At 72.8% G+C, this 55431-nt stretch carries 52 protein-coding genes (1 of these 52 cut by a window edge); 24 read left to right on the forward strand and 28 right to left on the reverse strand.

Annotated elements, in window-relative coordinates:
• On the reverse strand, positions 1 to 957 hold the 5' portion of the coding sequence (locus ACWDBB_RS11350; protein ID WP_449789340.1) for a COX15/CtaA family protein. 24 nt of this gene lie to the left of the window's left edge; the window shows 957 of its 981 coding nt (coding positions 1–957); the start codon lies at positions 955 to 957; its stop codon lies off the left edge, out of view.
• Between the two features lie 244 nt (positions 958 to 1201).
• On the opposite strand from ACWDBB_RS11350, the gene ACWDBB_RS11355 reads away from it, so the two are divergent.
• Complete coding sequence (locus tag ACWDBB_RS11355) at positions 1202 to 2545, forward strand: choice-of-anchor A family protein (protein WP_449789341.1); 1344 nt, start codon at positions 1202 to 1204, stop codon at positions 2543 to 2545.
• A 321-nt stretch (positions 2546 to 2866) separates the two neighbouring features.
• On the forward strand, positions 2867 to 3562 hold the full coding sequence (locus ACWDBB_RS11360; protein ID WP_449789342.1) for an LAETG motif-containing sortase-dependent surface protein: 696 nt from the start codon (positions 2867 to 2869) through the stop codon (positions 3560 to 3562).
• A gap of 76 nt (positions 3563 to 3638) precedes the next feature.
• Here ACWDBB_RS11360 and ACWDBB_RS11365 read toward each other — a convergent pair whose 3' ends face one another.
• Together ACWDBB_RS11365 and ACWDBB_RS11370 are read right to left on the reverse strand one after the other, a co-directional pair.
• Entirely contained in the window at positions 3639 to 4415 is a 777-nt protein-coding gene (locus ACWDBB_RS11365; protein WP_392878851.1) for an ABC transporter permease, read from the reverse strand.
• 20 nt (positions 4416 to 4435) lie between these two features.
• Positions 4436 to 5362 carry an ABC transporter ATP-binding protein gene (locus ACWDBB_RS11370; RefSeq protein WP_449789343.1) on the reverse strand — a complete coding sequence of 309 codons (927 nt, stop codon included), beginning with the start codon at positions 5360 to 5362 and terminating at the stop codon, positions 4436 to 4438.
• A gap of 163 nt (positions 5363 to 5525) precedes the next feature.
• Between ACWDBB_RS11370 and ACWDBB_RS11375 the strand changes: the two genes are divergently transcribed.
• The 8 genes from ACWDBB_RS11375 to ACWDBB_RS11410 are packed head-to-tail and all read left to right on the forward strand — an operon-like array spanning position 5526 to position 12329.
• Positions 5526 to 6368 (forward strand): helix-turn-helix transcriptional regulator, encoded by an 843-nt coding sequence (locus ACWDBB_RS11375; RefSeq protein ID WP_449789344.1) that lies wholly within the window; start codon positions 5526 to 5528, stop codon positions 6366 to 6368.
• A gap of 9 nt (positions 6369 to 6377) precedes the next feature.
• The gene (gene sufB, locus ACWDBB_RS11380; RefSeq protein ID WP_449789345.1) at positions 6378 to 7793 is read left to right on the forward strand and encodes a Fe-S cluster assembly protein SufB; all 1416 of its coding nucleotides are present in this window, start codon (positions 6378 to 6380) and stop codon (positions 7791 to 7793) included.
• Positions 7794 to 7849: 56 nt separating this feature from the next.
• Entirely contained in the window at positions 7850 to 9082 is a 1233-nt protein-coding gene (gene sufD, locus ACWDBB_RS11385; protein WP_449789346.1) for a Fe-S cluster assembly protein SufD, read from the forward strand.
• A gap of 5 nt (positions 9083 to 9087) precedes the next feature.
• Positions 9088 to 9405 (forward strand): bifunctional 3-phenylpropionate/cinnamic acid dioxygenase ferredoxin subunit, encoded by a 318-nt coding sequence (locus tag ACWDBB_RS11390; RefSeq protein WP_063349526.1) that lies wholly within the window; start codon positions 9088 to 9090, stop codon positions 9403 to 9405.
• Between the two features lie 6 nt (positions 9406 to 9411).
• Positions 9412 to 10176 carry a Fe-S cluster assembly ATPase SufC gene (sufC, locus tag ACWDBB_RS11395; RefSeq protein ID WP_449789347.1) on the forward strand — a complete coding sequence of 255 codons (765 nt, stop codon included), beginning with the start codon at positions 9412 to 9414 and terminating at the stop codon, positions 10174 to 10176.
• Complete coding sequence (locus ACWDBB_RS11400) at positions 10173 to 11432, forward strand: cysteine desulfurase (protein WP_449789348.1); 1260 nt, start codon at positions 10173 to 10175, stop codon at positions 11430 to 11432. Before sufC ends, ACWDBB_RS11400 begins: the two co-directional genes overlap by 4 nt.
• 20 nt (positions 11433 to 11452) lie before the next feature.
• Positions 11453 to 11905, forward strand: coding sequence for a Fe-S cluster assembly sulfur transfer protein SufU (gene sufU / locus ACWDBB_RS11405; RefSeq protein WP_449789349.1), 453 nt, complete (start codon positions 11453 to 11455; stop codon positions 11903 to 11905).
• Positions 11906 to 11927: 22 nt separating this feature from the next.
• The gene (locus ACWDBB_RS11410) at positions 11928 to 12329 is read left to right on the forward strand and encodes a metal-sulfur cluster assembly factor (protein ID WP_449789350.1); all 402 of its coding nucleotides are present in this window, start codon (positions 11928 to 11930) and stop codon (positions 12327 to 12329) included.
• A gap of 255 nt (positions 12330 to 12584) precedes the next feature.
• On the opposite strand, the gene ACWDBB_RS11415 is transcribed toward ACWDBB_RS11410, so the two are convergent.
• The 4 genes from ACWDBB_RS11415 to ACWDBB_RS11430 all read right to left on the reverse strand — a co-directional run bounded on the left by ACWDBB_RS11415 (position 12585) and on the right by ACWDBB_RS11430 (position 16573).
• Complete coding sequence (locus ACWDBB_RS11415) at positions 12585 to 13457, reverse strand: hypothetical protein (RefSeq protein ID WP_449789351.1); 873 nt, start codon at positions 13455 to 13457, stop codon at positions 12585 to 12587.
• A gap of 215 nt (positions 13458 to 13672) precedes the next feature.
• The gene (locus tag ACWDBB_RS11420) at positions 13673 to 14026 is read right to left on the reverse strand and encodes a hypothetical protein (protein ID WP_449789352.1); all 354 of its coding nucleotides are present in this window, start codon (positions 14024 to 14026) and stop codon (positions 13673 to 13675) included.
• A 428-nt stretch (positions 14027 to 14454) separates the two neighbouring features.
• Positions 14455 to 15813 carry a hypothetical protein gene (locus ACWDBB_RS11425; RefSeq protein ID WP_449789353.1) on the reverse strand — a complete coding sequence of 453 codons (1359 nt, stop codon included), beginning with the start codon at positions 15811 to 15813 and terminating at the stop codon, positions 14455 to 14457.
• A 10-nt stretch (positions 15814 to 15823) separates the two neighbouring features.
• Positions 15824 to 16573: a hypothetical protein gene (locus tag ACWDBB_RS11430; protein ID WP_449789354.1), complete on the reverse strand. Its 750-nt coding sequence runs from the start codon at positions 16571 to 16573 to the stop codon at positions 15824 to 15826.
• Between ACWDBB_RS11430 and ACWDBB_RS11435 the strand changes: the two genes are divergently transcribed.
• A complete protein-coding gene (locus tag ACWDBB_RS11435) occupies positions 16572 to 17483 on the forward strand; it encodes a glycosyltransferase family 2 protein (RefSeq protein ID WP_449789355.1) in 912 nt (303 codons plus the stop codon). The genes ACWDBB_RS11430 and ACWDBB_RS11435 overlap by 2 nt on opposite strands.
• 22 nt (positions 17484 to 17505) lie before the next feature.
• Here the strand turns inward: ACWDBB_RS11435 and ACWDBB_RS11440 are convergent, their stop codons facing one another.
• Genes ACWDBB_RS11440 through ACWDBB_RS11450 form a run of 3 tightly spaced genes read right to left on the reverse strand, consistent with a single transcriptional unit; the run spans position 17506 to position 20767 of the window.
• Positions 17506 to 18645, reverse strand: coding sequence for a DegT/DnrJ/EryC1/StrS family aminotransferase (locus ACWDBB_RS11440; RefSeq protein ID WP_449789356.1), 1140 nt, complete (start codon positions 18643 to 18645; stop codon positions 17506 to 17508).
• Positions 18642 to 19697 (reverse strand): NAD-dependent epimerase/dehydratase family protein, encoded by a 1056-nt coding sequence (locus ACWDBB_RS11445; protein WP_449789357.1) that lies wholly within the window; start codon positions 19695 to 19697, stop codon positions 18642 to 18644. The genes ACWDBB_RS11440 and ACWDBB_RS11445 overlap by 4 nt, the downstream gene beginning before the upstream one ends.
• A gap of 17 nt (positions 19698 to 19714) precedes the next feature.
• Positions 19715 to 20767 (reverse strand): NAD-dependent epimerase/dehydratase family protein, encoded by a 1053-nt coding sequence (locus tag ACWDBB_RS11450; protein ID WP_449789358.1) that lies wholly within the window; start codon positions 20765 to 20767, stop codon positions 19715 to 19717.
• A 125-nt stretch (positions 20768 to 20892) separates the two neighbouring features.
• On the opposite strand from ACWDBB_RS11450, the gene ACWDBB_RS11455 reads away from it, so the two are divergent.
• Positions 20893 to 22248 (forward strand): tetratricopeptide repeat protein, encoded by a 1356-nt coding sequence (locus ACWDBB_RS11455; RefSeq protein ID WP_449789359.1) that lies wholly within the window; start codon positions 20893 to 20895, stop codon positions 22246 to 22248.
• 238 nt (positions 22249 to 22486) lie between these two features.
• Here the strand turns inward: ACWDBB_RS11455 and ACWDBB_RS11460 are convergent, their stop codons facing one another.
• A complete protein-coding gene (locus ACWDBB_RS11460) occupies positions 22487 to 23818 on the reverse strand; it encodes an MFS transporter (RefSeq protein ID WP_449789360.1) in 1332 nt (443 codons plus the stop codon).
• 362 nt (positions 23819 to 24180) lie between these two features.
• Between ACWDBB_RS11460 and ACWDBB_RS11465 the strand changes: the two genes are divergently transcribed.
• A complete protein-coding gene (locus ACWDBB_RS11465) occupies positions 24181 to 25803 on the forward strand; it encodes a hypothetical protein (protein WP_449789361.1) in 1623 nt (540 codons plus the stop codon).
• Positions 25804 to 25858: 55 nt separating this feature from the next.
• Here the strand turns inward: ACWDBB_RS11465 and ACWDBB_RS11470 are convergent, their stop codons facing one another.
• Positions 25859 to 26332, reverse strand: coding sequence for a VOC family protein (locus tag ACWDBB_RS11470; protein WP_449789362.1), 474 nt, complete (start codon positions 26330 to 26332; stop codon positions 25859 to 25861).
• Between the two features lie 136 nt (positions 26333 to 26468).
• On the opposite strand from ACWDBB_RS11470, the gene ACWDBB_RS11475 reads away from it, so the two are divergent.
• On the forward strand, positions 26469 to 27815 hold the full coding sequence (locus ACWDBB_RS11475; protein ID WP_449789363.1) for a hypothetical protein: 1347 nt from the start codon (positions 26469 to 26471) through the stop codon (positions 27813 to 27815).
• Between the two features lie 218 nt (positions 27816 to 28033).
• A complete protein-coding gene (locus tag ACWDBB_RS11480) occupies positions 28034 to 29524 on the forward strand; it encodes an alkaline phosphatase PhoX (RefSeq protein WP_449789364.1) in 1491 nt (496 codons plus the stop codon).
• Positions 29525 to 29620: 96 nt separating this feature from the next.
• Here the strand turns inward: ACWDBB_RS11480 and ACWDBB_RS11485 are convergent, their stop codons facing one another.
• A complete protein-coding gene (locus ACWDBB_RS11485) occupies positions 29621 to 31222 on the reverse strand; it encodes a PucR family transcriptional regulator (protein ID WP_449789365.1) in 1602 nt (533 codons plus the stop codon).
• Between the two features lie 460 nt (positions 31223 to 31682).
• Here ACWDBB_RS11485 and pruA point away from each other — a divergent pair, with 460 nt between their 5' ends.
• On the forward strand, positions 31683 to 33311 hold the full coding sequence (gene pruA / locus ACWDBB_RS11490; RefSeq protein ID WP_449789366.1) for an L-glutamate gamma-semialdehyde dehydrogenase: 1629 nt from the start codon (positions 31683 to 31685) through the stop codon (positions 33309 to 33311).
• Positions 33312 to 33476: 165 nt separating this feature from the next.
• Positions 33477 to 34406 (forward strand): proline dehydrogenase family protein, encoded by a 930-nt coding sequence (locus tag ACWDBB_RS11495; RefSeq protein ID WP_402405613.1) that lies wholly within the window; start codon positions 33477 to 33479, stop codon positions 34404 to 34406.
• A 66-nt stretch (positions 34407 to 34472) separates the two neighbouring features.
• Here the strand turns inward: ACWDBB_RS11495 and ACWDBB_RS11500 are convergent, their stop codons facing one another.
• Positions 34473 to 35066, reverse strand: a complete 594-nt coding sequence (locus ACWDBB_RS11500; RefSeq protein WP_449789367.1) for a Uma2 family endonuclease — start codon at positions 35064 to 35066, stop codon at positions 34473 to 34475.
• Positions 35067 to 35215: 149 nt separating this feature from the next.
• On the opposite strand from ACWDBB_RS11500, the gene ACWDBB_RS11505 reads away from it, so the two are divergent.
• Positions 35216 to 35908: an RraA family protein gene (locus ACWDBB_RS11505; RefSeq protein ID WP_449789368.1), complete on the forward strand. Its 693-nt coding sequence runs from the start codon at positions 35216 to 35218 to the stop codon at positions 35906 to 35908.
• Between the two features lie 5 nt (positions 35909 to 35913).
• Here ACWDBB_RS11505 and ACWDBB_RS11510 read toward each other — a convergent pair whose 3' ends face one another.
• The 4 genes from ACWDBB_RS11510 to ACWDBB_RS11525 all read right to left on the reverse strand — a co-directional run bounded on the left by ACWDBB_RS11510 (position 35914) and on the right by ACWDBB_RS11525 (position 40377).
• Complete coding sequence (locus ACWDBB_RS11510; RefSeq protein ID WP_449789422.1) at positions 35914 to 36402, reverse strand: N-acetyltransferase family protein; 489 nt, start codon at positions 36400 to 36402, stop codon at positions 35914 to 35916.
• A gap of 58 nt (positions 36403 to 36460) precedes the next feature.
• The gene (locus ACWDBB_RS11515; RefSeq protein WP_449789369.1) at positions 36461 to 37426 is read right to left on the reverse strand and encodes an SGNH/GDSL hydrolase family protein; all 966 of its coding nucleotides are present in this window, start codon (positions 37424 to 37426) and stop codon (positions 36461 to 36463) included.
• Between the two features lie 124 nt (positions 37427 to 37550).
• Positions 37551 to 38918, reverse strand: a complete 1368-nt coding sequence (locus tag ACWDBB_RS11520) for a TerD family protein (RefSeq protein ID WP_449789423.1) — start codon at positions 38916 to 38918, stop codon at positions 37551 to 37553.
• A gap of 172 nt (positions 38919 to 39090) precedes the next feature.
• Entirely contained in the window at positions 39091 to 40377 is a 1287-nt protein-coding gene (locus tag ACWDBB_RS11525) for a hypothetical protein (protein ID WP_449789370.1), read from the reverse strand.
• Positions 40378 to 40705: 328 nt separating this feature from the next.
• On the opposite strand from ACWDBB_RS11525, the gene ACWDBB_RS11530 reads away from it, so the two are divergent.
• Positions 40706 to 41206: an SsgA family sporulation/cell division regulator gene (locus ACWDBB_RS11530; RefSeq protein ID WP_449789371.1), complete on the forward strand. Its 501-nt coding sequence runs from the start codon at positions 40706 to 40708 to the stop codon at positions 41204 to 41206.
• A 34-nt stretch (positions 41207 to 41240) separates the two neighbouring features.
• Here ACWDBB_RS11530 and ACWDBB_RS11535 read toward each other — a convergent pair whose 3' ends face one another.
• From ACWDBB_RS11535 to ACWDBB_RS11545, 3 genes are all read right to left on the reverse strand, one after another.
• Positions 41241 to 42677 carry a GAF domain-containing protein gene (locus ACWDBB_RS11535; RefSeq protein ID WP_449789372.1) on the reverse strand — a complete coding sequence of 479 codons (1437 nt, stop codon included), beginning with the start codon at positions 42675 to 42677 and terminating at the stop codon, positions 41241 to 41243.
• Between the two features lie 201 nt (positions 42678 to 42878).
• Positions 42879 to 44123: a M56 family metallopeptidase gene (locus tag ACWDBB_RS11540; protein WP_449789373.1), complete on the reverse strand. Its 1245-nt coding sequence runs from the start codon at positions 44121 to 44123 to the stop codon at positions 42879 to 42881.
• Positions 44120 to 44539: a BlaI/MecI/CopY family transcriptional regulator gene (locus tag ACWDBB_RS11545; RefSeq protein WP_449789374.1), complete on the reverse strand. Its 420-nt coding sequence runs from the start codon at positions 44537 to 44539 to the stop codon at positions 44120 to 44122. The genes ACWDBB_RS11540 and ACWDBB_RS11545 overlap by 4 nt, the downstream gene beginning before the upstream one ends.
• A gap of 115 nt (positions 44540 to 44654) precedes the next feature.
• On the opposite strand from ACWDBB_RS11545, the gene ACWDBB_RS11550 reads away from it, so the two are divergent.
• From ACWDBB_RS11550 to ACWDBB_RS11565, 4 genes are all read left to right on the forward strand, one after another.
• A complete protein-coding gene (locus tag ACWDBB_RS11550) occupies positions 44655 to 45323 on the forward strand; it encodes a DedA family protein (protein ID WP_449789375.1) in 669 nt (222 codons plus the stop codon).
• A complete protein-coding gene (locus tag ACWDBB_RS11555) occupies positions 45323 to 45991 on the forward strand; it encodes a phosphatase PAP2 family protein (protein WP_392914092.1) in 669 nt (222 codons plus the stop codon). The genes ACWDBB_RS11550 and ACWDBB_RS11555 overlap by 1 nt, the downstream gene beginning before the upstream one ends.
• A 275-nt stretch (positions 45992 to 46266) precedes the next feature.
• Positions 46267 to 47388 carry a TIGR03364 family FAD-dependent oxidoreductase gene (locus ACWDBB_RS11560; RefSeq protein ID WP_449789376.1) on the forward strand — a complete coding sequence of 374 codons (1122 nt, stop codon included), beginning with the start codon at positions 46267 to 46269 and terminating at the stop codon, positions 47386 to 47388.
• Positions 47389 to 47399: 11 nt separating this feature from the next.
• Entirely contained in the window at positions 47400 to 48074 is a 675-nt protein-coding gene (locus tag ACWDBB_RS11565; RefSeq protein ID WP_449789377.1) for a phosphonatase-like hydrolase, read from the forward strand.
• Between the two features lie 243 nt (positions 48075 to 48317).
• Here ACWDBB_RS11565 and ACWDBB_RS11570 read toward each other — a convergent pair whose 3' ends face one another.
• The 7 genes from ACWDBB_RS11570 to ACWDBB_RS11600 form a co-directional block, all read right to left on the reverse strand.
• Positions 48318 to 48809 carry a hypothetical protein gene (locus tag ACWDBB_RS11570; RefSeq protein WP_449789378.1) on the reverse strand — a complete coding sequence of 164 codons (492 nt, stop codon included), beginning with the start codon at positions 48807 to 48809 and terminating at the stop codon, positions 48318 to 48320.
• Between the two features lie 131 nt (positions 48810 to 48940).
• Complete coding sequence (locus ACWDBB_RS11575) at positions 48941 to 49264, reverse strand: DMT family transporter (RefSeq protein WP_392878414.1); 324 nt, start codon at positions 49262 to 49264, stop codon at positions 48941 to 48943.
• A 1-nt stretch (position 49265) separates the two neighbouring features.
• Positions 49266 to 49982 (reverse strand): HAD family hydrolase, encoded by a 717-nt coding sequence (locus ACWDBB_RS11580; RefSeq protein ID WP_449789379.1) that lies wholly within the window; start codon positions 49980 to 49982, stop codon positions 49266 to 49268.
• Positions 49983 to 50054: 72 nt separating this feature from the next.
• Positions 50055 to 51140, reverse strand: a complete 1086-nt coding sequence (locus tag ACWDBB_RS11585; protein WP_449789380.1) for an ABC transporter ATP-binding protein — start codon at positions 51138 to 51140, stop codon at positions 50055 to 50057.
• 21 nt (positions 51141 to 51161) lie between these two features.
• Positions 51162 to 52010 carry an ABC transporter permease gene (locus tag ACWDBB_RS11590; RefSeq protein ID WP_449789381.1) on the reverse strand — a complete coding sequence of 283 codons (849 nt, stop codon included), beginning with the start codon at positions 52008 to 52010 and terminating at the stop codon, positions 51162 to 51164.
• Positions 51998 to 52981 carry an ABC transporter permease gene (locus ACWDBB_RS11595; protein ID WP_449789382.1) on the reverse strand — a complete coding sequence of 328 codons (984 nt, stop codon included), beginning with the start codon at positions 52979 to 52981 and terminating at the stop codon, positions 51998 to 52000. Before ACWDBB_RS11595 ends, ACWDBB_RS11590 begins: the two co-directional genes overlap by 13 nt.
• 43 nt (positions 52982 to 53024) lie before the next feature.
• On the reverse strand, positions 53025 to 54194 hold the full coding sequence (locus ACWDBB_RS11600; protein WP_449789383.1) for an ABC transporter substrate-binding protein: 1170 nt from the start codon (positions 54192 to 54194) through the stop codon (positions 53025 to 53027).
• Positions 54195 to 54535: 341 nt separating this feature from the next.
• Between ACWDBB_RS11600 and ACWDBB_RS11605 the strand changes: the two genes are divergently transcribed.
• Complete coding sequence (locus tag ACWDBB_RS11605; protein ID WP_449789384.1) at positions 54536 to 55402, forward strand: GntR family transcriptional regulator; 867 nt, start codon at positions 54536 to 54538, stop codon at positions 55400 to 55402.
• The last annotated feature ends 29 nt before the right edge of the window (positions 55403 to 55431 follow it).

Consider the following 55431-nt stretch of genomic DNA (forward strand, 5'->3'; position numbering starts at 1 on the left):
CTGGGCGGGGAGCTGGTCGGCGACCTGCTCGGTCCCGCGGGTGCGCAGGGCGAGGGGGACGCGCAGGGCGGCGATCCAGGTCAGCGCTGCGAGGAGCATGTGCAGGCCGACCATCAGCTCGGGGGCGTCGGTGAAGTACTGGATGAAGCCGAGCACACCCTGCAGCAGCAGGACGGCGAGCAGCTCCTTGGCCCGGGCGCGGGCGGGCTGCGGCGCCTTGACGGCGGCGAAGACGAAGATCACCGCGATGGCCAGGCCGACCGAGACGAACGCGAAGTCGGCGTGGAACTGGGCGAGGCGGTCGTAGTCGATCGGGATGCGCGGGACGATCTTGTTGTCCTTCGGCGTGCCCGGGTGGTGGCCGGCGCCGGTCACCAGGGTGCCGGCCGCGACGAGCAGGCCGATCACGGTGACCAGGACGTACGAGAGCTGGTGGATCGGCCGGGCCACGGACAGCTGCGCCGGGCCGTCGCCCTCCTTGGACCGCTCCCACATCAGCAGCGCGACCCAGACCAGGGCCATCGCGGCGATCATGTGCAGTGCCACGGTGTACGGGTTGAGGCCGGTCAGCACGGTGATGCCGCCGAGCACGGCGTTGCTCATCACCAGCCAGAACTGCGCCCAGCCGAGCTTGGTCATGCTGCGCCGCCAGGGCCGGTGGCAGCGGGCGGCCAGGATCGCCCAGCCGACGGCGGCGCTCAGCACGTAGGTGAGCATTCGGTTGGTGAACTCGACGACGCCGTGGAAGCCCATCTCGGCGGTGGGCGTCAGGCTCTCGTCGGTGCAGCGGGGCCAGGTCGTACAGCCGAGGCCGGAGGCGGTGAGGCGGACGGCGCCGCCGGTGACGACGATCACCACGCTCATCACCAGCGCGGCGAACGCGGCGCGCCGGACCATCTCGGCGGATGGCTGCCAGCGCTCGGCGAGCAGGGAGAAGGGGTTAGGCACGGGGTCCATCGTAGGCGGCCTTACAGGCGATCTTGGGGCGGGGCGCGGGCGGTGGCGGCGGCCCGGTGCGGGCGGTGCAGCGGTCGGTGGCCGCCGACACGCAGGGGAGCGACACGCGGACAAACCAGGGCGGTTCGGTCAAGGGGCGAATTGGTCTTGACCAATCACCCGGTTGGCAGAAAGAGTGCGGATTGGTCCATACCTTTTTCGGGCCATTCCCCACTCCTCCCGCACGTAAGCGGAGATCCTGCACATGCGCATATCCACTTCCGCCGCCGCGCTCGCGGTCGGCGGCTCGCTCGCACTGGCCGGCCTCGTCGCGCCGGCCGCCCAGGCCGTCGGCGCCGACCAGGAGTGCCGCAGCCTCGGGGTCGCCAACCTCTACGGCGAGTTCATCGAGGGCGACGACACCCACACCCCGGACGCCGAGGGTGCGGTCGCGGTCGGCGGCAACGCCGACTTCACCGGCGGCTTCTCGGTCGGCCAGGAACTCACCCCGGCCGAGGTCGACGCCCTGCCGGGCAAGAACGCCCTGGTCGTGGCGGGCAAGATCACCGGCCACAACACGCAGGTCATGAAGGGCAACGGCGTCTACGGCTCCAAGGCCGACGGCGCTGTCGTCCAGGCCCACCAGGGCGCCGTCGCCCAGGGTGCCTCGCCGATCGACTTCAAGGCCGAGTTCGCCAAGCTGCGCGCCGCCGCCACCTCGCTGGCCGCCGTGCCCCAGACCGCCGGCGCCACCGTCCAGGCCGAGGGCGCCAAGCTGACGTTCACCGGCGGGGACGCGAAGTACAACAGCTTCACCGTCGACGCGGCGAAGCTGCAGGGCGCCAAGGAGGTGTACGTCAAGGTGCCGGTCGGGGCGGTGACCGTGATCAACGTGACCGGCGGTTCGTACGACATGGCGGCGGCCGGGACGAGCGGCTTCCTTCTCTGGGACCAGAGCAAGTCAGCCTTCGTGCTGGACGACAAGAGCCAGAGCGCGTCGGGCGGGGCGATCCGCTCCAGGCTGCTCTGGAACTTTCCGACCGCGACCAAGGTGACCAAGAAGGGCGACGCCGCCTGGGCCGGGACGGTGCTGGCGCCCAACGCCGCCGTCTCACTGAACACCCCGGGCGTCAACGGCGGGCCTGGGACGGGTGGTGCACCGATCAACGGTTCGGTCATCGCCGCCTCGCTGACCGGCACCTCCGGTGCCGAGACGCACCACTACCCCTTCACCGGCTGTCTGCCGGGCACCACCGTCCCGACGCCGTCCGGCACGCCGACGGTGCCGCCGACCGTGCCGAGCGGCTCGCCGTCGGCCACTCCGAGCGCGTCGGCCTCCCCGAGCGGTTCGGCGAGCCCCTCGGGCGGCCCGTCCGCCCCGGTGACCGGCACGCCCGGGGCGAGCGGTTCGGCCAGTGCGTCGGCCGGCGGTTCGACGGCCGTTCCGGCGGCCTCGGGCAGTCCGTCCGCCCGGCCGAACGCGGGCGGCGACCTGGCGCACACCGGCTCCGGTCCGGTGCTGCCGCTGGCCGTCGGCGGTGCGGTCGTGCTCGCGGCCGGCGGGGCGATCGTGGTGGCCGCCCGGCGCAAGGCGGCCCGGAAGGCCTGAAACCGCCCGAGCCGGTCGACGTGAGTTCGTCAACTGACCGAAACGGCGCCCTCGGTGACTCGACTCGATCGCCGTGGGCGCCGTTCTGTCTTGAAAGTGACCAAGTTCATTCGGCTTTGCCGAATCCGTGTTCCGCGAGGTGGCGGCTGTGATGGGCTGGTCGTGCACATCGGAAGACGGACGGACAGTCGAAATCCGGTCGTACGGCGGGGTGTGGCAGGGTGCGGAAGTGCCGGTAGAGTCCCCCGGACAGTCGTAGCGGGCCACCGCGAAACACTCAACACGCCTGCTGCACAGGACCGTTCGGAGGGGAACAAGGTAATGGTGCGACAGCAGCGGCACTTCGCGATCGGCGCCACGGCACTCGCCGGGACGGCTGCGGCCGGCTTTCTACTGCCACTGGCGCTGGCGTCCAACGCCTCGGCACACGTGCCGACGTGGACGGTGACCTGCGACAAGGTCGTGGTCGATCTGATCAACTACAGCGGCAACGAGACCGTGAAGAACACCGTCAGCCTCACCATCGACGGTGAGAAGGTCCTGGACGGCAAGATCTTCCCGAAGGAGTTCCACGGCACCTTCCCGGTGAAGGACCACAATGCCCCGATCAAGGCGAACCTGGTGGTCACCACCACGGAGAACCCGAACGAGAAGGGCTGGAACATCAACGAGACCAAGACCATCGAGCCGTGCCACACGCCGACTCCGACCCCAACGCCCACCCCGACCCCCACACCCACCCCGACTCCCACGCCCACCCCCACCCCGACGCCGACCCCCACGCCGACCGTGACCCCGACTCCGCCGGTCACGCCTCCGGCCAGCCCGAGCCCGTCGGCCACGCCCACCCCGAGCAGGACCCCCGTCCCGGCGCCCACCACCAGCGCGCCGGCGCTCGCCCAGACCGGTAGCAGCGACGCCACCCCGATGATCGCGGCGGCCGGCGGCGGGGTGCTGCTGCTCGGCGGCGCGCTCGTCCTGCTGGCCCGCAAGCGCCGTGGCGGCAACGAGAGCTGACGCTCCGCAGGCTGAAAAGCCGCGACGCCCCCGGCCTGGTGAGGCCGGGGGCGTCGCGCGTCGGTCGGGCGCCGGCTCACTCCCAGCGGAAGAAGCGGGCGGCGGCGGCCAGGCCGAGCACCGACCAGCCGGCCAGGATGCCGAGGTCCGACCAGGGCACCCCGGCGCCGTCCTGGAGCACCGACCGTAGGCCGTCCGAGAGCGCCGAGATCGGCAGCAGCTCCAGCACCGACCGCACGGCATCGGGGAACCTGCTCAACGGCACGATCACCCCGCCGGCGAGCAGCAGCAGGATGAACACCAGGTTGGCGCCGGCCAGGGTGGCCTCGGCCTTCAGGGTGCCGGCCATCAGCAGGCCGAGGCCGGAGAAGGCGGCGGTGCCGAGCACCAGCAGCGCGGCGACCGTCAGCGGATCGCCGTGCGGGGACCAGCCGAGGGCCAGCGCGATCACCGACAGCAGCGCCACCTGCAGCGCCTCCGTCACCAGGACGCAGCCGGTCTTGGCGGTCAGCAGCGCCCAGCGCGGCAGCGGGCTCGCGCCGAGCCGCTTCAGCACGCCGTAGCGGCGCTCGAAGCCGGTGGCGATGGCCTGGCCGGTGAAGGCGGTGGACATCACGGCCAGTGCGAGCAGGCCGGGGGCCAGGAAGTCGACCCGCTTGCCGGGACCCTCGACCGCGACGATGTCCACGGCGGAGAACAGCACCAGCAGCACGGTCGGGATGACCACGGTGAGCAGCAGCTGCTCACCGTTGCGCAGCAGCATCCTGGTCTCGAACGCCGTCTGGGCGAGCAGCATCCGGCCGACGGGCGCGGGGCCCGGCTGGGGGGAGTAGTCCGTCGTGACGGCGCCCATGGTTCCCTCGCTTCGTTCGCTCACGAGCGCAGCTCCCGTCCGGTCAGGTCGAGGAAGACGTCCTCCAGGCTGCGGCGCTGGACGGACAGCCGTTCGGGCAGGATGCCGGAGGCCGCGCACCAGCCGGTGACGGTGGCCACCAGCCGGGGGTCGACGGGCGCCTCGATCCGGTAGCTGCCGGGGGCGGTCTCGGCGGCGGTGGCGCCCTCGGGCAGCTCCTTGAGCAGCGGGCCGAGGTCGAGGCCGGGCGGGCCGTCGAAGCGCAGCGCGTTCTCGGCGCCGCCGTGGCACAGCTCCTCGGTGGTGCCGTCGGCGATGACCCTGCCGCGGTCGACGACGGCGACCCGGTCGGCGAGCTGCTCGGCCTCGTCCATGTGGTGCGTGGTGACGACCACGGTGACGCCGTCCCGGCGCAGGTCGCGCACCAGGTCCCAGGTGGCCCGGCGGGCCTGCGGGTCCAGGCCGGCGGTGGGCTCGTCCAGGAAGACCAGCTCGGGGCGGCCGACCACGGCCATCGCCAGGGCGAGCCGCTGTTGCTGGCCGCCGGACAGCCGCCGGTAGGTGGTGCGGCCGCAGGAGCCGAGGCCGAGGCGCTCGACCAGGGCGTCCACGTCCAGTGGGTGGGCGTGCAGCTTGGCGGTGTGCCGCAGCATCTCGACGGCGCGCGCGCCCGCGTACACGCCGCCGGACTGCAGCATGACGCCGATCCGGGGCCGCAGCGCGGCGTTCTGGGTGACCGGGTCGAGGCCGAGGACGCGGACGGTGCCGGCGTCGGGGCGGCGGTAGCCCTCGCAGGTCTCGATGGTGGTGGTCTTGCCGGCGCCGTTGGGGCCGAGGACGGCGGTGATCGCGCCGGCCGGGATGGTGAGGTCGAGGCCGTCCACCGCGAGCTTGTCGTCGTAGCGTTTGACCAGCCCGGCGATCTGGACCGCGGGTTCGGAGTGCATACCGGCGAGTGTAAGAGGGCCTGACGCGCGGGCCGCCCGGCGGCTCGGTGATCGTTTTCCCAGGCCAGGTAAGGCTTGCCTGCGTGATCGATGACACCGGTGAGGCATGGATCACGGCTTGTCCCGACGGAAGGAATTACGCAACACTGGTGTTGTGAAAAACATGCGCGAGCACGCCCAGCAGCAGGAGGCCGAGTCGGCCTCCTCCTGTGACGTGCCCGTGACGGCGGCCGAGGTGCTGCTGGAGGGCCACCGGGCCACCCGGGACCGGGTCGCGCGGTCGATCCTGGACCACGGCCCCTCCTCCGCCGCCGACCTGGCGAACCGGCTCGGCCTCACCGCCGCCGCCGTCCGCCGCCACCTCGACGGGCTGGCCGCCACCGGCCTGGTCGAGTCCCGTGAACAGCGGGTCTACGGAAGCCGCGGCCGGGGCCGCCCGGCCAAGGTCTTCGCCCTCACCGACGCCGGCCGGGACGCCTTCTACCAGGCGTACGACCAGCTCGCCGCCGACGCGCTGCGCTGGATCGCGGACTCGGTGGGCGGCGGCAAGGCGGGCGAGGAGGCGGTCGCCGCCTTCGCCCGCGCCCGCTTCGGCAAGCAGGCCGAGAAGTACCTGGAGGCCCTGCGCCTGGCCGCCGCCGGGGAGCGCACCGAGGCGCTGGCCCAGGCGCTGAGCGCGGACGGGTACGCTGCCACGGTGCGGCGTGTCCCGTCGGCCGCGGCCCAGGCCCCGGCGGGCGCCCAGCTCTGCCAGCACCACTGCCCGGTCGCGCACATCGCCGAGCAGTTCCCGCAGCTCTGCGAGGCGGAGACCGAGGTCTTCTCCCGGCTCCTGGGCACCCATGTGCAACGGCTGGCCACGATCGCCCACGGCGACGGGGTCTGCACCACCTATGTGCCGGCATCCGGTGCCGCATCGTCGTCCGCCCGGGTGCCTTCGGGCCGCGGCTCCGATGCAGCGCCGACTGCCGGTACGTCCACCGAAGATTCTGCGTCCGCGCGTTAGGAAGCTCGCATGACTGACACCGTTTCGCACCCGGAGCTCGACGGCCTGGGCAATTACGAGTACGGCTGGGCCGACCCGGACACCGCCGGTGCCGCGGCCAAGCGCGGGCTCAGCGAGGAGGTCGTCCGCGACATCTCCGCGAAGAAGAACGAGTCCGAGTGGATGCTCAACCTGCGTCTCAAGGGCCTGAAGCTGTTCGGCAAGAAGCCCATGCCGACCTGGGGCTCGGACCTCACCGGCATCGACTTCGACAACATCAAGTACTTCGTCCGCTCCACCGAGAAGCAGGCCGAGTCCTGGGAGGACCTGCCGGCGGACATCAAGGCCACCTACGACAAGCTCGGCATCCCGGAGGCGGAGAAGCAGCGCCTGGTCGCCGGCGTCGCCGCCCAGTACGAGTCCGAGGTCGTCTACCACCAGATCCGCGAGGACCTGGAGGAGCAGGGCGTCATCTTCCTGGACACCGACACCGCGCTGCGCGAGCACCCGGAGCTGTTCAAGGAGTACTTCGGCACCGTGATCCCGGCCGGCGACAACAAGTTCGCCGCGCTGAACACCGCGGTGTGGTCCGGCGGCTCGTTCATCTACGTGCCGAAGGGCGTGCACGTGGACATCCCGCTGCAGGCCTACTTCCGGATCAACACCGAGAACATGGGCCAGTTCGAGCGGACGCTGATCATCGTCGACGAGGACGCCTACGTCCACTACGTCGAGGGCTGCACCGCCCCGATCTACTCCTCCGACTCGCTGCACTCGGCGGTCGTGGAGATCATCGTCAAGAAGGGCGGCCGCTGCCGCTACACGACCATCCAGAACTGGTCGAACAACGTCTACAACCTGGTCACCAAGCGCGCCGTGGCGTACGAGGGCGCGACCATGGAGTGGATCGACGGCAACATCGGCTCCAAGGTCACCATGAAGTACCCGGCCGTCTACCTGATGGGCGAGCACGCCAAGGGCGAGACCCTGTCGATCGCCTTCGCGGGCGAGGGCCAGCACCAGGACGCCGGCGCCAAGATGGTGCACATGGCGCCGAACACCTCCTCGCACATCGTCTCCAAGTCGGTGGCGCGCGGCGGCGGCCGGACCTCCTACCGCGGCCTGATCGAGATCGGCGAGGGCTCGCACGGCGCCAAGTCCAACGTGCTGTGCGACGCGCTGCTGGTCGACACCATCTCCCGCTCGGACACCTACCCGTACGTGGACGTCCGCGAGGACGACGTGTCCATGGGCCACGAGGCGACCGTCTCCAAGGTCAGCGAGGACCAGCTGTTCTACCTGATGAGCCGCGGCCTGACCGAGACCGAGGCGATGGCGATGATCGTCCGCGGCTTCGTCGAGCCGATCGCGCGCGAATTGCCGATGGAGTACGCGCTGGAGCTCAACCGGCTGATCGAGCTGCAGATGGAGGGCGCGGTCGGCTGACGTTCCGGCCGCCCACCGCCCACCGACTTTTCGAGGAAGAGAGCACTACGACAGCCATGGCTGACGTCAACACCCCCACCGGCTCCACCACCGCCGGTTCGATCGAGGTCGGCACCGCCGGCGCGGGCGCGCAGCTCGCCGGCCCCGGCACCGGCCGCACCGCGGTCCAGCAGCCGATCGACGCGCGCGTCGCGGTCAAGCCGTCCTTCGACGTGAACGACTTCCCGGTGCCCACCGGCCGCGAGGAGGACTGGCGGTTCACGCCGCTGCACCGCCTCGGCGGGCTGCACGACGGCACCGCCGCCGCCGCGGAGAAGGGCGAGGACAAGGTCGAGTTCACGCTGCCGGACGGCGTCACCGCCGAGACCGTCGGCCGGGACGACGCCCGCCTGGGCAAGGCCGGCACGCCGGTCGACCGGGTCGCCGCTCAGGCGTTCAGCGCCTTCGAGCAGGCCCTGGTGGTCACCGTCCCCAAGGAGGCGGTGCTGACCGAGCCGGTCAAGATCGACGTGCGCGGCGAGGGCGGGGTCCGCTTCGCCCACGTGGTGATCGACGTCAAGCCGTTCGCCGAGGCCGTCGTGGTGCTCAACCACGCGGGCACCGGCACCCGGGCCGCCAACGTCGAGCTGCTCGTCGGCGAGGGCGCCAAGCTCACCTTCGTCTCCGTGCAGGACTGGGAGCGCGACGCCGTCCACGTCGCCCAGCACAACGCGCTGGTCGGCCGGGACGCCTCCTTCAAGTCCGTGGTCGTCACCTTCGGCGGCGACCTGGTCCGCCTGCACCCGCGGGTCAACTACGCCGGCCCCGGCGGCGAGGCCGAACTGTTCGGCCTCTACTTCGCCGACGCCGGCCAGCACCTGGAGCACCGCCTGGTCATCGACCACGACACGCCGCACTGCCGGTCGAACGTGGCGTACAAGGGCGCGCTCCAGGGCCAGGACGCCCACGCGGTCTGGGTCGGCGACGTGCTGATCCGCGCCGCTGCGCTCGGCACCGACACCTACGAGCTCAACCGGAACCTGGTGCTCACCGACGGCGCCCGGGTCGACTCGATCCCGAACCTGGAGATCGAGACCGGCGAGATCGTCGGCGCCGGCCACGCCTCGGCGACCGGCCGCTTCGACGACGAGCAGCTGTTCTACCTGCAGGCCCGCGGCATCCCGGCCGACGAGGCCCGCCGCCTGGTGGTCCGCGGCTTCTTCGCCGAGCTGCTTCAGCAGATCGGCGTGGCCGAGGTCCAGGAGCAGCTCATGGAGAAGATCGACGCCGAGCTGGAATCGGCGGTCTGAGCACGATGACCTTCCTCCGTGCCTGCGCGCTGAGCGACCTCCAGGAGGACGTTCCCAAGCGCGTTGACCTCAACGGCGTGCCGGTCTCCGTCGTCCGCACCGACGAGGGGGTGTTCGCGATCAACGACACCTGCTCGCACGCGAACGTCTCGCTCTCCGAGGGCGAGGTCGAGGACTGCATGATCGAGTGCTGGCTGCACGGCTCCAGCTTCGACCTGCGCACCGGCAAGCCCTCCGGCCTGCCCGCCACCAAGCCGGTCGCTGTCTACCCCGTAAAGATCGAAGGGGACGATGTGCTCGTCTCCGTCAACCAGGAGTCCTGAGTACACATGGCAACCCTTGAAATCCGCGACCTGCACGTCTCCGTGGACGCCGAGAACGGCCCGCGCGAGATCCTGAAGGGCGTGGACCTGACCGTGAAGCAGGGCGAGACCCACGCCATCATGGGCCCGAACGGCTCCGGCAAGTCCACCCTGGCCTACTCGCTGGCCGGCCACCCCAAGTACACCGTCACCGGCGGCTCGGTGCTGCTGGACGGCGAGGACGTCCTGGAGATGTCCGTCGACGAGCGCGCCAAGGCCGGCGTCTTCCTGGCCATGCAGTACCCGGTCGAGGTCCCGGGCGTCTCGGTCAGCAACTTCCTGCGCACCGCCGCCACCGCCGTCCGCGGCGAGGCCCCCAAGCTGCGGCTGTGGGTGAAGGAGGTCAAGGAGGCGATGGCCGCCCTCCAGATGGACCCGGCCTTCGCCGAGCGCAACGTCAACGAGGGCTTCTCCGGCGGTGAGAAGAAGCGCCACGAGATCCTCCAGCTGGAGCTCCTCAAGCCGAAGATCGCGATCCTCGACGAGACCGACTCCGGCCTGGATGTCGACGCGCTGCGGATCGTCTCCGAGGGCATCAACCGGGTCCGCTCGACCGGCGAGGTCGGCACCCTGCTGGTGACCCACTACACCCGCATCCTGCGGTACATCAAGCCCGATTACGTCCACGTCTTCGCGGGCGGCCGCATCGTCGAGTCCGGCGGCGCCGAGCTGGCCGACAAGCTGGAGGAAGAGGGCTACGAGGCGTATGTGAAGGGGGGCGCGTCCGAGTGACGCATCCGTTCACGGGACTGCTCGACACCGACGCGATCCGCAAGGACTTCCCGGTCCTCCAGCGGTTGCTGCACGACGACAAGCCGCTGGTCTACCTGGACAACGCGGCCACCTCGCAGAAGCCACGCCAGGTACTGGAAGCCCTGACCGCCTACTACGAGCGGCACAACGCCAACGTCCACCGCGGCGTGCACGTGCTCGCCGAGGAGGCCACGGCGCTGTACGAGGGCGCCCGGGACAAGGTCGCGGCGTTCGTCAACGCGCCGAGCCGCAACGAGGTGATCTTCACCAAGAACGCCTCGGAGTCGCTCAACCTCGTCGCCAACATGCTCGGCTGGGCCGACGAGCCCTACCGGGTGGACGCCGACTCCGAGATCGTCATCACGGAGATGGAGCACCACTCCAACATCGTCCCGTGGCAGCTGCTGTCGCAGCGCACCGGTGCGAAGCTCAAGTGGTTCGGGCTGACCGACGAGGGCCGGCTCGACCTGTCCAACATCGACGAGCTGATCACCGAGAAGACCAAGGTGGTCTCCTTCACCCTGGTCTCCAACCTGCTGGGCACGGTCAACCCGGTCGAGACGATCGTCCGCAAGGCCCAGTCGGTCGGCGCGCTGGTCGTCATCGACGCCTCGCAGGCCGCGCCGCACATGGTGCTGGACGTCCAGGCGCTGGAGGCCGACTTCGTCGCCTTCACCGGCCACAAGATGCTGGCCCCGACCGGCATCGGCGTGCTCTGGGGCCGGCACGAGCTGCTGGAGGACCTCCCGCCGTTCCTCGGCGGCGGCGAGATGATCGAGACCGTCACCATGGGCTCGTCCACCTACGCCCCGGCGCCCCACAAGTTCGAGGCCGGCACCCCGCCGATCGCCCAGGCGGTCGGACTCGGCGCGGCCATCGACTACCTCCAGGACATCGGCATGGAGAAGATCGCGGCGCACGAGCACGCGATCACCGAGTACGCCGTCGAGCGGCTGCTGGAGGTCCCGGAGCTGCGGATCATCGGCCCGCGCACGGCCGTGGACCGCGGCGCGGCGATCTCCTTCACCCTCGGCGACATCCACCCGCACGACGTGGGCCAGGTGCTGGACGAGCAGGGCATCGCCGTGCGCGTCGGCCACCACTGCGCGCGGCCGGTCTGCCTGCGGTACGGAATTCCGGCGACCACGCGGGCGTCGTTCTATCTGTACTCGACGCCGGGCGAGGTCGACGCGCTGATCGACGGCCTGCACCACGTCCGGAACTTCTTCGGCTGACGGGACGGGGCAGGACGACCATGAAGCTCGACTCGATGTACCAGGAGATCATCCTGGACCACTACCGCAACCCGCACGGCAAGGGGCTGCGGGACGGTGACGCCGAGGTGCACCACGTCAACCCGACGTGCGGCGACGAGATCACCCTGCGGGTGAAGCTCGACGGCGCCACCGTGGCCGACGTCTCGTACGAGTCGCAGGGCTGTTCGATCAGCCAGGCGAGCGCCTCGGTGCTCAACGACCTGGTGGTCGGCAAGACCGTGGGCGAGGCGCAGGCGGTCCAGGAGGCCTTCCTGGAGCTGATGCAGAGCAAGGGGCAGGGCGAGGGCGACGAGGAGGTGCTGGAGGACGCGGTCGCGTTCGCCGGCGTCTCCAAGTACCCGGCCCGGGTCAAGTGCGCCCTGCTCAGCTGGATGGCCTGGAAGGACGCCACCGCCCAGGCGCTCGCCCAGAACCCCGCCGTGAACGACTGAACCCGCAGAGGAGGACAAGACCATGAATGACGAGAGCACCACCACCGCCGCCGGCACCGAGGCCTCCGCTGCGGAGGAGCAGCAGCCCGGCGTCATCGTCGGCACCACCGCTGGCACGGTCTCGGTCGAGGACCTGACCGAGGCCCTGATGGACGTCGTCGACCCCGAACTGGGCATCGACGTCGTCAACCTGGGCCTGATCTACGGCATCCACATCGACGAGTCCGACGTGGCCACCATCGACATGACGCTCACCTCGGCGGCCTGCCCGCTGACCGACGTCATCGAGGACCAGGCCAAGACCGCCACCGACGGCCTGGTGCAGGACCTGCGCATCAACTGGGTCTGGATGCCGCCGTGGGGCCCCGACAAGATCACCGACGACGGCCGCGAGCAGCTCCGCGCGCTGGGCTTCAACGTCTGATCGCTGCTTTTCGCCTTCGCCGCTGCCCGGGACTTCTTCGTAAGTCCCGGGCAGCGGCGCTTTCGCTGGGTGAACACCCGGGCGCCGTCTGCTTCGTTGAGCACGTTCACCGCCGTTCCCCACCATCCACCCCCCACCCGCCTGTCGGCGGGTGCCCGCCCCCGCCCTCGCCGCGCGCCGCCCGGCCAGGCGGCGCGCGGTGCTCATGGAGCAGGGGGACGTACCTGTCGGGGCCGGTGGGGCAGGCAGCCTGTCTCAGGCGGCGATGTGTGCGGGTCGACTGCCGGCCATCGAGGAGCGTAGAGCGGTTCGGACTCGGGCGGCACCTTTGGCTGCCACGTCCGCCCCCTGGCCGACCGCGAGTGTTCGGATTGTCAGGCCGGCGCACGGGCGGCAGATGCCCGGTCGTGGCACGGGGTCGTGGCACTTGGCGCACTCGGAGTAGCGGGCGGCCGGGGGGTGTTCCCGGGGGTGGGGCGGTGGCAGCTTGTGTTCCAGCCGGTAGCGGAGCAGGGCGGCTGCTGAGTGCATCGGGACGGGCAGGCCCGGCAGCAGGGCTTGAGTCAGTTCGGCTACGGTGCAGCCGCGCGCCAGCCACTGCGCCACCAAGGGCGCCAGCTCCCGGGCTTCGGCCTCGCCCAGGCGTAGCCGGGGTTCGGGGCGGAGTACGCGGAACAGGGTGGCCACCGCTTCGCGGAACGGTTCGCTGTCGGGCGGCACCTCCCCTTCTTCCCGGTCGCCTTCGTCGGCCGGGCTCGCGGGGAGGGAGGGTTCTTGGCGCCCGTTCTTTACAACAGAGCTGTCAGCACGACCGGTTGCCGCTTCACCGGGCGCCGGACGGGTGGTACCCGGTGGTGCGAGCTGCGGAGTGTCGTAGACGTGGTTCTCGGTGATGATCGTGCCGTCGGGCAGACGGATCGTCTCGACCCGGTAGTAGCCCGCCTCGGTCAGCTCCTTCAGAGCTTTGCGGATGGCTCCGCGCCCCTGGGGGCTGCTGTCGGCCATGTGCCGACCGTCCTCACGCCAGCCGTCGGGTCGGGAGAGCAGATCCGCGAGCAGGCCTCGGGCGGTGTAGCTCAACCGCCGGTACTGGAGTAGGGCGTTGGGCAGCACGGTGAAGTTGCGCACGTGGGCGCTACGATGGACACGCATCGGGAGTTCTGGCTCCTGTTGCCGGACCCCGGAGCGTTGGCGCGCTGCCGGGGTCACCTGTTTTCGGTTGGACTACGAAACGTACCACGGCAATTGACGCTATGTGAGACGTTTGTGGCATTCCGTGCGGATGCGCTGGGGTCGGCCAGGAAGGCGATGTCCTCGGGGCGGCCCCAGCGTTGGACGCAAGGTCAGGTGGCTTCGGCTTGGTCCATGGCGGCTGCGCTTGGCTGTGCGAGCCAGACCAGCCGTGCAATGGTCCCCGGTCGCCCTGCGAAGTGGCGCAGGGCCCTCTGCGGAGATGCGAGGGTCATTCGCGCCTGCTCGTCGATGCTGATGACGTGCGCTCGTCCGCTGTGGTCGGCGAACCCCCAGGCGACGACCCACCCGTCGGCGTCCGGCAGTCCCTTGCCACACACCTGGACAACGGCGAACAGACGGGGTGCGGTGTCGAGCACGAGCCCGCACAGCTCCTGGTCGAAGGTCGGGCCGTCAGGCAGTCGAGGCGTGACCGGACGGGGGCTACGCAGCGGCGCAGCAGCCATGGAAGTTCTCCTACATGAATGGGATCGGACTCGGCGCTGCCACCATCACGGGCAGCGGAACAGCTTGCTCGGGCCGGTGCCAGATCAGCGAAGCCAGGACGCCGCGTGGCCAGTGGCCGAGCCAGAACACGACGGTGGACGGTTGGGGCTGGTCCTCGGTGGAGCCGTCGCGGGGCAGCAGTTCGGTGGGGGCGATGTAGCCCTCGCGGGGGTCGAGCCGCAGCCGGAGGACACAGGGGCAGCCCGAGGGCGGTGTAGGCCTTGGTCGAGCTCGTGGCTTGACCGAGGTGGACGGCGTCGGGGTCGGCGAGTTGGTCGGCGCGGGTGGCAGGGTAGGGGTCGGGCCCGCACCGGCTGGTGCGGGCTCGGGTGGCGTCACTTGACCGCGTAGGAGTTGCCGCGAAGCACGATCAACTGGTGCCGTCCGATCACGTCGGGGCCACGCGGCGCTTCGACCACCGTTCCTCCTCCGTCCGGTCCCGAAAGGGAGCAACCAGCCACGGCACGAGCCGCGGGGCTGGAACAGCGGCGATCTGCTCAACCGGTCGGAGAAGCGCCTGCTTGCATGACTCCGCTGTCCAGACGGTGAACCGGGCGTTGGGGTAGGCCGGGTTGATGCCGATCTCTCCCTTGGGGCTGACGCCGTTGAACGGCGTCGAGATGCCCTCCCTGTTCCAGTAGGCCCACGCCTGCATGGCCTTGGCCTGCTCGAAGCAGTGGTAGAGCTGCGGGTAGCGGTCGAGGAGCCGGATCTCCCGGAAGATCAGCTGGCCGAGGAGGTGTGGTGCCGTCTCGGCCATCGCGCCCAGGTCCGCCGCGTGGAACGTGAAGTCCCGGATGTCCTGGCGGGGTGTCAGGGACGTGGTGGCGAACAGATGGGACATGCGCCGGCGGACGTAGTCGGCGGCCGACGTCGCCAGGTTGGGCTCGATGCCTCCGACGAGATCGAGGAGCCGGGCGTGGTCCGGGTAGAACCGCCCGAGGTCGAAGAGAGTGCCCATGCTGTCCACGGCGGAGAAGGCGAGTTCCTTGTAGAGCCGGTTGTTCATCTCCCCGCGGTCCGCGTACTCCCGGGTGGCCCGGCTGGTGGAGTGGAGCATCAGGTATTCGGCGACGGTCTCGAAGTAGAGGTACCCGAGATAGGGGAAGACGGGGACCGTGGCGGCGAGGGCGTCGATGAACGACTCTTCCGGCGTCGTGCCACCACTGGCGTTGTGCAGGAGCTTGTCGAGGAACGGGGCTGCGACGCACACCCGGTCCACGACGGACCGCAGCACCTGGTCGTCCTCGGCTGCGGTGAGGACATGCCGGCCCGCCTGGTAGGTCCGCAGATGGATGCCGCCGAGCCGCAGGTAGTTCAGGCCCTTGGCCGGTGCCGGGCAACCGGGGGTGACTTGGATGACCAGGGGTGTGCTGTCGCGGCGGCTGGCCAGGCCGTGGCGGGTGTCCAGTAGGTAGGAGCCGAGGTTGTGGGGCCGCAGCGCGCCGCCGGGCAGCGGGGTGAGGGGCGAGCCGTAGACGGCCCCGATCAGGCAGCCGGTGGAGGCGAGCAGGTGGCCGCTGGAGCGGATGGCGTCCAGGGAACGGGTCAGGTGCAGTAGGTAGACCGGGCCGCCGGCGGTGAGCGAGGCGAGCATGGCATTGGCGTCCTCGCGCAGCAGGTGCCCGTTGGGCGACTGTTCGAGGCGCTGGTGCCAGTCGGACTCGGAGTCGGCGAGTCCGGCTGGCAGTGGTCGGTCGGGAGGTGTGCTGTAGTCGGTGTGCGCGAGGTCCCACTCGGTGTGCACGGGGCTTCTCCTACTCGGGCATCACGGCCTGGAGGGCGCCCTCCAGGGCCTGGGTGTCGGTCGCGCCGTCGAGGTGGGCCTGCTCGCTGCCCACGACCAGGCCGTGGGCGAGGACCGGGGCCCCGGCGGGAACCTGCAGGCGTAGGCGGTTGAGGTCGGGCCACCAGCGGGCCAGCGGAAGCCGGTAGCGGTCGAGCGCGTCAGCTGCCTTGAGGAGGTCCACCGCCACCTGGTGCTGCCGGTAGCCGCGTGCCTGGTTGCCGGTGAAGGTGTGGTGCGGGACGTCGTGGAGGGCGACCGCGGTGATCGCCTCCGTTGTGGCCGCCGTCCCGAATACCGCCTCCACGTCGGCGATGTACTCGGTGAGCCAGTCGGCGGCGCGCTGACCGTGGCCGGGATCGTCGCGGTCGTTGAGCCTCCGGCAGTCGTGGCAGGCCGCCGCAGCTGCGAGCGCCAGCCCCCGGTCCGACGGGAGGCCGTGGTCGGCGGCGAGCAGCTGCACGAGCACGGCGACCCGGGCACCGTGGCGGACGCCGTGGATCGAGGCGGCCGTCTCCCTGCGGGCGAACCAGGAGGCGTTCGGTACCAGCAGCAGCGGCCGGTGTGGCATGGTGACTCGGACACCCGCGCCAGCGGGCCGGTGGCGGGCGATCCAGTCCAATGTCGGCCGGTCCATCGCCTGGTGGTCCGGCCGTCTGCCGGAGCCGGCCAGCTCGCGCAGCGACGGTTCGCCGCCTGGCCGGGGTGTCAGCGAGATCATGAAGAGTTCCTCTGAGTTGGGGTCGGGTGCGATGGGCGTCACACTGGGCGTGGTGGTGCTGACGATGGGAAACCGGCCTGCGGAGCTGACGGCGCTGCTGGAGTCGGTACGGGCCCAGGACGGCGGCGACAGCGGCGTTCGGACCGTCGTGCTCGGGCAGGGCGTGAAGCTGCCCGAGCTGCCGCAGTGGGTGGACGCGGTGGAGCTGCCGGAGAACCTCGGCATCCCCGGTGGCCGCAACGCGGGTGTCGAGCGGCTGCGCGAGCTGGGCGGCACGGACGTGCTGGTCGTCCTGGACGACGACGGGCTGCTGCCCCGCACCGACACGTTCCGGCTGATCCGGGAGGCCTTCGAGCAGGACCCGAAGCTGGGCATTGCCGGCTTCCGGATCGCGGATGAGACCGGGTTCACCCAGCGCCGGCACGTCCCCCGCCTCGGCGCATCCGACCCGATGCTGTCCGGGAAGGTCACCACCTTCCTCGGCGGCGGCCACGCCATCCGCATGAGCGTGATCGACCAGGTCGGCGACTTCCCCGCTCCGTTCTTCTACGCGCACGAGGAGACCGACTTCGCCTGGCGCGCGCTGGACGCGGGCTGGCGCATCGACTACCGCGCCGACCTGGTGCTCCAGCACCCCCGCACCGATCCGGCCCGTCACGCAACCTATTACCGGATGACGGCCCGCAACCGGGTGTGGCTGGCCAAGCGCCACCTGCCCGCCGTCCTGGTGCCGATCTACCTCACCTCCTGGGCGGCCTACACAGTGGTTCGCCGGCCGCCGCTGGCCGGTCTCAAGGCGTGGTGGTCCGGTTTCTTCGAGGGCGTTCGGGTGTCGTGCCCGCCGCGTCGGCCGATGCGGTGGAGCACGGTGTGGCGGATGGCGAAGCTGGGCCGGCCGCCGGTGTTCTGAACGGTCGGCCCAGCACGCCTGATCAGGCCCAGATGGCATGGAGGGCGTCGATGACGCGCTGCACGTCCGTGCTGGTCATGGCCGGGTAGCAGGGCAGGGAGAGCTGTCGGGTGGTGATCTGCTCGGTGACGGGCAGGTGGCAGTCCAGGTAGCGGTACGCGGCGAGGCGGTGCACCGGCTTGAAGTGCACGCTGGTGCCCACCCCGTAGCCGTCCAGGAGCATGCCGGCCACCGTGTCCCGGGTCCGGCCGCCAACCGGGTCGATCAGCACGGGGTAGAGGAACCAGCCGTGCCGGACCCCGTCCAGGACGGTCGGCAGCCGCAGCCCCGGAAGACCGGTCAGGGACCGGTCGTAGGAGGCGGCGATCTGGGCCCGGCGCGCGGTGAAGTCGGGCAGCTTGTGGAACTGTTGGAGTCCGACCGCGGCCGTGATGTCCGGCATCGTGTACTTCAGCCCCGCAACAGTGACCTCGTAGTCGGCAGTGCGGCGCTCGCCGTGCCGCTGCCACACGGAGGAGTCGATCCCGTGCCGGCCAAGCAGACGGGCGGCCTGGACGAGGTCGGCGCGGCCGACGATCATCCCGCCTTCGCCGCAGGTGATGACCTTGTTGGCGTAGAAGGAGAAGACCGCCAGGTCGCCGACGCTGCCCGCCCGCAGACCGTCGCGCCAGGCGTGCAGGGCGTGGGCGGCATCCTCGATCAGGACCAGGCCGTGGTCATCGGCCAGCTTGCGGAAGGCCGCCAGGTCGCAGGGCTGGCCGCCGTAGTGCATGACCACGACGGCCTTCGTCCTGGAGGTGATCGCCTGCTCGGCCGCCTCGGGATCGATGGTGAAGGTCACCGGATCGACCTCGGCGAACACCGGGGTGCCGCCGCACTGGACGATGGCGTTCGGGGCCGCGCAGAAGGTCAGGCTCGGGGTGATCACCTCGTCGCCCGGCTTAATCCCGGCCGTCAGCAGGGCCAGGTGCAGCGCGGCGGTGCACGAGGAGACCGCGAACGCGTCCTCGACGCCGAGCTCGGACTTCACCGCTTCCTCGAACCGGCTGGCTTTCGGGCCGTGGGTGAGCCAACCCGAGCGCAGGGTGTGCATAACCTCGGCTTCTTCCTCCTGTCCGAGCAAGGGCCGATTCCACGGCAGGAACGGGGTGACGGTGGTCACGGCTGCCTCCATACGGTGGTGTACTCGGCCAGGTAGCGCTGGCACGCAGGGGTGCGCAGAACCCGCACCTTGCCGGTGGTGAAGGCGTCCACCAGGCCCCGGTGGTTGTCGTACTGCGGCTCGCCTGGGTCGGTGACCTGGCGGGTCGCGAGGAGATCGGCTATCTCCTGCACACCCTCCTTGAGGGTGGTCGAGCATGCCCCGGGGATGCGGCGCTGGAGGTGGGCGAAGCTCACCCGGTAGTCGCGGGCGTCGGCTTCGTCGCGCTCCGGCCCGCGCTGGATCTTCGAGCCGGGCACGATGGCGGCCACGGTCTCGGCGATGTCGGCGATGGTGTGATTCTCCTGATCGCTGCCGACGTTCCACGCCCCGGTCAGGTTGTCGTTCAGGACGGCGGCGAGCACCTGGGCGACGTCGCCGACGTGGACGAGCGGGCGGCGCTGGGCGCCGCCGTTGAGCGGGATGCGCCCGGTGGCGACAGCGCGCGAGGCCATGGAGTTGACCACGGAGTCCAGACGCTGGCGGGGCGAGGAGCCGTGGACGGTCGCCAGCCGCAGGCTCGTCAAGGCGGTGATGCCCGCGAGCACGTCGGGCAGGCGCCGTTCGGCGAGGACCTTGGTCCGGGCGTAGATGCCCAGCGGGTTCGGCTCGGTGTCCTCGTCCACCGTGCCCTCGTGCCGGCCGTAGACGCTGCACGAGGAGAAGAACACGTACTGGCTGGCGCCCGCACCGGCGGCGGCCTCGGCGGCGATCATCGGGGCGGCGAAGTTCAGCTCGACGGCCAGCTCCTCGTCCAGCCGGCAGGCCGGCTCACCCACGATGCCGCCGAGGTGCACGACGGCGTCCGCGCCGTCGCAGACCCCAGCCAGCAGGTCGGTGTCACGCAGGTCCCCGTTGACGAACGTGGCGGCGCCGGGCAGGAGCCGACCGGGGTCGTCCCTGCGGTTGTAGATCAGGCCGTCCACGACGGTGACGTGGTGGCCGAGCGAGACGAGGTGGTGGGAGGCGGCGGAGCCGATGTATCCGGCTCCGCCGAGCAGCACGACGCGCATGGGATGGTTCCCTTCGTTCAGGCGGCCGAGGCGGCGGCGGTCGGGGCGGTGAACCAGTCCGGGACGGCGCCCGGCGTGGTGTTGAGCCAGCGCACGTAGCGGTCGACGCCCTCGGTGAGGGTGATAAGGGGACGCCAGCCGAGCAGGCCGGTGGACCGGCGGGTATCGGCGTAGCCTCCGCGCGGGTCGCCCTCGGGCATCGGTGTCTCGACGAACGCGGCGTCGGGGTAGTAGGCGGCGATCAGCTCGGCGATCCGCCGCACCGAGGTGGGGATGCCGGTGCCGATGTTGATGGTCGCTCCGGCGGCCTGGTCGGTGACGAGGGCGAGGATGGTGGCGTGCGCGACGTCCTCGACGTGGACCATGTCGCGGACCTGGTGGCCGCCGCCGTTGAGCCGCATCGGCCGGCCGGTGTGGGCGGACAGGGTCAGCCAGGGCACCATCCAGGAGTGCGAGCCGGGCTTGGGGACCTGCGGGCCGCCGTAGACCGAGAAGTACCGGACGATCGAGTACTCGCTGCCGCTGCCGCCGAGCATCAGCCGCACCTGGTGCTCACCCCACACCTTGGTGTTGGCGTACACCGAGATCGGGGTCAGCGGCTGGTCCTCGCTGAACCGCACCGCGCCGTCCTCGGTGGGGGTGCCGTCGCCGTAGACGGAGGCGGAGGAGACGAACACCAGCCGCTTCACCGGCGAGGCCGCCACCGCGTCCAGGACGGTCTGGGTGCCGTGTACGTTGGCGGCGAACGCGGTGTCGGGCCGGCGGGTGCAGGCGGCGACATCGGCGTACGCGGCGGCGTGGATCACGTAGTCCGCGCGGCCGGTGAGCCACTTCACGGTGGCCCGCTCGCGCACGTCGCCGAGGACGACCTGGGCGCCGTGCTGGTCCACCTGGAACAGGTCCCGCACCGGGTGCGGGTAGGCGTCGAACCGGTCCAGGACGATCGGCGTGGCTCCGCAGGCGGCGAGCTGGGCGACGATGCGGCTGCCGACCAGGCCACCGCCTCCGGTGACCAGCACGCTGGCCCCCATCAGTTCGCGAAGGCGCGGGTCGCGATACACGTCGGCCATGAGGCATCAACCTTCTCTGAGGTGCGGGTTTGTACAGTCAGTGAACAGCCGGACACGATCGGGCGGTACGGTGATGGCCTGGTCGGCCTGTTCAATCTGTTCAAGATCAGCCGTGGGGGTGTGAATTGACTGGACGTAAGCAGCCGAATCAACAACTGGCGGCCGTCATCTCGGAAGCCGGGTGTACGTACGAAGCCTTGGCCAAGGCGGTCCGCGGCGTTGCGGCGGAGGCCGGCGAGACCCTGCACACCTCGCGGTCGGCCGTGCTTTCCTGGGTCCGGGGCGGTATCCCGACCGGCAGAACCTCGACCTACCTCGCCGAGGCCCTGGCCAGAGTGGCGAAGCGCCAGGTGACGACCGCCGAGATCGGTCTAGGCTGCCCGGCCATCGGGGAGGCCATGCCTCCTGACCCTCTGGCAACCGCTGCCGACCTCGGGAGACTTGTCATGTTCCACCGCCGCGACCTCCTCGCCCTCGCCTTCTCCACCGCCACCGTCGGGCTCGCGATCACCTACGACCACCAGGCCGTCGCCGCCACCCTGCGCACCGCGAAGGGTGGGCGTAGGGCCGGAGCCGAAGAGGTTTCCACCGTCCGACAGCTCACCGAGATGTTCAGGACCGCCGACGAGAAGCTGGGCGGCGGCTACGGGCTGTCCACCGTGTCGTCCTACCTGGTGGATGCCGTCGTGCCGATGCTCCAGGCCACGTTCCCGTCGGAGGAGGTCCGGCGGAGTGCGTACGGGGCGGCTTCCGAGCTGGCGACCCTGGTCGGATGGAAGTGCCACGACCTCGGCCGCGAGGGCGCCGCCCAGCGGTTCTACCTCCTCGCCTACCAGCTCGCCTGCGAGTCCGACCCCGCAGGCCACGGGGCCTGGATGATGCGAGCCCTCACCCACCAGTCCCTCGACCTGAACCAGACCACACACTGCGTCGAACTGGCCGAGGCCGCGCTGTCACGGGCCCAGGGGAAGGTCGATCGCAAGACGGAGGCGCTCCTGCTGGTGACCGCCGCCCGGGCGTACGGAGCGAGCGGCCAGACCAAGGAAGCCGCCGGAGCGCTCCTGGCCGCCGAGGGCGCCATGCTCACCGGCGATGACGGCGTCCCCTCCTACGCCGCAGCCTCCGGCCCGGTCGCGGCCACCGTGGCATCGCACACCGGCAAGACCCTGACCGAGATGAAGGACCACCGAGCAGCCGAACGGCACTACCGTGCGGCGCTGGAAGACCGCGTCCCGGGGACCTACCAGCGGGTTCGCGGCCTGACCATCGCGAACCTCGCCAAGTCTGTCGCCGCCCAACACCGCCACGAGGAAGCCGTGATCCTCTGGAACCAGTGCCTGGACCTCATGGACGGCGTGGCATCCGACCGAAACCAGAAGGAGCTGAAAACGGTGCGTTCAACGATGGCCGTCTACAGCAGGCGCGGAATCCCCGGCGCCCCCGAACTCGCTCAGCGAGCTGCCGAACTCGCGTCTCTGTAACACCGGATCGCGCCGCGCGCTCGGGGACCCGAAACGAGGGCGGGGGCGGGCGCCCGCCGGCAGGCGGGTGGGGGGGGTGGATGGTGGGGAACGGCGGTGAACTTGCTCAACGGAGCAGATGATGCGCGGGTGTCACCCGGCGGCGGGCGAAGCGGGCGGGGGCAGATGGTGAGGCGCGGAAACGCTGCTGCCCGGGACTTCCGAAGGAGTCCCGGGCAGCGGTGTTGTGCGTTGGGGGTCAGGCCGCCGTGGGCTTGCGGGCCACGGCGAGGGCCAGGGCGGTGCAGGCGAGGGCGGCGATGGCGGCGAAGCCGCTGACGGCGGGGAGGAGGCCGTAGGCCTGGACCAGGGCGCCGACGGCGATGATGGGGGCGGAGCTGCCGAGGTAGACGATGATCCAGAGGGAGCTCAGTTCGGAGCCGCGGCGTTCCGGGTTCATCGCGGTGACGGCGGTGGTGAACAGGGAGCGGAAGGCCACGCCCTGGCAGATGCCGCCGAGGACGCTGCCGATGAAGAGCAGCGCGGGGGTCCCGGTGTACTGGGCGGCGACGACCAGGCCCAGGCCGGCGGCCAGGCCGGTCATGCCGAGGGCGGTGACCACGCGGTCGGTGGTGGGCGGGACGATCAGCTGGGTGGCGGCCGAGGAAGCGAGCAGGAGGGCGGCGACCACGGCGCCGACCAGCTTGGAGTCGGTGTGCAGCAGCTTGGCGGCGAAGGCCGGGGCCAGGCTGAGGTAGACGCCGAACACCGCGTAGGAGATGAATCCGGCCGTGGCGGCGAGCAGGAACTCGCGGCGGCCGGTGCGCGGCAGCCGCAGGCGCTGCGGGCGCAGGTGGGCCGGGGTGGTGATGCGGGGCGGCGACGCCGGCGGGCGGTTGCGGCCGGGCATCCGGGGGTGCACCAGGGCGAGCGGCACGCAGAGTGCGAGCAGGGCGATGGCGTGCAGCAGGAAGGGCGTCAGCAGCGGGTCGGAGCCGCCGGCCAGCAGGGCGCCGACCACCGGGCCGAGGGCGACGCCGCCTGCGGAACAGGCCAGCGTGATCTTGGGGGCCAGGGCCGGGTGGTCGGGCAGCAGGTCGCCGAGGGCGGCTCCGGCGGCGCCGGTGGACAGGCCGACGGCGATGCCCTGGACCGCGCGGCCGGCGGCGAGCTGCCAGAAGCTGCCGGAGGTGGCGAACACGACGTCGCCCGCGGCGGCCAGCGCGACCGCGGGCAGGATCAGGGCGCGTCGGCCGAGGTGGTCGGACCAGTGGCCGACCACGGCCAGCACCGGGACCAGTGCGAAGACGTAGATCGCGAAGAGGATGGTGGTGTCGAGCGCGGTGAGGTGCAGCCGCTGCTGGAGCAGTGAGTAGATCGGGGTCGCGAGGTTGGCGCCGATCAGCATCAGCAGCAGGGCGGCGGCCACCAGGCCGACGCGGACGCCGCGCAGCGCGTTCCAGCGGCTGATCGCGGCGAGCCGGAGCTGGGCGCGGGGCGCGAGCTCCAGGGGAAGCAGGGCCTCCGACAGTCGGCGTCCGTCGAGCTGCGCGGTGCGCAGGCCGGAGCCGGCGGGGGAGAGGTCCGCCATGGCAGGGGTCTCCTGTGGCCGGGCACCACCGGGGTCGGCGGGGTGTGCCGGTGTGCCCGTCCGGAGGCGCTGTGGTGGTGGCCGCGGGTGAGGGCTCCCTGGTGGGGCGGGGTGAGCTGAAGAGGGCCCCTCCGGCCCGGGGTCGGGTGGAGGGCGGTGGGCTTCGTTGCCCCGGTGGCACGCGCGGGGTGTGCGCGGTACCAGACCGAAGGATAAAGGGTAGGCGTACGCCCACGGCGCGCGCCCCTGGATGCGCCCCTTGGGGCCGGGCATCGGGGGTGCCCGGCCTATACGCTGAGGTGGTAGATCGGGTACGCGGAGCTGGTTCGAGCTGACCGCTGGCTGAGGGAGAGCACAGGACGATGGCCGGACGACGTCGGAAGAACGCGGGAGCTTCGGCGGGGGAGGGCAGCACCGAGGCCGTGCTGCCGGCCGACCTGGAGCTGCAGGACCTCTACGGGGCGTTCGCCGCGCACGGGCTGGACGACGAGGACCTGGACGACGCGGCCGTCCTGGTCCCGCCGGTGAAGCTGCCCGCCGAGCGCGAACTGGCCGAGCAGGCGAAGGCCGTACCGATGTTCGGGTACGCGCTGGCGCTGGCCCGCTGGGCCGCCCCGCACCGGGCGGTGGACGAGTTCGGGGACCTGGTCGAGGAGGACCGCGCGCCCGCGGCCCGGCTGCTGGGCCTGGCCCCTGCCGAGGGCGAGGTGCCCGAGGAGGCCGAGGTCGAGGCGCTGCGGGCCTGGTCGCTGGCCTGCGACCTGGACCTGGTGGAGCTCGGCACGACCGCGGAGGGCGAGCACGTCGCCGTCCCCGGCCCGGACCTGGAGCCCGCCGAGCAGGGCGACCCGGAGACCGTCCTGGAGCTGTGGCTGACCGCCGCCGGGATCGTCCGGGAGCTGGCCGTCGAGGCGGACTCCGTCCCGGAGGAGGCCGAGGGCGAGCCGGCCGAGCCCGCCGGGGAGGTCGAGGAGGACGAGGACGGGCTCTCCGAGGTCGAGGAGGCCCGCGACGAGGCCGCCGAACTGCTGGACGAGGCCCTGCAGGTGCTCTACGAGACCACCGCCTTCGCCGAGCCGGGCAACGAGACCGTGCCGCTGGGCGTGCTGGCCGCGCTGCTGGTGGTCCCGGAGGGCGAGGAGCCGAGCGAGGAGCTGCTCGGCGACATCACCGACGTGATGGTCGCATTGGACCCGATGCTGGGCGACCTCGCCGAGCTCGGCCTGCTGGAGTACCGCCCGATCGACCCCGAGCTGTTCGACGAGGAGGACGGCGAGGAGCCCGCCGTGGTCGGCGAGGAGCCGCTGGACGAGGAGGAGTCGGCCCGGTTCGGGCTGGTCCGGCTCACCCCGCTCGGCCAGTACGGCATCCGGCAGTGGCTGCTGGAGGACGGCTACGACGCGCCGCTGGTCGGCGACCTCGCCAAGGGGGACGCGGCCGAGCTGCTTCGCGGGGTGTGCGAGTCGGCCAACGTGCTCCCCGAGGAGGAGCTGCGGGTGTGGACCGCCGACCGCGAGCCGGTGGCGGCGGCGCGCGAACTGCTCGCGGCGGCGCGCGGCACCGACGGCTACGGCCCGCTGCGCCGGATGCTCTGCGTCTCGGCGCTCAACCTGCTCGGGCCGGACGCGGCGCCGGCCGTCCGGGAGGTCATGGACGACCCGGAGCTGGGCGGTGCGGCACGGGCCTGGCTGACCGCGCAGGGGGCGACGGACGTGCCGGTGCCGGACCGGGCGATGGCGCTGTGGACGGTGGTCGACACCTTCGCCGCCCAGCTGCTGGACAACGGCGGGGACGCCGAGCTGCTGCGCGAACTGATCACCGACCTGCCGGTGAACGGCGATCCGGCCGGGTGGTTCGGCGAGCTGTGGCGGGTCGACCACCCGTACACGGCGGACGTCCTGGAGGCCATCGGGGAGCTGCACCCGGACCGGGCGCTGGCCAAGGAGGCGCGCAAGGCGGCCTTCAAGGCGCGCTCCAGGAACTGAGGCCTCACGGTGTGCTCCGGGAGCCGGGCCCCACGGTGTGCTCCGAGGGCCCCGCTCAGGGAAGGTCCAGTGAGCCGTCCTCGGTGAAGGGGAAGAACGGGTTGTGGGCCAGCTCCCAGAGATGGCCGTCCGGGTCCTCGAAGTAGCCGGAGTAGCCGCCCCAGTCGGTCGGGACCGGTGGCTTGACCACCACGGCGCCGGCCTCCACCGCCGTCCGCAGCGCGGCGTCCACCAGCGCGGGGGACTCCAGGTTCACCGCGAGGGTGACGCCGCGGAAGGAGGGCTCGCCGGTGGCGGGCACGCCCGCGTCGGCGGCCAGCTCCTCGGTGGGGAAGAGGCCGAGCGCGGAGTCGGCGGTGCGGAACCACACGATCTCCGGGCTGGAGGCGGCGGAGCGCTTCCAGCCGAGCGCCTCGTAGAAGCGGGCGCTGCGGTCGAGGTCGGTCACCCCGAGGGTGACGATGCTGATCCGGGCGGGGAAGGTGTCCGGTCCGGTCCGGTCCTGTGCTGCGTCGTTCTGTGCTGTCATGCCGCCCAGGTTAGGGAGGGCGGCTGACAACCGGCCTCCTGACACGGCCACCACCCGGGTCCGGAGGCGGAGCTGATGACCCGGCAGCTGCGGCCACGTAAGGTGGCGTCAGCGGTGCGGGCGCGAGGACTCGGGGGTGCGACACAGGATGGTGCGGGAGAGCGGCGGCGGGTACCAGAAGCGGAACACCGGCTCCCCGGGGGCCGCCCCGGCTCCGGACCGGCCGGTCCGGGAGGACCGTTTCGCCGGTGGGCCCGCGGGCCGGGCACCGGACCGGCCGGCCGGGCGGTCCGCGGATCAGCCCGGGGATCAGCCCGCCGACCGGTTCGCCGTTCAGGAGGAGTTCTCCCGCAGGACCCTGGCGGCGGCCGACTTCCCGGTGTACGGCGTGGCCGGCGGGACGCCGGTGGACAGGACACCGGTGGACAGGACACCGGCGGACGGGACGCCGGCGGACGGGACGCCGGTGGACGGGACGTCGACCGGTGAGGCGCTGGCCGCCTTCGAGACCTCCGGCGGCGAGCTGTGCTGGGTCGAGGTCCAGTGCGGTGACTGGCGTTCGGCGGCCGGCCCGTACGTGACCGTGCGCACCTACCGGCCCGGCGCCGACCGGGGTGAGCAGCTGCCCGAGCTGGAGGACCTGGTCGAGGACGAACGGGACCGCGTCTACGAGCAGTTGGGTGTCGACGAGGGCGACGGGCCGGGCCGGGTGCGGGCGTTGCGCGCGTGGATCACGGTGGACGGCGAGCCCTGCGCGGTGGAGGTGCACGAGGACCGGCCGGTGCCGGAGCCCGGCGCCCCGGGGGCGGCCGGGCCGGAGCCGGTGTGGGCGGGGCGGCTGCGGGTCGGCGGGCTGACCGTCACGGTGTGCGGGCGCGGGGTGGCCCCCGGAGCGTTGGAGCTCCGTTCGATCGGCGACTTCGAGCGCTGCCTGCGCGGCCGCACCGAGCTGCTGCGCGACCTGGCCGCCCGGCGGGCCCGCCACGTTCCGGTCGAGGAGCGCGAACTGCCGCCAGCGGTCGGGATGGAGGCGCACCGGGCGCTGATCGAGCAGAGCGTCGCCGAGTCCGCCGCGATCGAGGCACAGGTGCGGGTCGGGCGCACGCCGAGGCTGCCGCGCGGGCTGCGCGGGGAGGTCGGCGCGGTGCGCTGGGAGGCGGCGGTGCGCCAGCAGATGCGGTTGGCCACCGAGACCCGGGAGGAGGCCGTGGCGGCGGTGACCTCGATGGTGAACCACCTCAACCGGCTGTCCCAGCAGACGCATTGGCTCGTCGGCACGGCGGAGGGCGAGGCGGCCGTCGAGGAGGTCATCCGGTACACGGTGTTCGCGAGCGAGGTGGCGAGCCTGCCGGCGCAGCGGGCGTGGGCGCAGCTGTGGCGGGAGCGGCCGGGCGGCGGCGGGGCGGGGGTCTGGGAGGAGCAGCGGCTGGCCGAGCAGCTGTGGCTGTCGGCCTGGGAGCAGTGGCGGGCGGCGCGGCGCTGACGGGGTGCCGGGCGGGTGCGGCCGGGTGGGTCCGCGGCGTTACGGGCCTGGCTGTCTGACGGGGACATGTGTAAAGCCGAGGTCATGTGACGGTCATCGGTCGGCAAATGGTCGCCTGGGTGTGAGGTGGGAGTCATGTCGGGTTCACCCGTCCGGCGGAGCCTGCTGGGCGTCGGCATCCCGCACCGACGCCCCCGCTCATCTCAGGAGTTGCTGCCATGTCGCTGTCCCGCCGGGACTTCGTCAACCGTTCCACCCTCGTCGGGGCCGGCGTGCTGATCGCCGGCAGCGCCGAGGCGCTGGCCAGCGCCCCGGGCGCGATCGCCGCCCCGGTCGGCGGCGAGGCGCCGGTCGCCGCGGCCGCCGGGAGCAACTCGGCCTCCGGCACCGCCGTCGGCTACGGCCCGCTGGTCCAGGACCCGGCCGGCCTGCTCTCCCTGCCGAAGGGCTTCTCGTACAAGGTCCTCAACCGGGCCGGCGTCACCAAGCTGCGCACCGGCGAGTTCACCCCGAGCAACCACGACGGCACCTCCGCCTTCGAGGACGAGCACGGCGGCAACCTGATGGTCGTCAACCACGAGCTGGCCGGTGCCCGCGCCAACTGGCCGCACCCGGTGCCGCTGATCGAGGGCCACGTCTACGACCCGGGCGCGGCCGGCGGCTGCACCGTCGTGCACGCCAAGCGGGACGGCTCGGTCGAGCAGTGGGTCGGCATCGCCGGCACCGCCACCAACTGCGCCGGTGGCGTGACCCCGTGGGGCACCTGGCTGTCCGGCGAGGAGACCGAGGACAAGGCCGGCAAGAACGGCTTCACCAAGGACCACGGGTACGTCTTCGAGGTCGACCCGTTCGACGACGACTACAACCGTGACCCGCAGCCGGTGAAGGCCTTCGGCCGCTACGCGCACGAGGCCGTCGTGGTGGACCCGAAGAAGGGCCACGTCTACCTGACCGAGGACGCCTCGAACCCGAACGGCCTGCTGTTCCGCTGGACCCCGCCGGCCGGCTTCAAGCACGGCCGCTACAAGCTGCGCAAGCTCGCCGACGACGCCGGCGTGCTGGAGGCCTTCAAGGTCTTCGACGCGCAGGGCAAGTTCATCGACGACCTCTCCCGCGCCACCAAGGTCGGCACCACCTACGGCGTGGACTGGGTCAAGGTCCAGGACCGCGACGCCAAGACCGTCTCGGTGCGCAAGCAGTTCAAGGACGGCGAGGTCACCCGCGCCCGCAAGCTGGAGGGCATGTGGTGGGGTGACGGCGGCTTCTACTTCGTCTCCAGCTACGCCCGTTCGGAGAGCCCGCTCCAGCACGACGGCCAGGTCTGGTTCTACAACCCGAACCGCCGCACCATCACCCTGAAGGTGCTGCTGGGCGTCAACAGCGATGTCTGGGGCGACCACGACAACTTCGACGGCCCGGACAACATCACCGTCTCGCCGTACGGCGGCATCGTGATCGCCGAGGACGGCGAGGGCGTCTCGCACCTGTTCGGCGCCACCGAGGACGGCCTGGTCTTCCCGATCGCCCGCAACGAGCTGAACATCGGCACCGCCGAGAAGCCCGAGTTCAGCGAGTTCACCGGGGTGACCTTCTCGGACGACGGCAAGACCCTGTTCGCCAACATCCAGACCCCGGGCATCCAGCTGGCCATCAGCGGCCCGTGGCGCCGGCTGAACGAGCACAAGCGGGGCCAGGGCTACGGCGAGTGATGAGCGGCCAGGCGTGACCGACGGAACCGGCTGACCGACGGAACCGGCGGAACCGGCTGACCGACGGAACCGGCGGACCGGCGGACTGCCCGCGGACTACTCGTCCGCGGGCAGTCGCAGTTGCAGCATCGCCAGCAGGCGCTGCTGCGGCTGGGCGAGGTCGATGCCGGTCAACTGTTCGGCGCGGCGCACCCGGTAGCGCAGGGTGTTGGGGTGGATGTGCAGGGCGTCCGCGGCCACCCGCACCTCGCCGAGCGCGTCCAGCCAGGCCAGTACGGACTCGGCGAGCCGGGTGCCGTGCCGGCGGTCGTACTCGGTGAGCGCGGTCAGTCGTGGGTCGCGCAGGCCGGTGCGCTCCTGGAGCAGCGCGAGCATCTCGCTGACCAGCACCTCCGCCTGGACGTCGATCAGCGCCGCGACGTCGAGGTCCACTCCGCCGCGGCCCATCGCGTCGAGGATGCGGTCCGCCTGGGCCCGGGAGTCGGGGACCTGGGCCAGGCCGTCGACGGTCGAGCCGATCGCGGCGCGCAGCGGGACCCCCAGGTGTTCACGGGCGGCGGTCACCACCTCGGAGGCCCAGTCGCGCACGGTGGTCATCGGCAGCCCTGGGGGCAGCTCGGGCAGCAGTACGTACACCCGGGAGTCGATCGGGGCGAGCAGCGCGGTGCGGTGCCGGGCGGCGGTGTGCACCGAGATCAGGCCGGTGACGTCGGAGCGGTGCAGCGCGTCGGTGGTGTGCGCGCTGTAGGCCAGCACGGTGGCCGGGCGGCGCAGGTCCAGCCCGAGGTGGGTGGCGAGCGACTGGGGGCCGGTGGAGCCCTCCAGCAGACCGGTCAGCAGGGTCTGGGTGAGCCGGACGTCGGCGGACAGCTCCCGGCGGCGGCGCACCAGCTGGGCGGCCGCGACCCGGGCGGCGCCGACCAGGGCCTGCTCGGCCAGCGGGGCCAGCGACCGGGAGCCCTCCTGGACCCAGATGGTGCCGAGCGGCTGCGCCCCGGCCCGGATGCCGACCGCGAGGCGGCGGCGCAGGCCCAGCTCGGGGTGCGGCTCGACCGCGATCGGGGCGTCCGAGCTGCGCAGGTGCTGGAAGATGCCCCACTCGCGGAGCTTGGACAGGTACGGCTCGGGGCCCTGCCAGCCGAGGATGGACAGTCGGCGCAGGTCGTCGACCTCGTCGGAGTCTGAGGAGCGGGAGTAGGCGAGCACCCGGCTCGAGGTGTCCTCGATCGAGACGATGCCGTTGGTGAGCACGGCGACGGTCTGGGCGAGGGAGAAGAGGTCGCCCGCGTTGGGCTCGGGGGCGCCGGTGGCGTCCGGGGCGTCCGGGCCGGCGATGATCGCCCGGGCCAGCGAGTCGAGGTGTTCCCAGCGCGTCTCCCGGCGCACCGAGAGCAGGGCGACGCCCGCGTCGGTGGCGGCCTCGCGCAGCGCGTCGGCCTGGCCGGGGCCGTCCAGCTTGACCGCGACGGCGGCGGCCCCGGACCGGCCGGCCGCGCGCAGGGCGGGCAGGGCGGCGCGGCCGCGGGCGCCGATCGCGAGCACGAGTTCGCCGGGGGCGGCGGTCGGGGGGTCCTCCGGGTCGAGGATGGCGACGTCGCGCACCGGGACGTCCAGCCCCTGCGGGGCGGCCTGCAGTTCGACCAGCGGTTCGCCGAGGGACATCAGGAGTTGACGGAGCGGCAGGCCGGGGGTGGTCACGTCGGCCCTCCTTCATCCGCTCGGACAACGTTTTGTGGTCGATTTTAGCCGGACGGACAGAGTTCGGGTTCGTCGGAGCAGCTGCGGAAGGCCGGATTCGTCGCCGAGCAGGAGACCGTTCAGGCGGCCGGTGGTGCAGGCGGTCGTGGCCGGGGCCGAGGTGGTGAACGCCCGGACGGTCGGCGCCGGAGCGTGAGCCGGTCGAGCGAGCCGGGGGCGTGAGCCCCGGGGCGTGGGGTGGGCCGGGGGTGGTGCGAGGGGGTGTGAACAGTGGGGCGGCCGGGAGCGGTTCGTGACCGCGGCGTGACCCGATTCGTCGGTCCGGACAACGCCGTACGGGGGAATTTAGCCGCCCGGCCAATCATGTGGCCCGGTGGCCAGGAATAGCGTTCCTGCTGTGGTCGGTGTGCAACCCGCGCCGGTCGATCCCCCGCACTGAACGAAGGAGAGCGTGCGCTCTATGGACGCTGTGACCCAGGTCCCCGCGCCGGTGAACGAGCCGGTCCACAGCTACGCCCCCGGGAGCCCGGAACGGGCCCGGCTGGAGGCCAAGCTGAAGGAGCTGGGCGGCCAGGAGCCGGTCCAGCTGACCATGACGATCAACGGTGAGCGCCGGATGGGCGGCGGCACCGAGATCCACGTCGTCCAGCCGCACAACCACGCGGCTCGGCTCGGCACCCTGCGCAACGCCACCCAGGCCGACGCGCAGGACGCCATCGACGCTGCCCTGGCCGCCGCTCCGGCCTGGCAGGCGCTCTCCTTCGACTCCCGCGCCGCGATCTTCCTCAAGGCCGCCGACCTGCTGGCCGGCCCCTGGCGCGAGACCCTGGCCGCCGCCACCATGCTCGGCCAGTCCAAGACCGCCCAGCAGGCCGAGATCGACACCCCCTGCGAGCTGGTCGACTTCCTGCGCTTCAACGTGCACTTCGCCCGCCAGATCATGGCCGAGCAGCCGATCTCCTCGGACGGCGTGTGGAACCGCAGCGACCACCGCCCGCTGGAGGGCTTCGTCTACGCGATCACCCCGTTCAACTTCACCGCGATCGCCGGCAACCTGCCGACCGCGCCCGCGCTGATGGGCAACGTGGTGCTGTGGAAGCCGTCCCCGACCCAGCAGTTCTCCGCGCACCTGCTGATGCAGCTGCTGGAGGAGGCCGGCCTGCCCAAGGGCGTCATCAACATGGTGACCGGCGACGGCCTGGCCGTCTCCGAGGTCGCGCTCAAGCACCCGGCGCTCGCCGGCATCCACTTCACCGGCTCCACCGCCACCTTCCAGCACCTGTGGCGCGAGGTCGGCAACAACATCGCCGGCTACCGCACCTACCCGCGGATCGTCGGCGAGACCGGCGGCAAGGACTTCCTGGTCGCCCACCCGTCCGCCGACCCGAAGGTCCTGAAGACCGCGATGACCCGCGGCGCCTTCGAGTTCCAGGGCCAGAAGTGCTCGGCGCTGTCGCGGGCCTACGTCCCGGCGTCGATCTGGGCCGGCCTCAAGGACGAGTTCGCCGCCGAGGTCGACGGCCTCACCATGGGCGACGTCACCGACCTGTCCAACTTCATGTCGGCCGTCATCGACGAGCGCTCCTTCGCCAAGAACAAGGCCGCCATCGACCGCGCCCAGGCCGACCCGCAGGTCGAGGTCCTCGCCGGCGGCACCTACGACGACTCGGTGGGCTACTTCGTCCGCCCGACCGTCCTGGTCTGCCAGGACCCGTCGAGCGAGTACTTCAAGGACGAGTACTTCGGCCCGATCCTCGCCGTGTACGTCTACGAGGACGAGAAGTACGAGGAGATGCTGGCCCAGATGGAGTCGGTGTCGGCGTACGGCCTGACCGGCTCGATCATCTCCCAGGACCGCGCCGCGGCCCAGGACGCGATGCACAAGCTGCGCTTCGCGGCCGGCAACTTCTACATCAACGACAAGCCGACCGGCGCCGTCGTCGGCCAGCAGCCCTTCGGCGGCGGCCGGGCCTCCGGCACCAACGACAAGGCGGGCGCCAAGCAGAACCTGGCGCGCTGGACCTCCACCCGCTCGGTCAAGGAGACCTTCGTCCCGCCGACGGACTACCGCTACCCGCACATGGGCTGACCGGCCCCGCACCACCGATCGCACGGCTCGCCCAGTAGCCGCCGGTCACCCGCGACGCCCGGTCCCGCAGCCGGGCGTCGCCCGCCGGGGCGGCGGGGTCCCACCCCCGTACCCGCCGTCCCGGCCCTTCTGCCACCCTTGGAAACACCAGCACCAGGAGTCACGATGCTCCGTTCCGCCCTTCTCGCGGCCTCCCGGTCCCCGCAGGTCCGCACCGTGGTCGAGAAGTTCCCCCCGACCCACGCGATAGTCGAGCGCTTCGTCGCCGGCGACGTCCTCGACGACGCGGTCACCGCCACCGACGACCTGATCGCCACCGGCCGCAAGGTCACCCTGGACCACCTCGGCGAGGACACCCAGGACGCCGCCCAGGCCGCCGACACCGCCGTCGCCTACGAGCACCTGCTCAAGGCCCTCAAGGAGACCGGCCTCGCGGCCGGCGCCGAGGTGTCGGTCAAGCTGTCGGCCGTCGGCCAGTTCCTCCCGGTGGACGGCGAGAAGATCGCGCTGGAGAACGCCCGCCGCATCTGCGAGGCCGCCGCCGACGCGGGCACCACGGTGACCCTCGACATGGAGGACCACACCACCACCGACTCCACCCTCGCCATCGCGCGCGAGCTGCGGGCGGACTTCCCCTGGCTGGGCGTCGTGCTCCAGGCCTACCTGCGCCGCACCGAGGCCGACTGCCGTGACTTCTCCGGCGCCGGCTCCCGCGTGCGCCTGTGCAAGGGCGCCTACAAGGAGCCCGAGTCGGTCGCCTTCCAGGGCAAGCACGAGGTCGACCTCGCGTACGTCCGCGCCCTGAAGGTCCTGATGGCGGGCGAGGGCTACCCGATGATCGCCTCGCACGACCCCAACATGATCAAGATCGCCGGCCAGCTGGCCCAGTGGAACGGCCGCAAGCGGGACTCCTTCGAGTACCAGATGCTGTTCGGCATCCGCCCCGAGGAGCAGCTGCGCCTCGCCGGCGAGGGCAACACGATGCGCGTCTACCTCCCGTACGGCCAGGAGTGGTACGGCTACTTCATGCGCCGCCTCGCCGAGCGCCCCGCCAACCTGACCTTCTTCCTGCGCGCCATGGCCACCCGCGGCTGACCTCCGGCGCCCCGGGCCACGGCCCGCACCCCTGACGGGGGGTGCGGGCCGTCCGCGTCCTCGGCCCTAGAGGAAGTCCTTGGTGTCCAACTCGAACTCGAACGGGGCCGGGACGGCGAGCGGTTCGCCGAAGGCGGCGAGATGCACCTCCGTGTACTCCTCGCGGTGGGGCCTGCAGAAAAGGCTCACCTGAGACTCTTCGCGGTCGATCAGCAGGTAGAGCGGGATGCCGGCGCGGGCGTAGCAGTGTCGCTTGGTGATGCGGTCATGGTCGGGCTTGCTCGATGTGACCTCTGCGACCATGGCCACGCCGTCGGGTTCCATCCACGGTGGTGCACCGCGGAAGAGTCGGAGTTCTCGCGGCGCGAACGTCGCATCCGGGATGACGTGGTTCTTCGGACAGAGACCGCCGCTGACAAGCCGCAGACCCTTGCCTCCGGACACTTGCATGTGGACCTGGGACTTGGCCTTCACCTGATCGATGAGAAGGTCGATGCAGTCCTCGTGATCGCCGTCCGGCGGTGGTGCCACGATGATCTCTCCCTCGATGAGCTCGGCTCGGAAGCCTTCGGGGGAGTGCAGGCTCAGGAAGCTCTCCAGCAGGATGTCGGCCTGCGATGGGGAGCCCGTGATCGGTTGCTCATGCGCCACAGCACTCATGATGCCCCTCCTTCAAATGGCCGTCACGCTGTTCGTGGCCCGGCCGGCCTGTGCCGTATACGGCGGAGTTTCACTCGATGGTGTGAGTTTGAGGTCTCGCCTAGGATTCCCCTGCTGGTGAACTGGCTTTTCGACCGGAGGAGTTGGGGATGCTGAAGGCTTTCGCGGAGCTGTCCACGCCGTTGGTGGCGGACGCCTGTGTGCGGCTCGGGGTGGGGCTGCGGGTGGCGCCGGCGGGGGTGGCGGCGGTGGCGGCCGGGGCCCGGGTGGCGGGGCGGGCGCTGCCGGTGCGGCACTACGGGAGCGTGGACGTGTTCCTGGAGGCGTACGGGTCGGCCCGGGACGGGGACGTGCTGGTGGTCGACAACGGCGGGCGCACCGACGAGGCCTGCATCGGGGACCTCGCGGTGCTGGAGGCGCGGGCCTGCGGGGTGGCCGGGATCGTGGTGTGGGGGCTGCACCGGGACACCGCCGAGCTGCGGGAGATCGGGCTGCCCGTGTTCAGTTACGGGGCGCTGCCGCTGGGCCCGGTGCGGCTGGACGCCCGGGAGCCGCAGGCGCTGCTGACGGCGAAGTTCGGGCCGCACCCGGTGAGCGCCGAGGACGTGGTGTTCGCCGACCCGGACGGGGTGCTGTTCGTGCCCGCCGACCGGGTCGCGCAGGTGCTGGAGACGGCCGGCGCGATCGCCCGGACGGAGCGCGAGCAGGCCGCGCGGATCGTCTCCGGGGACACGCTGCGCCGGCAGACCGGCTTCGAGGAGTACCTGGAGCGGCGCGCCGCCGACCCGGCGTACAGCTTCCGGCAGCACCTGCGGCGGGTCGGCGGGGCGATCGAGGAGTGACGGCCCTACAGCGGCCGGTGCATGACGTGCAGGCCGACGTAGCCGTCCACCGGGTGGTGGAAGGCCTCGGGGACGGTGCCGACGATCGCGAAGCCGAGTGACTCGTAGAGCCGCACGGCGTGGTGGTTGTTGGCGACGACCGCGTTGAACTGCATGGCGCGGAAGCCGCTCCGGCGAGCCCAGTCGAGGGAGTACTCGACCAGCGCCCGCCCGATCCCCCTGCCGTGGTGGGCCGGGTCGACCAGGTAGCTCGCGCTGGCGACGTGCGAGCCGTTGCCGGGGCGGTTGCGGTTCATGTTGGCGGTGCCGAGGACGCGCCCGTCCTCGCCCACCGCGACCACCGTGCGGTTCGGGGCGGTGAGCATCCACCACTCCCGGCCCAGCTCGGAATCCATGTCCAGCGGGTAGGGGAAGGTCTCGCCGGCGGCGATGACGGTGTGGAAGAACGGCCAGACGGCCGGCCAGTCCTCGGGGGCGGCCTCGCGGATCTCGATGGGCATCGGACCAGGATGGCCCCCGACGGGCGGGCCGGCGAACGGTTTTCCGGCCGGGTCAGCCACCGAGGACGGCCTTCTCGACCAGGGCGGCGGTGTGCGCCTGGCCGGTCGCGTTGGGGTGCACCACGGCGTATTCAAGGGGAAGGACGCTGGTCAGCACGCCGTCCAGCCAGCGGTCGGCGTCGCAGACGCTGTGGCCGGCGCTGGCGGGGTAGAGGTCCACGAAGGTGTCGCCGTGGGCGGCGGCGCTCCCGGCGATCAGCGCGTTGAGCGGTTCCAGGAGCGCGGTGCGGGTCCAGCCGAGGTCGCCGGCGGTGAAGGTGCCGAACTGCAGGAGGTTGCCGTACTGGCAGAGCGCGGCGTTCTCGGGGACGAGGTGCGGGTAGCCGACGGCGAGGACCTTGGCGGACGGCGCCTTGGTGTGCAGCGCGGTCAGCATCCGGTCGTAGCCGTTCCGCAGCCGGTCGAAGCGGTCGGGCAGGCTCGCGTCGAACTTGTCCTTGCAGGGGGTGCCCTGGCCGAGCCGGACGGCACCGAGTTCGATGCAGCTCTTGAGGATCTCGGCGAAGCCGAGGTCGTTGCCGCCGACGCCGACGGTGACCAGGTCGGTGGCCGCGTCGACGGCGTCGATCTGCGGCGGGACGGCCGGGTAGGGGCCGTTCGGGTCGGTGCCGAGCGGCGGGAGCGGGCGGCCGAGCGGGGCCTGGGCGGTCGCGTAGACACCGTCGGTGGTGGCGCCGCTGCAGCTGACGTTGCGCAGGTCGACCAGGGAGCCCAGGTCGCGGCGGACGATCTCGGGGTGGGACTCGACGGTACGGGCGCAGCCGTCGCGCGGGTCCGTCTCCTCGCCGGTGGCCTCGATGACCCCGGCGGTGTAGGAGTCGCCGAGGGCCGTCCACCGCAGTGCGGCGGCGCGGTCGCCCGGCCGGGCGGCGGCCTGGGCGGTGGTCGGGGTGACCAGCCCGGCGGCGAGCACGGTGGCGGTGCCGGCGACGGCGAGGCGGGACAGGAAGCTTGGCACGGCTCTCCTCCTCGGGGTGCGGGGGAGAGTGCGGTTCACCCCCCTGAGAGTCAATCGAGTCGCCGTGTGGACGACTTGATGCCTCAGAGGGGTGAATCCGTGGGCGTCGCGGTGACGCCGGGGGTCAGAGCGCCGCGGCGGCGGGCTCGATCATCGCCCGCGCGGTCTTGCCGTCGACGTACTCGCCGAGCGCCGTCATCTCCCACTCGCCGCCCGGGCGGCGGACCAGCTTGCACATCATCACACCGGTGTGGGGCTCGGAGTGGGTGAGGTCGAAGCGGACCAGCTCCTCCTCCGTGCGGGCGTCCAGCAGCCGGCAGTAGGCGTCGCGCACGTCGGTGAACTTCTGCCCGGAGAAGGAGTTCACCACGAAGACCAGCCCGTGGACCTCGGCCGGCAAGCCCTCCAGGTGGACGGTGATCACCTCGTCGTCGCCGCCCTCGCCGCCGACCAGGTTGTCGCCGGAGTGGGAGATCGCGCCGTTGAAGATGTTCAGCTTCATGAACCAGACCGTCTCCAGCCGCTTGTGCCGGGCGTCGAAGGCCAGGCAGGAGGCGTCCAGGTCGACGGCGCGGCCGCGGGCGGCGGACTTCCAGCCGAGCGCCATCCGGACGGAGGAGAGGAAGGGGCGGCCGTTCTTGATGAGGGAGACCGAGCTGCCCTTGACCAGGTTGACCCGGCCCTTGTCCAGGGTGATCTTGGCCGGAGCCGGAGCCGGAGCCGGAGCCGGAGCCGGAGCCGGAGCCGGAGCCGGAGCCGGGGCGGAGGTCTGGTTGGTGGCGAGCGCGATCCGCGGGTCGACCGGGGCGGTCGGCGGCACGGGCGGTACGGGCGGTACGGGCGGCATCGGCGGGGCGGCCGGCGGGGCCGGGAGCTGGACGGTCCGGTCCACCGGGACCGGAGGCGCGACCGCGGGCGCGACCGGGGTGACGGGCGCCGGGGTCGGGGTGACGGGCGCCGGGGTCGAAACCGGGGTCGAAGCCGGGGCCGGGGCCGGGGAGTCCTCGACGGTGACGCCGAAGTCGGTCGCGATGCCCGCCAGGCCGTCGGCGTAGCCCTGGCCGACCGCGCGCACCTTCCAGACGCCGCCCCGCAGGTAGACCTCGACCACGATGAGCGCGGTCTCCAGGCCCAGCCGGGGCGGGGTGAAGGTGACCAGCGCCTCGCCGGTGTCGGCGTCGCGGACGGTGGCGGTGGGCTCCATCCCGGCGAAGGTGGAGACCTGGTCGGCGGGGCTCGCGGTCACCACGATCTTGGTGATGCCGGCCGGGACGGCCCGGGTGTCGACGGTGATCGCGTCGGGGGAGCCGGCGGTGGCCGGGCGGTGGCTGACGCCGGGGCCGTTCGGGGCGTTGAAGAAGACGAAGTCGTCGTCCGAGCGGACCTTTCCGGCATCGGTCAGCAGCAGGCCGGAGACGTCCAGCGCCTTGGGCGCGGTGACCTCGACGGTCACTCGCGCGGCGGTCAGCGGTGCGTTGCCGCCTTGGGTCAGGACGGTGGACACGGACTCCTCCTCGGGTGCGGATCGGCGGCCCGTCCGGGGCCGTCGGGGGCGCCGGGCCGGGTGCTGCCCACAGTAACGAACGGGGGTACGGGGATGCGCCCGTCCGGAACGGCCTGCGGCCGGATCGTCGAACGACCGTTACAGGGCGGCCTTCGGCAGGTCAGGGTGCCGTGGCGGCAGGGGCGGTGGCCGCCCCGGCACCCGCCCCGGAGGCCGGTGCGGGCAGCGGCTGCACCGGGTCGAAGGTGCCGAGCGCGGCCACCGCGCGGGGGTGGTCGAGCGCGAAGGCGGAGACGCTCCAGCCCTCCACCGGGGCCGCCCTGCGCACCCCGGCGGACGGGTCGGCGGCCGGCCGGGCGCCATGGACGCCGAAGGTGTAGGCGCCGGGCCGGACGTCGGTGCCCGGCGGGGTGGTGAAGCGGTAGACGAGGGTGCCGCGCTCCTGCTGGGCGGTCACCACGGCGCCCGGCAGGTCGGTCCAGGCGGTGCCGTTGCCGGGGGCCGACTCGCCCGGGGCGAGCCGGAACTCGGCCTGGAACGCGGTGACCGGCTCGGCCACCGCGAGGGTGAGCCGGTGGCGCAGGCCGTCGCGGCCGAGCGGGGAGAGCCGGGCGGCGCCGGTCAGCGCCTGGTCGGTGTCCGCGGAGGGCCGGGGGCCGGCCGGGCCGGTGCCGTCGACCGTGTCGGCCGGGGCCTCCCCGGCGGGGGAGGCCCCGGTTGCCGGGAGGGGTGCGACCGGCGGCGGCACGGGGCGGGTGGGCGCGGTCGGCCGCAGCCCGGGGAGGTTCGGTGCCGGGCCGCCGGGGGCCGCGCCCTGGTCGGGCTGCCCGGCGCCCGGGGCGGGAGCCGGACCCGGGGCGTAGCCGGGCTGCTTGGCGTTCGGGACCGGGGGGACGGAGACGGAAGGGGAGGGCGAGGGGTCGGCCTGGACGCGGGCCTCGGTGCCGGCGAGCTGGGTGCCGGAGGCCGGCGCCTCCTGCCCGGCCGAGGCCTGGCCGCCGGTCTGGGGCGCGCCGGGGCTCCCGCCGTGGGGCGCGGACGGGGAGGCGGCGACCGGCGCGGGCCCCGTGGGGTGCGCCGAGAGGTGCGAGGAGGCGTTCGGTGAGGGCCGGCCGCCGACGGGGCGGCCGGAGGAGGAGCCGGTCGACGGGCCGTCGGTCGGGGTCTGCGCGGAGGCCGCCTCGGCCTGGTCGGTGGTGCCCGGCGTGGGCGGCGGGGTGGTGCCGACCCGGGCGACGCCGGCCCGGCGGCCGACCCCCTGCTGCTCGTTCAGCAGCAGGGTGGTGGCGATGCTGATGCCGACCACGGTGGACATCGCCATCGCGGCGCCGGAGAAGCGCAGGGTGGGCAGTCGGAACAGCCCGCCGAACGGGCGCGGCCGCCCGTGCCGGCCGTGCCGTGCGGGCTCGTGCTGCACGTCCCGCGCGGTGTCCTCGCGCACAGCCACCGGACCCCTCCCTCCCCGAAGCCGCCGTCGCGTCGCCGTATTCTCCCACGCGTCACCGTCGGGCCCGGCTCCGGCCGCCGAGGACCGGTTCCGCGCGGGCCCGCGCGGGGAGGGGGAGAGCGTACCAGCGGGCGACCGCACCCCGGCCGGTTCCCATCCACTTCATGGACACCCGTTCGATGCGCGGAAGTTGACACTCCGTCCGACAAGCGCGGTAAGGGGTCGGCCGCGCCGGGCGGGGGTCGTTGCAACCCCCTTGCAACCCTTGCCCGGTGCGCCGGGTGTGACGCACGCTGAGGGCATCCCACGCCGTCCCGGAGAGACCGTCATGCCGCCCGACCCGCTGTCCGCAGCCTCCAGTGCACCCCTCGCCGCCACCCCCACGGGCGGCGATGGGGACGGCTCCACCGCCGCTCCGGCGGCGGTGGAGGAGGTGCTGATCCTGCGAATCTCGCTGGGCGAGGAGGTGGTCGGCGAGGTGCTCACCCGGTTCCGGTTCGACGCCGCGCGCCCGTACGAGGTGCTGCTGACCTTCCACCTGGGGCGGCCCGACGAGGCCGACTGGGTGTTCTCCCGCGAACTGCTGCGCGACGGCCTGCGCGCGCTGAGCGGCCAGGGCGACGTCAAGCTGTGGCCGGCGTACTGCCCGTGCCACGGGGCGACGCTGCACCTGGCGCTCGAGTCCCCGCACGGCAGCGCGCTGCTGGAGGCTCCCAGGCCCCGGGTGCAGGCCTGGCTGGACCGCACCTACGCCCTGGTCTCCGAGCGTCAGGAGCGGGTCTGCGGCCCCACCGACGCCGACCTGGCCGCCCTGCTCGCGGACGGCTGAGGCCGACCGGGGCCGGGGTCGCGGCGCCGGGGTGTCAGCGACGTCCCGCCGGACCGGCGGCGCGCGGCGGCGGGAGGGACGGCGTACCGGGCAGCCGGGCCGTCCCCGCGGCCAGCGCGGCCCGCAGCCGCCGGACGGCCGGGGCAGAGGAGGCGGGCAGCAGGTCGTACGGGTCGTCCGGCCCGTCCACGGTGACCAGCACCGATTCCGCGAACCGGTACGGCCGGTGGGCCAGCAGACCGCCCAGGTAGCGGCGCAGCCGGGACAGCTCGGCGCGGACCGTCACCGTCCGGCGGGCGTCGTCGAACAGCGCCTCCGCGAGCTGGGCGGCGGTACTGCCCTCGCGTCCGGTGGCGAGCAGGAGCAGCAGTTCGGCGTGGCGAGGGCTGAGCGGGTGCGACCAGCTGTCGGCCGCGCTCCGGACGGACAGTTCCGGGCGGTCCGGGCGCCGCAGGTCGAGCCGGAGGTGGGCGCCCTCGGCCTGTTCGGCGGTCACCGCGCCGGAGCCGCCGTCCTCGGGTGACCGCACCGGGCGCACCAGCCAGCCGTCGGCGAGCGGCTCCAGCACGCACTCGCCCAGGCCCGGCACCCAGTGCACGGCGGCCGGGGTCCAGCCCCCGCTGGGCACCCGCAGCCGGCCGACCGGCGGCAGCCCGGCCGCGGCGGCGGTCCAGCCGGCCGCGTCCACCACCAGCGCCGGGCCGCCGACCCGCGCGAGCAGCGGGGCGGCCAGGGCGCGCAGCTCGTGCAGCGCCTCCAGCCGGTGGGCGCGCAGCTCGGTCTCGGCGAGCCGGGCGGCGGTGGCGGTGAGCTGGAGCAGGTACGGGCGGACGCTGTGCGCCGGGACGCTCAGGTTGACGGCGCCGACCAGCTGCCCGGTGCCGGGGTCGCGCAGCGGCGCGGCGACGCAGGTCCAGGCGTGGTGGCTGCGCAGGTAGTGCTCGGCGGAGTGGACGTGCGTCGGGCGCCGGATGCGCAGGGTGGCCGCGATGCCGTTGGTGCCGACACGCTCCTCGGTCCAGCGGGCGCCGGTGATGAAGCCGATCCGGTCGGCGCTGCGGCGCAGGCCGCGCTCGCCCTCCTGCCAGAGCACATGGCCCTCGGCGTCGGCGACGGCCACCAGCAGCGGGGCCGCGCCGCCCACCTCCAGCAGGGTCTCGCGCAGCACCGGCAGGACGGTGTCGAGCCCGCTGGTGCGGCGACGCTGTTCTATCTCGCCGGGGCCGAGCAGGACGGCGGCGGCGCCGCTGTCGGGGTCGAGGCCGAGGCGTCGCAGCCGGGCCCAGGAGTCGCCGATCTCGGGCCGGGGTTCGAGCAGGCCCGGGCCCGCGGGCTGCGCGGTGAGGGCGGGGGCGGCCAGTTCCCGGGCGGCGGCGTCGGCGAGGGTGCGGTCGTGGACCTTGGCCAGTTCCGTCGCGGTCGGCGGGGTGCGGCGCTCTGGTCGTCGGGACTGCCGTCCGGTCTGCCGCACGCGCTTCGCTCCTCGCCACCGTTCGAGGACGCGCCGGGGCCGACGCGCTGACGAAAGCGTACGGGGGCGGTGGGCCGCTGGGGACTGGGTCCGGCAACTCCGCCTACCGGGCGGTACGGAACCCGTGGCCGGCCCCCGGGCCCCCGGGCCCCGGCGGCGCCCGGCGGGCGTTCGGCGGCGGGGTCCGGGGGCCGGGCTGGATCAGTGCCGTGCGCCGGTGCCCTGCTGGGCCGCCTCCACGGTGTGGTGCAGGTCGGCGGTGGCCGCGAGGGTGGCGCCGGTGCTCAGCGCCAGGCAGGCGGCCAGGGCCACGGCGGCGGCTCGCAGCCAGGTGCCGGGGGCGCCGGCCTGGCGGGGCTGGAGCAGGGCGGCGACCCGGCGCGGGACCGGTCCCGAGTGGGCGGCGGCGACCAGCCGGGGGCGGCCCGGCCAGGGGGAACGGCTCGCGGCCAGGGCGGCCCGGCCGACCGCGCGGGCGGTCACCGTGCGGTCGCCGACCCGGGCCGCGGCCACCTCGTCGGCCCAGCGCTCCAGGTGGTAACCGAGGGGTGCGCGCAGCGGGCGCAGGGCCGGGTGGATGCCGGCGGCGTGCTCGGCGAGGGCGAGGAAGACGTGGTGGCGGGCGGTCAGGTGGGCCCGTTCGTGGGCGAGCAGGGCGGAGCACTCGGGGGCGCTGAGGGCGCGCAGCATGCCGGAGGTGACGACGATCCGGCCGGGCTCGCCCGGTCGGCCGGGGCGGCCCAGGCGGCCGGGCAGGGCGAAGGCGTCGGCGCACTCGTCGTCCAGGACGGTGAGCGGGTGGTCGGCGGTCCGGAACAGTGCGGCGGGTCGCAGGCGGGTGGCCGTCCGGAGCAGTGCGGCGGGCCGCGCCAGGGCGGCCGGCCAGGCCGGGGGGCGTGAGCGGCGCACGGAGGCGTGCGGGGGGCGCATGTCCGGATGCTGGACGGAGGAGGGCTCGCGGAGCTGGTGGTGGGCGCCGGTCCGGTCCGTACGGTGATCGTCGGCAGCCGCGGCACCCGTGGCACCGGCGCGGTCGGCGAGGCTGCCGTCGGGGTCGCCGGAGGGTTCCGTGCGGGGCGCGTCGTGGGCCGGGAGCGCGGCCCTGGCGATGCGCAGCTCCCGCAGCTGCCGGCGGGTGGTGCGCACCGCGAGCGCGCCGAGCGCGAGGAGCGCCGGGGCGGCCAGCACGGCCGCGAACGGCGCGTCGGGCGAGGCCGCGGTGAGCCAGGGCAGCGAGAGGTGGCCGAGGGCGGCGACCGGTGGGAGCTGGAGCAGCCCGTCGACGGCCAGCAGGCCGAGCGAGCAGAGGGTGCCGCCGGCCAGGACGGCGGCGCTGCCGGCCAGCATCCAGGCGGCGGCCCGCGGCGGCAGCGCCTCGGCGAGGCGGCGGGCCAGCGGGGCGGCCAGGAAGGGCAGCAGCAGTGGGACCCAGACGGCGAGCATCATCGGCCGGCCGCTCCCGGTGCGCCCGGCCCCGTCGGGTCCGCCTCCGGGGCGCCGTCGCCGAGCAGGTCGCGCAGCAGCTGCTCGTCCTCGGCGGAGAGGTCGGAGACGAAGCGGGCCAGTACGGTGGAGCGGTCGGCCTCGCGGCCGAGCTCGGTGTGCATCCGGCGGGCGGCGAGCCCCGCGGTGTCCTGGACGGTCGGAACGTAGGCGTAGGCGCGGCCGGCCCGGGTGCGCTCGACCGTCCCCTTGTCGAACAGCCGGGCCAGGATCGTCGCGACGGTGGTGCGGGCGAGGTCCCCGCCGAGCGCGGCCTGGACGTCCTGCGGCGTCATCGGCTGCCGGGTCGACCAGAGGGCGGCCAGCACCTCGGCCTCCAGCTCCCCGGCGGGCCGGCGGACGGACGGTACGTCGGGCATGGCGGCGCTTCCTCCAAGTTTCGTCTACAGTCATGTAGACCGTCTACGCGACTGTAGACGATCAGGGCGGGTTCCGATGCGAACCGCCCTCCAACGTACGGGAGGTCCGTCGGCCTTGCTCCAGTTCCTCGCCGATCCGGCCGTTCACCTCGCGGTGAACCCGCTGGACGCGTCCTCACTGCTCGCCGCCTTCGGCGCGCTCGGCATCGCCGCGGTGCTGTTCGCCGAGACCGGCCTCCTGGTGGGCTTCTTCCTGCCGGGCGACTCGCTGCTGTTCACCGCCGGACTGCTCTGCGTGCCCGGCGCCACCCAGGGGCCGCAGCTGGAGCTGTGGCAGGTGCTGCCCGCCGCCCTGGTCGGTGCGCTCGGCGGGGCGCAGGTCGGCTACCTGATCGGCCGGCGCGGTGGCCGGGCGCTGCTCGCCAGGACCAGGCGAAGGAGCCTGCTGGAGGGCGTGGCGCGGGCCGAGGAGCTGCTGGCCAAGTACGGCCACGGCAAGGCGATCGTGCTCGCCCGGTTCATCCCGGTGGTCCGTACGGTGCTGAATCCGCTCTGCGGCGTACTCGAGGTGCCGGTCCGCTCGTTCACCTTCTGGCAGGTGGCCGGAGGCGCGGTCTGGACGGTCGGCGTGGTGTTCGCCGGCTACGGGCTGGGCTCCTCCATCCCCGGTATCGACCAGTACCTGCTGCCGATCATCGGTCTGGTAGTAGTTGTCTCCGTGCTCCCCATTCTTCTCGAACTGTTCCGCGCCCGTAAGGCGCGGCGTCACGGAGGTGACGCGTGATGTCCTCCCGGGCGCTCGCCGTGTACGACGGCAGCGGAATCGACGGCGGCCTGTACAGCCGGGTCAACGGCTGGGCGCAGTCGGCGCCGCACTGGCTGGACGAGCTGATCAAGGTCTGGTCGGCGCTCGGCCTCGGACTGTTCGCGGTCTTCATGGTCTACGCCTGGTGGCGGGCGCGCGGCGCGGACTCGGCCGTGATGGCCAGGGTGCTCGCCTCGCCGCTGATCGTGGTCGTCGCGTACGGCGTCAACTCGGTGTTCAAGGGCGCGGTCGAGGAACTCCGGCCGTGCGCGCAGATCCCCGGCAGCGTCGCGCTGGAGACCTGCCCGGGCACCGGGGACTGGTCCTTCCCGAGCAACCACTCGGTGATCGCCTTCGCCGCCGCGGCCTCGCTCTGGTTCGTCAACCGGCGGCTCGGCTGGGTGGCCGGCCTGTTCGCGGTGCTGATGGCCGCCTCCCGGGTCTGGGTCGGCGTGCACTACCCGCACGACGTGGCGGTCGGCGCGCTGGTCGGGCTGCTGGTCGCGGTGCTGCTGGCGCCGCTCGCCGGGCGCTGCGGGCCGCTGGTGGACCGGATGCGGGCGGGCGCGCTGCGCCCGCTGCTCGGCGCGGGGGAACTGCCGGTGGTCGCCCACGGCTACTCCGGGTACCGGGCGCAGGGGCGCTGATCCGGGTGATCCGGGCCGCGGCCGGCCGCCGGGCCGCCGCCGTTCCGTAGTCCTCCCGCCCCTCGTCCGGTCTCGGACGACGGGTGGAGCGGGTGAGCCGGGCGTGGAGCCTCCTCCGGGGGCGCCCGCCCGGCTCATTCGTGTCCGGGCGCGGGTGGTGCGGTCGTGGCTCCCGCGGGCCAGGCGGCGGGTTGTCTGTACAACTTCCCAGGTGGTTCATCTGCGGGACGGCGGGTCGACGCCCCTCCGACACCTGGGCGCACCAGCCTGGACGCATGAGAGTCATCGTCGTAGGAGCAGGCGTGCTCGGCAGCATGCACGCCTGGCAGGCCGTCGAGCGCGGCCACGAGGTCGTCCACCTGGAGCGCGAGACCGAGGCGCGCGGTGCCTCGGTGCGAAACTTCGGCCTGGTCTGGGTCAGCGGCCGGGCACAGGGCGAGGAGCTGGACACCGCGCTGCGGGCCCGCGAACTGTGGGAGTCCATCGGCTCCCGCGTCCCCGACCTCGGCTTCCGGGCCAACGGCTCGCTCACGGCCGTCCGCACCGAGGCCGAACTCGCCGTCGCCGAGCAGGCCCTGACCCTGCCGGACGCCGCCGCCCGCGGCTACAAGCTGCTCGACCCGGACGAGACCCGCGCCGTCAACCCGGCCCTGCGCGGCAAGCTGCTCGGCGCCCTGTGGTGCGAGCGCGACGCCGCCGTCGAGCCCCGCACCGCCCAGCGCGCGCTGCGCGGGTACCTGGAGTCCACCGGCCGGTACACCTTCCTGCCCGGACGCGAGGTGCGCGAGGTGGTCGGCCAGAACGCCGTCCGCGACGACCACGGCGACGTCCACACCGGCGACCTGGTGATCCTCTGCACCGGCGCCTGGCTCGGCGGCCTGGTCCGCGAACTCGCCCCCGCCCTGCCGGTCCGCCGGGTGCGGCTCCAGATGATGCAGACCGACCCGCTCGGCGAGACCCTGACCACCTCCGTCGCCGACGGCGACAGCTTCCGCTACTACCCCGCCTTCGCCGGCACCGCCCTGGACCGGCTGCGCGGGACCCAGCCGCAGCCACCGGTCGCCGCCGAGCACAAGATGCAGCTGCTGATGGTCCAGCGCCGCGACGGCGGCCTGACCATCGGCGACACCCACGAGTACGACCAGCCGTTCGGCTTCGACGTCGTCGAGGACCCGTACGACCACCTGGTCGGCGTGGTCGAGGAGCTGCTCGGGCGTCCGGTGCCGCGGATCCGCCGCCGCTGGGCCGGGGTGTACGCCCAGTGCGTCGACTCCACCCGGGTGGTCCACCGCGAGCGCGTGCGCGACGGCGTCTGGCTGGTCACCGGCCCCGGCGGCCGCGGCATGACCTGCTCGCCCGCCATCGCCGAGACCACCGCCGAACTCGTCAACCTGTAAGGAACGCTGTCATGACCAACGACATCAGCCTGGTCGTCCTCGACATGGCCGGCACCACCGTGGCCGACGACGGCCTGGTCGAGCGGGCCTTCACCGCGGCTGCCGCGAAGCTCGGCGTCGAGGCCGGCAGCCCGGAGTTCGACCCGATGCTGGCCCACGTCCGGGCCACCATGGGCGAGTCCAAGATCTCCGTCTTCCGCCACCTGTTCGGCGAGGAGGAGAGGGCCCAGCTGGCCAACGCCGCCTTCGAGGCCGCCTACGACGACCTGGTCGACGCCGGCCACTGCGCCCCGCTGCCCGGCGCCGCCGAGGCCATCGCCGAACTGCGCGGCCAGGGCCGCAAGGTGGTCCTCACCACCGGCTTCTCCCGGACCACCCAGGACCGCATCCTGGACGCCCTCGGCTGGCAGTCCGTCGCCGACCTGACGCTCTGCCCGGCCGACGCCGGCCGCGGCCGCCCGTACCCCGACATGGTGCTCACCGCGCTGCTGCGCACCGGCACCGACTCGGTCCGCCGGATCGCCGTCGCCGGCGACACTGGCTACGACATGCTGACCGGGACCCGGGCCGGCGCCTCGGTCGTCGCCGGCGTCCTCACCGGCGCCCACGACGAGGCCCGCCTGCGGGCCGACGGCGCGACCCACGTCCTCGGCTCGATCGCCGAACTGCCCGCACTGCTGGGCTGACCGGGCGTTCCCGGGGCGGGCGGGTGTCGCGGCGAAAGCGCGCGACGCCCGATCCCGGCAGGCCGTAGGCCGTCCCGGGCACGGGGACCGGACAGGTCGCGGACGGTCACGGCGGCCCGGCCGAGCGGGAAGTCGAGGACGGCGACCGGCACCGGGGGCCGTCATTCACGGGACTTCTACGGGCCGTCGACGCCTTCTTGACGCCGGCGGCCCGGCCCTGGAGCGGACATCCGCGACGGGGGCTCAGCGGCGCCAGAAGCCGCGCTTCTTCCGGCCGACGAGCTGCACCACGGCCGCCACGAACAACTCGGCGACGGGGGAGGGCCCGGGGCCGTGGTTGAGGTGGCTCTCGGCGGTCCACTCGCCGAGGACGGTGCCGGGGCTGCCGTCGAGGGGGCTGAGCGCGTGCTCGAGGGTCACGTAGCGCACGGCCCTGGCGCCCTTGGGCTGGACGGCGGCGACGAAGTGGGCCTCGGTGGCGCCGACCGGGGTGGGCAGGGTGACCAGCAGCATGTGGTGGCCGTCGACCGACAGGTGGCGGCAGTCGAGGCCGTGGCCGGGCAGGCGGTCCTCGGGCGGCAGGGACGCGCCGAGGTCGTCCCAGATCTGGGTGACGACGGGCAGCAGGCTGCCGCCGTCCGGGGTCGGGGTGGCCACGCGCGGGCCGAACTCCAGCACCTGGCGGGCGAGCTCGCGGTGGACGAAGCGGTAGTGGTGGGGCCGGGGGTCCGTCATGGGGACACCGTAGCGAAGCCCTCGGGGCGGGAGGTCGGCGCGTCCGACTTCCCGCCCCGACAGGCTAGTTGAAGCGCTTGGATGAAAGTGACGACTCGTCAGGGAAATCGGTCGGGGGTGCTCGGGGGCGGTCAGGAGTGGCCGCCCTTCAGGTTGAGCACCACCACCCCGACGATCACCAGCGCGATGCCCAGCCACTGGAGTCGCCCGAGCGACTCGCCGAAGGCGACCACGCCTATCCCGGCGACCGCCGCGGTGCCGGCCCCGGACCAGACCGCGTAGGCGACCGAGACCGGTATGTGCTTGAGCGCGCGGCCGAGCAGCAGGAAGGAGAGCGCGTAGCCGATGCCGACGCCGAGGCTCGGCCAGAGCCGGGTGAACCCCTCGGTGAGCTTGAGGCAGCTGGTGGCGCAGACTTCGCTGGCGATGGCGAGGGCGAGCAGGAGATAGGGCATGTCAGGGTCGAACCGCGCCGGCTCCGGCGAGCTTCCCGAGCAGGGCGAGGTCGGCCTGCTCCAGGCTGGCGAGCAGGGTGATCCGCTCGCCCCGCGGCATCGGCACCGCGGTGGACGGCACGGCGAGCACCGCGCAGCCGGCCGCGGTGGCGGAGGCGACCCCGGTCGGGGTGTCCTCGACGGCGAGGCAGTCGGCCGGGTCCAGGCCCAGCCGCTCGGCGGCGGCGAGGTACGGGTCGGGCGCGGGCTTGGTGCGCGCCGTCTCCCCGGCGGCCAGGGTGACGGCGAACCAGTCCCGGCCGATGGCGGACAGCACCAGGTCCACCACCCCGCGGGGGGATGCGGAGACCAGCGCGGTGGGCACCCGGGCGTCGCGCAGCGCGGCCAGCAGGGCGAGCGCGCCGGGGCGCGGCACCGTCTCGGTGGCGACCTTGGCGGCGAAGGACTCGTCCAGCCGGGCGGCGAGTTCGGCCTCGCCGAGGGCGGTGCCGCTGACCCTGTGCAGGTGGGCGGCGGTGTGCTCGACCGCCTGACCGAGCACCTCGGGGGCGTCCTGGTCGGTGAGCGGGTGGTGCAGCTCCTCGGCGAGCTCGGCGGCGGCCTGCCACCACAGTCGCTCGGTGTCGACCAGGGTGCCGTCCATGTCGAACAGGACGGCGGCGGGCAGGGCGGGGGAATCGGCCAGGGCGGGGGATCCGGGCATGGCGGAGTCAGGCATGGCGGTACCTTCGGGTGGCTCTTCGGTGGTTCGGCGGTGCTCCGTCGGGCGGAGCGGGGAGGTACGAGGCTCTCAGGCCGCGCGGCGGTCCACCAGGACCGGGCGCTCCGGCAGGGTGAGCGAGGCCCGCGCACCGGCCGGCAGCGCGGCGGCGGCCTCGGTGGGCAGGTCGGCCTTGACCTCGGTGCCGTCGTCCAGGCGGACGGTGAGCCGGGTGACGGCGCCCAGGAAGGAGGCGGTGACCACCAGCGCGGGGCCGTCCTCGGCCGGGGTCAGGGTGACGTTCTCCGGGCGGACCAGCACCTGGAGCTCCCCGTCGGCCGGGATCTCGCCGTCCACCGCGTGGCGGCGGCCGAGCACCTCGACGCCGTCCGAGGTGCGGGTGCACGGGATGCGGCTCATGGTGCCGACGAACTCGGCGACGAAGGCGGTGGCCGGCCGGCCGTACAGCTCGGACGGGGTGGCGCACTGCTCCAGCCTCCCGGCGCGCAGCACCGCGACCCGGTCGGCCATCGACAGGGCCTCCTCCTGGTCGTGGGTGACGAACAGGGTGGTGATGCCCAGCTCCTGCTGGAGGCGGCGGATCTCCTCGCGCAGCTGGAGGCGGACCTTGGCGTCCAGCGCGGACAGCGGCTCGTCCAGCAGCAGGACGCGGGGCTGGAGGGCGAGCGCGCGGGCGAGGGCGATGCGCTGCTGCTGGCCGCCGGACATCTGGTGCGGGTAGTGGTCGGCGCGGTGCGGCAGGCCGACCAGCTCCAGCAGCTCCTGGGCCCGCTTGCGGCGCTCGGCCTTGCCGGTGCCGCGCATCCGCAGCCCGAAGGCGACGTTGTCCAGCGCGGTCAGGTGCGGGAAGAGGCTGTAGGACTGGAACACCATGCCCGCGTCGCGCTTGTGCGCGGGGATCGCGGTGATGTCCCGGCCGTCGACCAGCACCTCGCCGGAGTCGTGCTGCTCGAAGCCGGCGAGGATGCGCAGCGCGGTGGTCTTGCCGCAGCCGGACGGGCCGAGCAGGGCGAGCAGCTCGCCCGGGTGGACGGTCAGGTCCAGGCCGTCGAGGGCGGTGGTGGCGCCGAACGCGCGGCGCAGGGAGCGGAATTCGACGGTGGCGCTGCCGGGGGAGAGCGAGACGCCGTTGGCGATGGCGGTGGCCGTGGTCATGACTGGTGACTCCGGGGGGTTTCAGGAGGTGGCGGTCTTGGCGTGGCGCTCGCGTCCGGCGGTGGCCAGCAGGAGCAGCAGCAGCCAGGTGAGCAGCAGGCTCAGGATGGAGACCGCGACCGACATGTGGGCCTGGCTGTTGCCGACCGAGTAGATCCAGACCGGGAAGGGCTGGAAGCCGAGGATCGAGGCGGTGGTGAACTCGCCGAGGACCAGGGCCAGGGTGAGGAAGGAGGCGTTCAGCAGGGCGCCGCGCAGGTTGGGCAGGACGACCGTGAACACCGCGTGCGGCCAGCTCGCGCCGCAGTTGCGGGCGGCCTCGACCAGCGTGCGCACGTCCATCGAGCGCAGGCCGGCGTCCAGGGCGCGGTAGGCGAGCGGCAGGGCCATCAGCACGTACGCGATGACCAGCACCAGCGGGAAGCCCGGGTCCTGGATGAACACGAAGGTCTGGAAGAACGGGGTGTCCATCAGGTGGTCCGGGCCCCAGCGGAGCACGCCGATGATGCCGGCGGTCAGCGCGACCGGCGGGACGACCAGCGGCAGGGTGCAGAGCACGTCGATGACCGGGCGCAGCTTCGGCGAGCCGAGCCGCACGGAGATCAGCGCCGGGACGAGCAGGAGCAGCAGCACCACGACGGTGACCACGGCCAGGCCGAGGGTCAGCCAGAGGCTGTCCAGGAAGCCGGGGGCGGAGAGCAGCCCGGTGTAGGCCTCGAAGGAGATGCCCTTGGGGTCGTCGATGGAGAACCAGAAGGACGCCGCGAGCGGGACGACGAAGTAGACGCCGGCGAGCGCCAGCACGGCGCCGCGCCACCAGCGCACGGTGCGTCGTCGGCCGGGGCGGGCGGGGGTGGTCAGCTGAGCCATCGGGCGCTCCGGCGCTGGAGGGGGAGGTACACGGCCATCACCAGGACGGCCACGACGATCATGTTGAGGCTGAGGGCGAGGGCGAGGTTGCCCTGGCCGACCAGCACGTTGCCGGAGAGCGCGTCCGCGATCGAGCGGCTGACCAGCGGGACGGTCGCGCCGACCATGGCGGCGGCCGTCGCGTAGGCGGCGAAGGCGCTGCCGAAGAGCAGCACGAAGCCGCCGAGCAGGGAGGGGGCCAGGATCGGCAGGGCGACGTGGATCCAGTACTGCGGGCCGGTGGCGCGGTTGTTCTGGGCGGCCTCGCGCCACTGGGTCCGCAGGCCGTCCAGGGCCGGGGTGATGGTGAGCACCATCAGCGGGACGAGGAAGTACAGGTACACGACCGTCAGGCCGGTGAAGGAGTACAGCGACCAGCCGTGGTCGGTGAGGTGCAGCAGCTTGGTGATCTCGCCGGCGTTGCCGAGGGTGGCGACGAAGGCGAAGGCGAGCGGCAGTCCGCCGAAGTTGGCGAGCACACCGGAGGCGGTGAGCACCGCCTGGCGCAGCCAGCCGTGCCGGGAGGTGACGACGGCCTGGGCGAGCGGCAGTCCGAGCACGGTGGCGAGCAGCGCGGTCAGCGCGGAGAGCTTGAGGCTGCTCAGCATGGCCGTCTGGTAGCCGCCCTGGACGGAGGCCGTCAGGTTGTCGAAGGTGAACTGCCCCGCACCGGTCTCCGCGTCGCTGGAGGTGGTGAACGCGCCGATCACGATGGCGACGGTGGGAAGTCCGAAGCCGATCAGGAAGAACAGCAGCAGCGGCACGGCGGCCAGCCAGGACGCTCCGCCGAGGCGGGCGAGCGGCCGGCGCCGCGGGGCGGGGGTGGCGGTAGTGGTGGGGGAGGCGGTCGTGGCGGTGGCGGACGCCCCCGCGCCGCCACCGGGGGAGGTGGCGGCGGGGGTGGTCGGCACCGGGGTGGGAGCCGTGGTCATGAGTGCCTTTTCTCAGCCCGAATTGCGGTACGTGGCCGGGGTGTCAGCCCGCGACGGCCTTGGTCCAGTTCTCGGTGACGACCTTCTTGGCCGCGTTGATCTGGTCGACGGTCGGGAAGTTGGTGAACGGCTTCTCGACCGGCGGCAGCTTGGCGGCCGCGGCGGCGTCCAGGGTGCCGTCCTTCTTCAGGGCCTCGAAGGTCGACGGGGTGGCGTAGCCGCCGAGGAAGAGGTTCTGGCCCTCGGCGCTGAACAGGTACTCCTGCCACAGGCGGGCGGCCGCCGGGTGCGGGGCCCACTTGTTGACGGCCTGGTTGTAGAACTGGGCGTAGGAGCCGTCGACCGGGATGGAGACCTTCCAGTCGACGCCCTTGTCCTTGAACTCGTCGGTGTAGCCGGCGTTCAGGTAGGACCAGTCGATCGAGATCGGGGTCTCGCCCTTCTCGACGGTGGCCGGGGTCGACTCGACCGGGTTGAAGTTGCCGGACTGCTTCAGCTTGCCGAAGAAGTCGATGCCGGGCTGGATGTTGTCCAGCGAGCCGCCGTTGGCGAGCGCGGCCGCGTAGACGCCGCCGAAGGCGGAGCCGGACTTGGTCGGGTTGCCGTTGAGGGCGACCTGGCCCTTGTACTCCGGCTTGAGCAGGTCGGCGAAGGTCGTCGGGCAGACGGCGATCTTCTTGGCGTCGCAGCCGATGGAGACGTAGCCGCCGTAGTCGTTGACGGCGGCGCCGTTCGCGTCCTTCATGGTGTCCGGAACCTTGTCGAAGGTGGACACCTTGTAGGGGGCGAGGATGCCGTCCTTGACCGCCTGGAGGGCGAAGGCGCTGCCCAGGTCGACCACGTCGGGGGCGCGGTCCTGGCCCTTGCGGGAGTTGATCGCGTTGATCTCGTCCTGGCTGGAGCCGTCCGGGTTCTCCTCCTCGACCTCGATGCCGTACTTGGCCTTGAAGCTGTCGATGATCTTGCCGTAGTTGGCCCAGTCCCGGGGCAGCGTGATGACGTGGAGCTTGCCCTCCTTCTTGGCGGCGGCGACCAGGCCGTCCATGCCGCCGAAGTCGGCGACCGAGGTGGCCGACTTGGCGTCCTTGGCGCCGCCCTTGGCGGTGTCGCCGGACTTGGCGCTCGAACCGGCGGAGCCGCAGGCGGTGAGGGAGAGCGCGGCGGCGGTCAGTACGGCCGCGAAGGCGGCGGCGCGGGCGCGGTGCACGGTCACGGGGAAGTCTCCTGTTAAGGGGGCGTACTGCGAGGGGCGTTCGCGGGGGGTTCCGCGGGCTTGCGTCTCGCGAAGGGCGGCGGACCGGCCGGGTGGGCGATCGATCGACGTCGTCCGAGTTGACTAGCCAACTTCGCTGACAGCAGTAAGTACGCCGGAGCCCGGTGACGGGAAGGTGAACGGACGGCCCAGAACCGGGGTCGGCTGCGGGAACGGTGGAATCCGGCCATCGGAGCGTGAACCGTTCGGTGCGATGCTTCGAAGGCGCAGCGGGATAAGGTCGGGCTGTCCGCGCCGGTACGGCTGCGCAGGACACCGCCCCAGGAGGGACATTGACTGACGTGGCAACTGAGCCCCAGTACCCCGGGACCGAAGGGCACCCGGCCGCCGGGGACCACTCGGCCGGCGGGGAGCGCTCGGCTGCCGGGGGGCGCCCGACAGCCGGCGAGCCCCCGGCCGAGCGCCCCGGCGCGCTGTACCGGAAGGTGGCCGCCGACCTGCGCGAGGCGATCACCACCGGCGCGTTCGGCGAGGCCGGCCGGCTGCCCGCCGAGGGCGCGCTGGCCGAGCAGTACGGCGTCTCCCGCGGCACCGTCCGCCAGGCGCTCGCCGTGCTGCGCTCCGACGGACTGGTCACCTCCCGCCGCGGCACCCGCCGGGTGGTCCTCGGCGGGGCCCGGGTGCAGAGCTTCTCCGAGCTGCTCAGCTTCACGCACTGGGCGTACTCGATGGGCGAGGAGCCCGGCGGCATCCTGGACTCGCTGGTGCGCCGCCCGGCCGACGCCGCCGAGCGCGAGCAACTGCGCCTGGAGCCGGGCGCCGAGGTGTACGTCATCGTCCGGCTGCGGACGCTCTCCGGCACGCCCGTGATGGTCGAGCGCACCGTCTACCCGCCGCGGGTCGGCGAGATCGTCGCCGAACTGCCGCCGGACGTGGTCTCGCACACCGAAGTGCTGCGCGAGCACGGCATCCTGTTCACCGACGCCGACCACACCATCGACGTCGTCCCGGCCAACGCCGAGGACGCCCGGCTGCTCGGCTGCCGCCGGGGTGGCCCGCTGCTGCGCGAGCGGCGCCGCACGACCGACCCGACGGGCACGCCGGTGGAGTGGTCCCAGGACCGCTACCTGCCCGGGACGGTGGCGTTCAGCGTGCACAACTCCCTGGCCACGTCGGCGCTTTCGCGGCACGCGCGGGAGCTGGACTGAGCTTCCCGCGCGTGCCGCGAGGGGCGTCC

Source organism: Kitasatospora sp. NPDC001095 (assembly GCF_053598615.1).

What these genes read in the sequence shown, in the direction of transcription:
- ACWDBB_RS11355 (WP_449789341.1), top strand. Translation starts at nt 1,202, where the DNA reads ATGCGCATATCCACTTCCGCCGCCGCGCTCGCGGTCGGCGGCTCGCTC.
- ACWDBB_RS11360 (WP_449789342.1), top strand. Translation starts at nt 2,867, where the DNA reads ATGGTGCGACAGCAGCGGCACTTCGCGATCGGCGCCACGGCACTCGCC.
- ACWDBB_RS11365 (WP_392878851.1), bottom strand. Translation starts at nt 4,415, where the DNA reads ATGGGCGCCGTCACGACGGACTACTCCCCCCAGCCGGGCCCCGCGCCC.
- ACWDBB_RS11370 (WP_449789343.1), bottom strand. Translation starts at nt 5,362, where the DNA reads ATGCACTCCGAACCCGCGGTCCAGATCGCCGGGCTGGTCAAACGCTAC.
- ACWDBB_RS11375 (WP_449789344.1), top strand. Translation starts at nt 5,526, where the DNA reads ATGCGCGAGCACGCCCAGCAGCAGGAGGCCGAGTCGGCCTCCTCCTGT.
- sufB (WP_449789345.1), top strand. Translation starts at nt 6,378, where the DNA reads ATGACTGACACCGTTTCGCACCCGGAGCTCGACGGCCTGGGCAATTAC.
- sufD (WP_449789346.1), top strand. Translation starts at nt 7,850, where the DNA reads ATGGCTGACGTCAACACCCCCACCGGCTCCACCACCGCCGGTTCGATC.
- ACWDBB_RS11390 (WP_063349526.1), top strand. Translation starts at nt 9,088, where the DNA reads ATGACCTTCCTCCGTGCCTGCGCGCTGAGCGACCTCCAGGAGGACGTT.
- sufC (WP_449789347.1), top strand. Translation starts at nt 9,412, where the DNA reads ATGGCAACCCTTGAAATCCGCGACCTGCACGTCTCCGTGGACGCCGAG.
- sufU (WP_449789349.1), top strand. Translation starts at nt 11,453, where the DNA reads ATGAAGCTCGACTCGATGTACCAGGAGATCATCCTGGACCACTACCGC.
- ACWDBB_RS11410 (WP_449789350.1), top strand. Translation starts at nt 11,928, where the DNA reads ATGAATGACGAGAGCACCACCACCGCCGCCGGCACCGAGGCCTCCGCT.
- ACWDBB_RS11420 (WP_449789352.1), bottom strand. Translation starts at nt 14,026, where the DNA reads ATGGCTGCTGCGCCGCTGCGTAGCCCCCGTCCGGTCACGCCTCGACTG.
- ACWDBB_RS11435 (WP_449789355.1), top strand. Translation starts at nt 16,572, where the DNA reads ATGAAGAGTTCCTCTGAGTTGGGGTCGGGTGCGATGGGCGTCACACTG.
- ACWDBB_RS11430 (WP_449789354.1), bottom strand. Translation starts at nt 16,573, where the DNA reads ATGATCTCGCTGACACCCCGGCCAGGCGGCGAACCGTCGCTGCGCGAG.
- ACWDBB_RS11445 (WP_449789357.1), bottom strand. Translation starts at nt 19,697, where the DNA reads ATGCGCGTCGTGCTGCTCGGCGGAGCCGGATACATCGGCTCCGCCGCC.
- ACWDBB_RS11450 (WP_449789358.1), bottom strand. Translation starts at nt 20,767, where the DNA reads ATGGCCGACGTGTATCGCGACCCGCGCCTTCGCGAACTGATGGGGGCC.
- ACWDBB_RS11460 (WP_449789360.1), bottom strand. Translation starts at nt 23,818, where the DNA reads ATGGCGGACCTCTCCCCCGCCGGCTCCGGCCTGCGCACCGCGCAGCTC.
- ACWDBB_RS11465 (WP_449789361.1), top strand. Translation starts at nt 24,181, where the DNA reads ATGGCCGGACGACGTCGGAAGAACGCGGGAGCTTCGGCGGGGGAGGGC.
- ACWDBB_RS11470 (WP_449789362.1), bottom strand. Translation starts at nt 26,332, where the DNA reads ATGACAGCACAGAACGACGCAGCACAGGACCGGACCGGACCGGACACC.
- ACWDBB_RS11480 (WP_449789364.1), top strand. Translation starts at nt 28,034, where the DNA reads ATGTCGCTGTCCCGCCGGGACTTCGTCAACCGTTCCACCCTCGTCGGG.
- pruA (WP_449789366.1), top strand. Translation starts at nt 31,683, where the DNA reads ATGGACGCTGTGACCCAGGTCCCCGCGCCGGTGAACGAGCCGGTCCAC.
- ACWDBB_RS11495 (WP_402405613.1), top strand. Translation starts at nt 33,477, where the DNA reads ATGCTCCGTTCCGCCCTTCTCGCGGCCTCCCGGTCCCCGCAGGTCCGC.
- ACWDBB_RS11500 (WP_449789367.1), bottom strand. Translation starts at nt 35,066, where the DNA reads ATGAGTGCTGTGGCGCATGAGCAACCGATCACGGGCTCCCCATCGCAG.
- ACWDBB_RS11505 (WP_449789368.1), top strand. Translation starts at nt 35,216, where the DNA reads ATGCTGAAGGCTTTCGCGGAGCTGTCCACGCCGTTGGTGGCGGACGCC.
- ACWDBB_RS11530 (WP_449789371.1), top strand. Translation starts at nt 40,706, where the DNA reads ATGCCGCCCGACCCGCTGTCCGCAGCCTCCAGTGCACCCCTCGCCGCC.
- ACWDBB_RS11540 (WP_449789373.1), bottom strand. Translation starts at nt 44,123, where the DNA reads ATGATGCTCGCCGTCTGGGTCCCACTGCTGCTGCCCTTCCTGGCCGCC.
- ACWDBB_RS11545 (WP_449789374.1), bottom strand. Translation starts at nt 44,539, where the DNA reads ATGCCCGACGTACCGTCCGTCCGCCGGCCCGCCGGGGAGCTGGAGGCC.
- ACWDBB_RS11555 (WP_392914092.1), top strand. Translation starts at nt 45,323, where the DNA reads ATGTCCTCCCGGGCGCTCGCCGTGTACGACGGCAGCGGAATCGACGGC.
- ACWDBB_RS11560 (WP_449789376.1), top strand. Translation starts at nt 46,267, where the DNA reads ATGAGAGTCATCGTCGTAGGAGCAGGCGTGCTCGGCAGCATGCACGCC.
- ACWDBB_RS11565 (WP_449789377.1), top strand. Translation starts at nt 47,400, where the DNA reads ATGACCAACGACATCAGCCTGGTCGTCCTCGACATGGCCGGCACCACC.
- ACWDBB_RS11570 (WP_449789378.1), bottom strand. Translation starts at nt 48,809, where the DNA reads ATGACGGACCCCCGGCCCCACCACTACCGCTTCGTCCACCGCGAGCTC.
- ACWDBB_RS11575 (WP_392878414.1), bottom strand. Translation starts at nt 49,264, where the DNA reads ATGCCCTATCTCCTGCTCGCCCTCGCCATCGCCAGCGAAGTCTGCGCC.
- ACWDBB_RS11580 (WP_449789379.1), bottom strand. Translation starts at nt 49,982, where the DNA reads ATGCCTGACTCCGCCATGCCCGGATCCCCCGCCCTGGCCGATTCCCCC.
- ACWDBB_RS11585 (WP_449789380.1), bottom strand. Translation starts at nt 51,140, where the DNA reads ATGACCACGGCCACCGCCATCGCCAACGGCGTCTCGCTCTCCCCCGGC.
- ACWDBB_RS11590 (WP_449789381.1), bottom strand. Translation starts at nt 52,010, where the DNA reads ATGGCTCAGCTGACCACCCCCGCCCGCCCCGGCCGACGACGCACCGTG.
- ACWDBB_RS11595 (WP_449789382.1), bottom strand. Translation starts at nt 52,981, where the DNA reads ATGACCACGGCTCCCACCCCGGTGCCGACCACCCCCGCCGCCACCTCC.